The 54860-nt window shown below is 72.1% G+C and carries 58 protein-coding genes, 1 pseudogene and 3 riboswitches (1 of these 62 running past the window's edge); of the genes and pseudogenes, 36 read left to right on the forward strand and 23 right to left on the reverse strand.

What is annotated here, in order from left to right:
- Positions 1–44: 44 nt before the first annotated feature.
- Positions 45–725: a maleylpyruvate isomerase family mycothiol-dependent enzyme gene (locus tag IF29_RS0102755; RefSeq protein ID WP_030248946.1), complete on the forward strand. Its 681-nt coding sequence runs from the start codon at positions 45–47 to the stop codon at positions 723–725.
- Between the two features lie 16 nt (positions 726–741).
- Here the strand turns inward: IF29_RS0102755 and IF29_RS47320 are convergent, their stop codons facing one another.
- The 3 genes and pseudogenes from IF29_RS47320 to IF29_RS0102765 all read right to left on the reverse strand — a co-directional run bounded on the left by IF29_RS47320 (position 742) and on the right by IF29_RS0102765 (position 2269).
- The gene (locus IF29_RS47320; RefSeq protein ID WP_232242005.1) at positions 742–1152 is read right to left on the reverse strand and encodes an NUDIX hydrolase; all 411 of its coding nucleotides are present in this window, start codon (positions 1150–1152) and stop codon (positions 742–744) included.
- Positions 1153–1158: 6 nt separating this feature from the next.
- Positions 1159–1647, reverse strand: a pseudogene (locus tag IF29_RS47325) (GNAT family N-acetyltransferase); the annotation flags it as partial.
- Between the two features lie 73 nt (positions 1648–1720).
- Positions 1721–2269, reverse strand: coding sequence for a hypothetical protein (locus tag IF29_RS0102765; RefSeq protein WP_157623539.1), 549 nt, complete (start codon positions 2267–2269; stop codon positions 1721–1723).
- Positions 2270–2381: 112 nt separating this feature from the next.
- Between IF29_RS0102765 and IF29_RS0102770 the strand changes: the two genes are divergently transcribed.
- A complete protein-coding gene (locus IF29_RS0102770; protein WP_030248952.1) occupies positions 2382–2915 on the forward strand; it encodes a zinc ribbon domain-containing protein in 534 nt (177 codons plus the stop codon).
- Positions 2916–2997: 82 nt separating this feature from the next.
- On the opposite strand, the gene IF29_RS0102775 is transcribed toward IF29_RS0102770, so the two are convergent.
- From IF29_RS0102775 to IF29_RS48890, 6 genes are all read right to left on the reverse strand, one after another.
- Positions 2998–3504: a flavin reductase family protein gene (locus IF29_RS0102775; protein ID WP_232241994.1), complete on the reverse strand. Its 507-nt coding sequence runs from the start codon at positions 3502–3504 to the stop codon at positions 2998–3000.
- 38 nt (positions 3505–3542) lie between these two features.
- Positions 3543–4673: an LLM class flavin-dependent oxidoreductase gene (locus IF29_RS0102780; RefSeq protein WP_030248955.1), complete on the reverse strand. Its 1131-nt coding sequence runs from the start codon at positions 4671–4673 to the stop codon at positions 3543–3545.
- Positions 4674–4678: 5 nt separating this feature from the next.
- The gene (locus tag IF29_RS0102785) at positions 4679–5767 is read right to left on the reverse strand and encodes an LLM class flavin-dependent oxidoreductase (RefSeq protein ID WP_030248957.1); all 1089 of its coding nucleotides are present in this window, start codon (positions 5765–5767) and stop codon (positions 4679–4681) included.
- Positions 5764–7167, reverse strand: coding sequence for an NtaA/DmoA family FMN-dependent monooxygenase (locus IF29_RS0102790; RefSeq protein WP_051724804.1), 1404 nt, complete (start codon positions 7165–7167; stop codon positions 5764–5766). Before IF29_RS0102790 ends, IF29_RS0102785 begins: the two co-directional genes overlap by 4 nt.
- A gap of 39 nt (positions 7168–7206) precedes the next feature.
- Positions 7207–8445: an LLM class flavin-dependent oxidoreductase gene (locus IF29_RS0102795; RefSeq protein WP_051724805.1), complete on the reverse strand. Its 1239-nt coding sequence runs from the start codon at positions 8443–8445 to the stop codon at positions 7207–7209.
- 196 nt (positions 8446–8641) lie between these two features.
- Positions 8642–8731, reverse strand: a complete 90-nt coding sequence (locus IF29_RS48890) for a putative leader peptide (protein WP_380522756.1) — start codon at positions 8729–8731, stop codon at positions 8642–8644.
- Positions 8732–8742: 11 nt separating this feature from the next.
- Positions 8743–8853, reverse strand: a riboswitch (SAM riboswitch).
- 179 nt (positions 8854–9032) lie between these two features.
- A riboswitch (SAM riboswitch) is annotated at positions 9033–9143 on the forward strand.
- A gap of 20 nt (positions 9144–9163) precedes the next feature.
- Here IF29_RS48890 and IF29_RS48895 point away from each other — a divergent pair.
- From IF29_RS48895 to IF29_RS0102825, 7 genes are all read left to right on the forward strand, one after another.
- Positions 9164–9259, forward strand: a complete 96-nt coding sequence (locus IF29_RS48895) for a putative leader peptide (protein WP_380522758.1) — start codon at positions 9164–9166, stop codon at positions 9257–9259.
- A 112-nt stretch (positions 9260–9371) separates the two neighbouring features.
- Positions 9372–10421, forward strand: coding sequence for an amino acid ABC transporter permease (locus IF29_RS0102800; RefSeq protein ID WP_084713414.1), 1050 nt, complete (start codon positions 9372–9374; stop codon positions 10419–10421).
- Between the two features lie 26 nt (positions 10422–10447).
- On the forward strand, positions 10448–11200 hold the full coding sequence (locus tag IF29_RS0102805; protein WP_198037259.1) for an amino acid ABC transporter ATP-binding protein: 753 nt from the start codon (positions 10448–10450) through the stop codon (positions 11198–11200).
- Positions 11201–11348: 148 nt separating this feature from the next.
- Positions 11349–12338, forward strand: a complete 990-nt coding sequence (locus tag IF29_RS0102810; protein ID WP_030248971.1) for a transporter substrate-binding domain-containing protein — start codon at positions 11349–11351, stop codon at positions 12336–12338.
- A 20-nt stretch (positions 12339–12358) separates the two neighbouring features.
- Positions 12359–13393 (forward strand): amino acid ABC transporter permease, encoded by a 1035-nt coding sequence (locus IF29_RS0102815; protein ID WP_030248974.1) that lies wholly within the window; start codon positions 12359–12361, stop codon positions 13391–13393.
- Positions 13390–14178, forward strand: coding sequence for an amino acid ABC transporter ATP-binding protein (locus IF29_RS0102820; protein WP_030248977.1), 789 nt, complete (start codon positions 13390–13392; stop codon positions 14176–14178). The genes IF29_RS0102815 and IF29_RS0102820 overlap by 4 nt, the downstream gene beginning before the upstream one ends.
- Before the next feature lie 68 nt (positions 14179–14246).
- Positions 14247–15278, forward strand: coding sequence for a transporter substrate-binding domain-containing protein (locus IF29_RS0102825; protein WP_030248980.1), 1032 nt, complete (start codon positions 14247–14249; stop codon positions 15276–15278).
- 59 nt (positions 15279–15337) lie between these two features.
- On the opposite strand, the gene IF29_RS0102830 is transcribed toward IF29_RS0102825, so the two are convergent.
- Positions 15338–15763, reverse strand: coding sequence for a DUF3592 domain-containing protein (locus tag IF29_RS0102830; RefSeq protein ID WP_030248983.1), 426 nt, complete (start codon positions 15761–15763; stop codon positions 15338–15340).
- Between the two features lie 87 nt (positions 15764–15850).
- Here IF29_RS0102830 and IF29_RS0102835 point away from each other — a divergent pair, with 87 nt between their 5' ends.
- Positions 15851–16384 (forward strand): GNAT family N-acetyltransferase, encoded by a 534-nt coding sequence (locus tag IF29_RS0102835; protein WP_030248987.1) that lies wholly within the window; start codon positions 15851–15853, stop codon positions 16382–16384.
- A gap of 110 nt (positions 16385–16494) precedes the next feature.
- Complete coding sequence (locus IF29_RS0102840) at positions 16495–16923, forward strand: nuclear transport factor 2 family protein (RefSeq protein ID WP_030248990.1); 429 nt, start codon at positions 16495–16497, stop codon at positions 16921–16923.
- Between the two features lie 620 nt (positions 16924–17543).
- Here the strand turns inward: IF29_RS0102840 and IF29_RS0102845 are convergent.
- Together IF29_RS0102845 and IF29_RS0102850 are read right to left on the reverse strand one after the other, a co-directional pair.
- Complete coding sequence (locus IF29_RS0102845; RefSeq protein WP_030248993.1) at positions 17544–18323, reverse strand: class I SAM-dependent methyltransferase; 780 nt, start codon at positions 18321–18323, stop codon at positions 17544–17546.
- 231 nt (positions 18324–18554) lie between these two features.
- Complete coding sequence (locus IF29_RS0102850) at positions 18555–19010, reverse strand: RrF2 family transcriptional regulator (RefSeq protein ID WP_030248996.1); 456 nt, start codon at positions 19008–19010, stop codon at positions 18555–18557.
- 150 nt (positions 19011–19160) lie between these two features.
- Here IF29_RS0102850 and IF29_RS0102855 point away from each other — a divergent pair, with 150 nt between their 5' ends.
- Both IF29_RS0102855 and IF29_RS0102860 read left to right on the forward strand, forming a co-directional pair.
- Positions 19161–20081, forward strand: coding sequence for a nitroreductase/quinone reductase family protein (locus IF29_RS0102855; protein ID WP_030248999.1), 921 nt, complete (start codon positions 19161–19163; stop codon positions 20079–20081).
- A 135-nt stretch (positions 20082–20216) separates the two neighbouring features.
- A complete protein-coding gene (locus IF29_RS0102860; protein ID WP_037594199.1) occupies positions 20217–20627 on the forward strand; it encodes a MarR family winged helix-turn-helix transcriptional regulator in 411 nt (136 codons plus the stop codon).
- Positions 20628–20637: 10 nt separating this feature from the next.
- Here IF29_RS0102860 and IF29_RS0102865 read toward each other — a convergent pair whose 3' ends face one another.
- Entirely contained in the window at positions 20638–21312 is a 675-nt protein-coding gene (locus IF29_RS0102865) for an MOSC domain-containing protein (protein WP_030249004.1), read from the reverse strand.
- A gap of 70 nt (positions 21313–21382) precedes the next feature.
- Between IF29_RS0102865 and IF29_RS0102870 the strand changes: the two genes are divergently transcribed.
- Positions 21383–22135, forward strand: a complete 753-nt coding sequence (locus IF29_RS0102870) for a class I SAM-dependent methyltransferase (RefSeq protein ID WP_030249006.1) — start codon at positions 21383–21385, stop codon at positions 22133–22135.
- Positions 22136–22147: 12 nt separating this feature from the next.
- On the opposite strand, the gene IF29_RS0102875 is transcribed toward IF29_RS0102870, so the two are convergent.
- Positions 22148–22828, reverse strand: a complete 681-nt coding sequence (locus IF29_RS0102875; RefSeq protein ID WP_030249009.1) for a hypothetical protein — start codon at positions 22826–22828, stop codon at positions 22148–22150.
- The gene (locus tag IF29_RS41505) at positions 22825–23364 is read right to left on the reverse strand and encodes a sigma-70 family RNA polymerase sigma factor (RefSeq protein WP_063757413.1); all 540 of its coding nucleotides are present in this window, start codon (positions 23362–23364) and stop codon (positions 22825–22827) included. The genes IF29_RS0102875 and IF29_RS41505 overlap by 4 nt, the downstream gene beginning before the upstream one ends.
- Positions 23365–23504: 140 nt before the next feature.
- On the opposite strand from IF29_RS41505, the gene IF29_RS0102885 reads away from it, so the two are divergent.
- Positions 23505–23882 (forward strand): RidA family protein, encoded by a 378-nt coding sequence (locus tag IF29_RS0102885; protein WP_030249015.1) that lies wholly within the window; start codon positions 23505–23507, stop codon positions 23880–23882.
- Between the two features lie 18 nt (positions 23883–23900).
- Here the strand turns inward: IF29_RS0102885 and IF29_RS0102890 are convergent, their stop codons facing one another.
- Complete coding sequence (locus IF29_RS0102890) at positions 23901–24683, reverse strand: TetR/AcrR family transcriptional regulator (RefSeq protein ID WP_063757417.1); 783 nt, start codon at positions 24681–24683, stop codon at positions 23901–23903.
- Between the two features lie 242 nt (positions 24684–24925).
- On the opposite strand from IF29_RS0102890, the gene IF29_RS0102895 reads away from it, so the two are divergent.
- The gene (locus tag IF29_RS0102895) at positions 24926–27139 is read left to right on the forward strand and encodes an MMPL family transporter (protein ID WP_037594203.1); all 2214 of its coding nucleotides are present in this window, start codon (positions 24926–24928) and stop codon (positions 27137–27139) included.
- On the opposite strand, the gene IF29_RS0102900 is transcribed toward IF29_RS0102895, so the two are convergent.
- Both IF29_RS0102900 and IF29_RS0102905 read right to left on the reverse strand, forming a co-directional pair.
- Entirely contained in the window at positions 27115–28455 is a 1341-nt protein-coding gene (locus IF29_RS0102900; protein WP_157623541.1) for a glycoside hydrolase family 3 N-terminal domain-containing protein, read from the reverse strand. The genes IF29_RS0102895 and IF29_RS0102900 overlap by 25 nt on opposite strands.
- A gap of 145 nt (positions 28456–28600) precedes the next feature.
- Positions 28601–29464 (reverse strand): ATP-grasp domain-containing protein, encoded by an 864-nt coding sequence (locus IF29_RS0102905; protein WP_198037248.1) that lies wholly within the window; start codon positions 29462–29464, stop codon positions 28601–28603.
- A 146-nt stretch (positions 29465–29610) separates the two neighbouring features.
- Between IF29_RS0102905 and IF29_RS0102910 the strand changes: the two genes are divergently transcribed.
- The 3 genes from IF29_RS0102910 to IF29_RS0102920 all read left to right on the forward strand — a co-directional run bounded on the left by IF29_RS0102910 (position 29611) and on the right by IF29_RS0102920 (position 33932).
- On the forward strand, positions 29611–30447 hold the full coding sequence (locus tag IF29_RS0102910) for an SAM-dependent methyltransferase (RefSeq protein WP_332262524.1): 837 nt from the start codon (positions 29611–29613) through the stop codon (positions 30445–30447).
- Between the two features lie 111 nt (positions 30448–30558).
- Complete coding sequence (locus IF29_RS0102915) at positions 30559–32889, forward strand: FUSC family protein (protein WP_030249031.1); 2331 nt, start codon at positions 30559–30561, stop codon at positions 32887–32889.
- Between the two features lie 164 nt (positions 32890–33053).
- On the forward strand, positions 33054–33932 hold the full coding sequence (locus IF29_RS0102920; RefSeq protein ID WP_030249034.1) for an oxidoreductase: 879 nt from the start codon (positions 33054–33056) through the stop codon (positions 33930–33932).
- 314 nt (positions 33933–34246) lie between these two features.
- Here the strand turns inward: IF29_RS0102920 and IF29_RS0102925 are convergent, their stop codons facing one another.
- From IF29_RS0102925 to IF29_RS0102935, 3 genes are read right to left on the reverse strand one after another with little or no spacing between them, the layout of a single operon-like run.
- Complete coding sequence (locus IF29_RS0102925) at positions 34247–34909, reverse strand: response regulator transcription factor (RefSeq protein WP_030249035.1); 663 nt, start codon at positions 34907–34909, stop codon at positions 34247–34249.
- A gap of 14 nt (positions 34910–34923) precedes the next feature.
- Positions 34924–36204 (reverse strand): sensor histidine kinase, encoded by a 1281-nt coding sequence (locus IF29_RS0102930; RefSeq protein ID WP_051724808.1) that lies wholly within the window; start codon positions 36202–36204, stop codon positions 34924–34926.
- Between the two features lie 40 nt (positions 36205–36244).
- Positions 36245–36703, reverse strand: a complete 459-nt coding sequence (locus IF29_RS0102935; RefSeq protein ID WP_037594107.1) for a hypothetical protein — start codon at positions 36701–36703, stop codon at positions 36245–36247.
- Between the two features lie 206 nt (positions 36704–36909).
- Between IF29_RS0102935 and IF29_RS0102940 the strand changes: the two genes are divergently transcribed.
- The 3 genes from IF29_RS0102940 to IF29_RS0102950 all read left to right on the forward strand — a co-directional run bounded on the left by IF29_RS0102940 (position 36910) and on the right by IF29_RS0102950 (position 40575).
- Positions 36910–37731 (forward strand): class I SAM-dependent methyltransferase, encoded by an 822-nt coding sequence (locus tag IF29_RS0102940; protein WP_030249044.1) that lies wholly within the window; start codon positions 36910–36912, stop codon positions 37729–37731.
- A gap of 133 nt (positions 37732–37864) precedes the next feature.
- Entirely contained in the window at positions 37865–39244 is a 1380-nt protein-coding gene (locus IF29_RS0102945) for a uracil-xanthine permease family protein (protein WP_030249047.1), read from the forward strand.
- On the forward strand, positions 39241–40575 hold the full coding sequence (locus tag IF29_RS0102950; protein WP_051724809.1) for a DUF2254 domain-containing protein: 1335 nt from the start codon (positions 39241–39243) through the stop codon (positions 40573–40575). Before IF29_RS0102945 ends, IF29_RS0102950 begins: the two co-directional genes overlap by 4 nt.
- 18 nt (positions 40576–40593) lie before the next feature.
- On the opposite strand, the gene IF29_RS0102955 is transcribed toward IF29_RS0102950, so the two are convergent.
- Entirely contained in the window at positions 40594–41724 is a 1131-nt protein-coding gene (locus IF29_RS0102955) for a serine hydrolase domain-containing protein (protein WP_030249052.1), read from the reverse strand.
- A gap of 82 nt (positions 41725–41806) precedes the next feature.
- Between IF29_RS0102955 and aspT the strand changes: the two genes are divergently transcribed.
- Positions 41807–43495 carry an aspartate-alanine antiporter gene (aspT, locus tag IF29_RS0102960; protein WP_030249055.1) on the forward strand — a complete coding sequence of 563 codons (1689 nt, stop codon included), beginning with the start codon at positions 41807–41809 and terminating at the stop codon, positions 43493–43495.
- Positions 43496–43598: 103 nt separating this feature from the next.
- Here aspT and IF29_RS0102965 read toward each other — a convergent pair whose 3' ends face one another.
- Entirely contained in the window at positions 43599–44060 is a 462-nt protein-coding gene (locus tag IF29_RS0102965) for a PPOX class F420-dependent oxidoreductase (protein WP_030249059.1), read from the reverse strand.
- A gap of 60 nt (positions 44061–44120) precedes the next feature.
- Here IF29_RS0102965 and ybaK point away from each other — a divergent pair, with 60 nt between their 5' ends.
- The 13 genes from ybaK to IF29_RS0103035 all read left to right on the forward strand — a co-directional run.
- Entirely contained in the window at positions 44121–44627 is a 507-nt protein-coding gene (gene ybaK / locus IF29_RS0102970) for a Cys-tRNA(Pro) deacylase (RefSeq protein ID WP_030249060.1), read from the forward strand.
- Positions 44628–44677: 50 nt separating this feature from the next.
- Complete coding sequence (locus IF29_RS48420) at positions 44678–45949, forward strand: sensor histidine kinase (RefSeq protein ID WP_063757414.1); 1272 nt, start codon at positions 44678–44680, stop codon at positions 45947–45949.
- Positions 45946–46617, forward strand: coding sequence for a response regulator (locus tag IF29_RS0102980; protein ID WP_030249065.1), 672 nt, complete (start codon positions 45946–45948; stop codon positions 46615–46617). Before IF29_RS48420 ends, IF29_RS0102980 begins: the two co-directional genes overlap by 4 nt.
- A gap of 115 nt (positions 46618–46732) precedes the next feature.
- Positions 46733–46863: riboswitch (FMN riboswitch) on the forward strand.
- 251 nt (positions 46864–47114) lie between these two features.
- Positions 47115–47768 carry a riboflavin synthase gene (locus tag IF29_RS0102990; RefSeq protein ID WP_030249068.1) on the forward strand — a complete coding sequence of 218 codons (654 nt, stop codon included), beginning with the start codon at positions 47115–47117 and terminating at the stop codon, positions 47766–47768.
- The gene (locus tag IF29_RS0102995) at positions 47765–48418 is read left to right on the forward strand and encodes a nicotinamide mononucleotide transporter family protein (RefSeq protein ID WP_030249070.1); all 654 of its coding nucleotides are present in this window, start codon (positions 47765–47767) and stop codon (positions 48416–48418) included. The genes IF29_RS0102990 and IF29_RS0102995 overlap by 4 nt, the downstream gene beginning before the upstream one ends.
- Positions 48415–49692 carry a bifunctional 3,4-dihydroxy-2-butanone-4-phosphate synthase/GTP cyclohydrolase II gene (locus tag IF29_RS0103000; RefSeq protein ID WP_030249072.1) on the forward strand — a complete coding sequence of 426 codons (1278 nt, stop codon included), beginning with the start codon at positions 48415–48417 and terminating at the stop codon, positions 49690–49692. Before IF29_RS0102995 ends, IF29_RS0103000 begins: the two co-directional genes overlap by 4 nt.
- A 39-nt stretch (positions 49693–49731) precedes the next feature.
- On the forward strand, positions 49732–50217 hold the full coding sequence (gene ribH, locus IF29_RS0103005) for a 6,7-dimethyl-8-ribityllumazine synthase (RefSeq protein ID WP_030249074.1): 486 nt from the start codon (positions 49732–49734) through the stop codon (positions 50215–50217).
- A gap of 121 nt (positions 50218–50338) precedes the next feature.
- A complete protein-coding gene (locus IF29_RS0103010; RefSeq protein ID WP_030249077.1) occupies positions 50339–50608 on the forward strand; it encodes a phosphoribosyl-ATP diphosphatase in 270 nt (89 codons plus the stop codon).
- Positions 50609–50734: 126 nt separating this feature from the next.
- Positions 50735–51583, forward strand: a complete 849-nt coding sequence (gene hisG / locus IF29_RS0103015) for an ATP phosphoribosyltransferase (RefSeq protein ID WP_030249080.1) — start codon at positions 50735–50737, stop codon at positions 51581–51583.
- 37 nt (positions 51584–51620) lie between these two features.
- Positions 51621–52094, forward strand: coding sequence for a PH domain-containing protein (locus tag IF29_RS0103020; RefSeq protein WP_051724810.1), 474 nt, complete (start codon positions 51621–51623; stop codon positions 52092–52094).
- 134 nt (positions 52095–52228) lie between these two features.
- Complete coding sequence (locus IF29_RS0103025; RefSeq protein ID WP_030249085.1) at positions 52229–53575, forward strand: hemolysin family protein; 1347 nt, start codon at positions 52229–52231, stop codon at positions 53573–53575.
- Positions 53572–54591 (forward strand): hemolysin family protein, encoded by a 1020-nt coding sequence (locus IF29_RS0103030; protein ID WP_030249087.1) that lies wholly within the window; start codon positions 53572–53574, stop codon positions 54589–54591. Before IF29_RS0103025 ends, IF29_RS0103030 begins: the two co-directional genes overlap by 4 nt.
- A 97-nt stretch (positions 54592–54688) precedes the next feature.
- Positions 54689–54860, forward strand: the start of a protein-coding gene (locus tag IF29_RS0103035; protein WP_030249089.1) for an ABC transporter ATP-binding protein. It continues 755 nt past the right edge of the window; 172 of the gene's 927 nt are visible here — the first part of the coding sequence; it begins with the start codon at positions 54689–54691; the stop codon falls past the right edge of the window.

Below are 54860 nucleotides of genomic sequence, written 5' to 3' on the forward strand. Positions count from 1 at the left end.
GCGGGCGGCCGGTGAGATCACCACCGACGGGTAGCTTGATCGCCATGGATCTGGCTGAGGTGATGGACGCATTCCGGGCGGAGGCGGAGGAACTCGCACACCGGGCTGCCCAGGTCAGTGAGGACGAGTGGACGCGGCCCACGCGCTGCGAACCCTGGTCGGCACGCGAACTGCTGGGGCATGTGTGCGTGGTGCTGGGCTGGGTTCCGGGCATGTTGGTCGGGCCTTCACCCGAACGGGCCGAGGTGTCGGCGAGGGAGTACTACCGCCCGGACCATCGCTTCGCTGTTGCGACCAACACGGCTCGTCTGCGCCTGGCGGAGGAGTGTTCCGCCGGGCACGCCTCGGGTGCTGCGCTGGCTGCGAGCTTCGGGGAGATCTCGCGCAGGGTGGACGGGCAGTGTCGGCAGGAGCCGGAGGAGCGGGTGGTGTTGACCCGGCACGGGGACGCCATGCTCCTGTCCGACTTCATGCTCACTCGGGTGGTCGAGGTCGCCGTCCACGGGCTCGACCTCGCCGACGCCCTGGGCCGCGAACCGTGGCTGACGCAGGAGGCCGGAGACCTGCTGCTCCAGTTGCTGGCAGGTTCGGGAGCGAAGCTGGTGGACGAACTCGGCTGGAGCCGCCCAACGTTCCTGCGCAAGGCGACAGGGCGAGCACCGCTCGACGCCTGGGAGTCGGACCAGATCGAGCGGCTGGGGCTGCACTGGCTCGCGTTGGGCTGAACCGGACTCAACCGCGTCAGAGCAGTGGCCGGCCGGAGGAGTGGAGCATGTCGAAAACCATCTGGCCGACTGCCGAAACCCGCGAGCGATCGGCGTAGCCGAACCAGTCCGTCTCGGCGATCTCGTTCGCGGCGAGCAGGGGACCGGAGTACTCGGCGGTGTAACAGATCATCCGGAACTCGGTTTTTCCGTCGGATTCCCGCTGCGTCTCGAAGGTGCCGACGTGCACCATCGTGGCCGTGTCGATCCGGGACTGGAGTTCCTCGGCGATCTCGCGGGTCAGGGTCTCGGCGTCGGATTCGCCTGGTTCCCGCATTCCGCCGGGGAAGTAGAAGAGGTCGACGCCGCGGTTGCGCGCCACCAGCACCCGCCCGTCACGGAGCAGGACCCAGGCCACCTTCTCCGGAACGACCTCGACCTCGACCATGTCGCGGGTGAGCAGGCAGGTCGTGCTGCCGTCGTCCTCCTTGATGTTCCGGACGTGGTGGAACCCGAGTTTGCGCAGCAGGGTCAGGGAGGCCTGGTTCGGTTCGGCGACGGTGGCGTGGACTTCGGTCAGGGCCATGGAGTCGAAGGCGTAGGTGACGATGGCGTTCGCCAGTTCGGTGCCCAGGCCTTGGCCCCATGCTTCCGCGGCCAGCGCGTAGATGATCTCGTAGCCGTCGACGACGGTTGCCGGCTTGATCTCGGCATGGCCGACCAGGCGGCCGTCGCGCCGCACGGCCCAGACGTCGAACCGGTTCATGGGGTACACCTTGGTGAAGATCCGGCCGAACAGCGCACGGTCCTCCGCCTCGGAGGCGGGACCGTCGCCCATCCACCTGGACACCCGCTCGTCCTGGAACAGTGCCACGAAGTCCTCTTCGTCGGCGGGGGTGTACGGCTCCAGAAGCAGGCGCTCGGTGCGCAGGGTGGGGGTCATGGCGAGCGACGGTACCCGTGACGTGCGCCCCGGTCCAGCATGGCCCGAAGGAATCCAGCCGGCCTGGGCCGCGCTACCGCGAGGGGATTGCGGCGGACGGCTCGTTCGGGTTGCTCGGGTAGGTGCCTACGCTGACGAACCGCCACGAATGGGCCGACGCCGGGTTCGCGCCGTGGATCTCCAACTGGTCGTGTGCTCCGTCGATGTAACTGATCGTCACCGATGCGTCGGCGCTGTCCGAGTCGTTGGGCTTGACCGTCACGGTCGCGGGGCCGGCGGCGGCGTCGCGGCTGTGGGTGAAGTCCGCGGCGGTGAATCCGGTGGGGCCTTGGTTGTCCTGGGACGGGACCACGGCGCGGAGCCCGCTCTCGCTGTGCTGGGCGAGGGCGCGCAGGTAGCAGCGGATCAAGCCGGCCTGGTCGGCGTCGGCGCCTTCGACACGGGCGGACCAGGAACAGGACGGCTCCGATGCGTCCGGGCCGTCGAGAGCGTCCTGAACCCGTGCCCACCCGTCCGTCGCCAACCAGACGCCGAGCAGCACCGCAGCCACCGCAGGCAGCACCCCGACGGCCCAGAGCCGCCTGTGCCGCGAAGTCCCCGCACCGACACTCTCGCCTGCCATCCCTGCCCCCGCTTCCACCCGCCGCGCGGGACGCGCGGTCGATCATCGCCCGGAGTCTAGGAGGTGAGGGGGATGATGGTGGTTCCACTCCGCGCACAAGAAGGCGGTCGCCATGCCCACCGTTCCTACCGTTCCCCTGCTGTTGGTCGACCTGGAGGCCGCGTACGCCGCCGGGGTAGAGGCCGGCCGTGGTGGGGCGCTGTGGCGGTTGGCGGAGCCGGGGCGGCAGTTGGACTCCAATCTGGTGCGGCTGGGCCCCGGGGCCGCGGTGGGGGAGCATGCCGAGAACGATCTGGACGTGCTGCTGGTGGTGCTGGAGGGCGGCGGCCGGTTGGACGGGCCGGAGGGGGGACTGGAGCTGGAGCCGCGTGCGGTGGTGTGGTTGCCGCGGGGCAGTCGCCGTGCGCTCGCTGCGGGTCCGACCGGGCTGGCCTACCTGACGGTGCACCAGCGGCGTCCGCCGCTCGGGATCGGCAATCTCGGCAGCCTCCGCGCAGCCGTCGCCGCCGTCGCCGAGGGCGGTGAGGGTCCCTGCCTGCTCGACCGGGTCTGCCCGGAGTGCGGCCGGCTGGCGACGGAGGCGTCCGCGCGCTACTGCAGCCGTTGCGGTGAGGCGCTGCCCGCGCGGGACGGCCGCTCGAACTAGTGAGGCGAAGCAGGCCACGGCGGAAGATACGGTGCTCACCGTTCTTCCGCCGTGGTGGTCGCGCGCGGGCCCTCCCCCGGGCTCAGGCGGCTTCGAGGCGGCGGAAGCCGCTCGCGTGGAAGACCAGCGGAGGGACCGCCGGGTCGGCGTCCAGTTCGTGGACCCGGAGCAGCACGATGTCGTGGTCCCCGGCCCGGATCAGCTGCTCCACGCTGCAGTCCAGCCAGGCGGCGGCCTGCTCGACCAGGACCGCGCCGTCCTCGGTGGCCCGCCAGTCGAGCGAGGCGAAGCGGTCGCCGTCCCGGGCGGCCAGCTGCCGGCAGGCCAGTTCCTGCTGCGCGCTGAGCACGCTGACGCCCAGTCGGGCGCTGCCGCTGAGCACTGGCCAGGTGGTCGAGCTGTGCGCGACGCACACCGAGACCAGCGGCGGGTCGAGCGAGACCGAGGTGAACGAGCTGGCGGCGAGGCCGACCGGCGCCCCGTCCACCAGTGCCGCGATCGCGGTGACCCCGGTCGGGAACGCGCCGAAGACGCGGCGCAGTTCGGCGGGGTGCAGGGCCACGTCGTTCTGGGCCTGAGCCTGGGTCACTGTTCTCCTCCGAAGCAAGGGGTCTGTTGCTGTAACCGTCATGACCGGCGCGCCCATTCCTCGGCGAGCAGCCGGTAGGAGGCGACCCGGTCGGCGTGGTCGTGGGTGATGGTGGTGACCACGAGCTCGTCGGCGCCGGTGGCGTCGCGGAGGATCTCCAGCTGGTCGGCGACCTGCTGCGGGGTTCCGGTGAACTGGGTCTCCACCCGGTCCTGGACCAGGGCGCGGTCCTGGTCGCTCCAGACGTGCGCGCGGGCCTCGTCCGGGGTGGGGAACTGGATCGCGCCCTCGCCGCTGCGGATGCTGCGCACCCACAGCCCGTAGCCGGTGGCCAGCTCCCGCGCGGTGGCCTCGTCCTCGGCGACCACCACGTCGGCGGAGACGCTGACGTAGGGGCGGTCCAGTACCGCGGAGGGACGGAACGCGGCGCGGTAGCCCTCGGCGGCCTCGACCACGGTGGCCGGGCTGACGTGGTAGTTGGCGGCGAAGCGCAGTCCGTTGGCGCCGGCGACCTCCGCGCTGGTGCCGCCGCTGCTGCCGAGGATCCACACCTCCAGGTCCGCGCCCTCGCCGGGCACCACATGGGCCTCCACACCGTCCGCGGTGCGGTAGCTGCCGGCGATCAGCGCGAGGATGTCGTCGACCTGCTCGGCGTAGTCCTGCGCCTCCGCGTTCGGCTGCTGCAGCAGCTTCTTGTGAAGGACGAACCGCGGCGACTTGAGCAGGTGGCGGAAGTCGAACTTGGCCGGGATGCGCAGTCCGTTGGGGGTGTAGCCGTCGACCACGGCGGTGCCGCCGACCAGGGCCGGTTCGCGGGACGGCGCCGGCTTGCCGCCGGAGCGGCCCAGGCCGAGGTCGAAGCGGCCCGGGTGCAGGGCGTCCAGCAGGCCGAACTCCTCGACGGTGGCCAGCGCGGTGCGGTGGCCCAGCTGGACCGCGCCGGCACCGAGCCGGATCCGGGTGGTCGCGGCGGCGGTCAGGGCCAGCACCACGGCGGGCGAGGTCCCGGCGACGCCGGGGTTGAGATGGTGTTCGGCGAACCAGTAGCGGCTGTAGCCGAAGCGTTCGGTCTGCCGGGCCAGGTCGATGCTGTTGTGCAGGGCCTGCCTGGCGGTGGATCCGGAGCTGATCGGGACCAGGTCCAGGACGGCGAGCGGGGTGGTGGACATGGCGGTCAGGCTCCTTCGGGGGCCGGTGCTGCTGCCGGAGTGTTGACGGGGGCCCAGGCCCAGGGCGGGTCGGGGATGGACCGGCGCAGCTCCGGTGCGATGTCGGACTGGAACAGCTCCAGCGAGTCCCGGTGCTGAGCATCCGTCAGCCCGCCTGCCTCGGCGTGCAGATGGAGCACGCTGTGGCCGAACTGCTGGTGGTAGCGGTGCACCTTGTCGACGATCTGCTGCGGGCTGCCGATCAGGGCCGAGCTGCGCTCGACGAAGTCCTCCAGGGTGGGGAACACCGGCTCGACGCCGAGCCGCTTCTGGAAGCCCAGGTACCCCTCGAAGACCGGGCGGTAGTCGGCGAGCGCCTGCTGCGAGGTCGGCGCGGCGTAGAAGCCGGCCGTGCCGGCGCCGACGGCCGCGCGGGCCGGGTCGTGGCCGTAGTGCTCCCAGCGCTCGCGGTAGTAGCGGATCAGTTCGGCGTAGGGCTCGATCGGGTTGGTGACGTTGGCGGAGAACAGCGGGTCGCCGTAGCGGGCGGCCAGGTCCACCGACTCCCGGCTGGTGGCACTGCCGTGCCAGACCCGGACCGGCTGCTGGAACGGCCGCGGCCAGACCTCCGCGTCCAGCAGCTCCGGGCGGAACTTGGGAGAGGCGGTGACCTTGTCGTTGCGCCAGATCTGCCGGAACAGCTCGTAGGACTCGGCGTTGCGGTCCCACTGGTCCTCGGGGGTGACCTGGAACAGCTCGCGCTGGGCGGCGCCGTTGCCCTTGCCGATGATCAGTTCCAGCCGGCCGCCGGAGAGGTGGTCCAGGGTGGCGTAGTCCTCGTAGGCGCGGACCGGGTCGAGCAGGCTGAGCGTGGTCACCGCGGTGAACAGGCGGATCCGCTTGGTCAGCGCGGCGACGTGGCTGAGCACGACCGGTGGGGAGGAGGAGATGAAGGGGCGCTCGTGCCGTTCGCCGACGCCGAAGCCGTCGAAGCCGAGCTCCTCGGCGAGCAGCGCGCTGTCGACCACCTGGCGGAAGCGCTCCTGGGTCGACGGCTGCCGGCCGGTGACCGGGTCGGGGGAGTGGACGATCAGGGTGATGGTGATGAACTTCACGACGCAGCCCTCTCGGTGGCCCGGTTCCGGTTCTCGTCCCGGTTCTCGTCCCGGTTCCGCGGTGCGGCCAGGCCGAGGTGGTCGCGCAGCGTGGTGCCCTCGTACTCGCTGCGGAACACCCCGCGCTCCTGCAGCAGCGGGACGACGGTGTCGGCGAACTCGTCGATGCCGCCCGGGGTCAGGTGCGGGGCCAGGATGAAGCCGTCGCTGGCGTCGGTCTGCACGAACTCGTTGATCGTCTCGGCGACCTTCGACGGTGTGCCGATGAAGGACTGACGTCCCGTCACCTCGATGATCACCTCCCGGCTGGAGAGGTTCTTCGTGGCGGCCAGCTCCCGCCACTGCCGGGCCACGTCCAGCGGGTCGCGGTGCATCCGGACGCTGGCCCGCCCCTTGGCGATGGTGTTCTCGCCGACCAGCGGGTCGACCTCGGGCAGCGGACCGTCCGGGTCGTGGTCGCTCAGGTCGCGGTTCCAGAGCTGCTCCAGGAACTTGATCGCGGTCTGCCCGCTGACCTGTTGGCGCCGGATCAGCGCGGCCTTCTCCTGGGCGTCCGCGTCGGTGTCGCCGAGGACGAAGGTGGCCGCGGGCAGGATCAGCAACTCGTCCCGGCCGCGCCCGTACCGGTCCAGCCGGTCCTTGACGTCGGTGTAGAAGGCGCGTCCGGCCTCCAGGGTGCTGTGCCGGCTGAAGATGGCGTCGGCGGAGGAGGCGGCGAACTCCCGGCCCTCCTCGGAGTCGCCGGCCTGGAAGATCACCGGCCGTCCCTGCGGGCTGCGCGGGACGTTGAACTGCCCGGCGATGTCGAACTGGCTCACCCGGTGCTGGAAGCGTCCGACGTCCGGGTCGGCCAGGAAGGTGCCGGACTCCTTGTCGGCGACGATCTCGTCGCCCCGCCAGGAGTCGAAGAGCACCTGGGCGGCGGTGAGGAACTGCTTGGCCCGCTCGTATCGGTCCTCCTGGGCCAGGAAGCCGCCGCGGCGGAAGTTCTGCCCGGTGAACTCGTCCCAGGAGGTGACCACGTTCCAGGCGGCGCGGCCCGCGGAGAGGTGGTCCAGCGAGGCGAACTGCCGGGCCACCTCGTAGGGCTCGTTGAAGGTGGAGTTGATGGTGCCGGCCAGTCCGAGCCGGTCGGTGACCGCGGCCAGCGCGGCCAGGACGGCGAAGGTGTCCGGGCGGCCGACCACGTCCAGGTCGTAGATCTGTCCGCCCTGCTCGCGCAGCCGCAGCCCCTCGGCCAGGAAGAGGAAGTCGAACTTGGCGCGCTCCGCCGTGCGCGCCAGGTGGACGAAGGAGCTGAAGTCGATCTGGCTTCCGGCGGCCGGATCGCTCCACACCGTGGTGTTGTTCACGCCGGGGAAGTGCGCGGCGAGGTGGATCTGCTTGAGTGGCTTGCTCATGCGACAGGCGTCCTTAGGTCTCGGTGGTGGAACAAGCGCTCAGACAGAGGTGGCGGCGGAGGCGGTGGCAGAGGTTGCGGCGGTGTAGCGGCTCCCCGGGCGGGGCAGCCCGAGCAGCCCGCGCAGGGTGTCCGCCTCGTAGGCGGTGCGGAAGGCTCCGCGGCGCTGCAGTTCGGGGACCAGCCGGCGGGTGATCTGCTCCAGGTCGTGGGGGAGGGTGGCCGGGCGCAGCCGGAAGCCGGCCAGCCCGGCCTGCTGCCACTCCAGCAGCAGGTCGGCGAGGTCGCCGGCGGTGCCGGCGAAGACCTCGGCGTCGCTCGTCAGCGGGGTGCCGGCCAGCTCGTCCAGCCGGTCCCGGCGGGCCGCGGCCGCGCCGGGGGCGTCGTCCAGGAAGACCAGCAGGTCGCCGAATATGTGCACGGTCTGGTCGGCGCGCCCGGCCGCGGCCTGCTCCGCGCGGATCTCGGCGACGATGCCGCGGGCGTCGTCCGCGTCGTGCGGGGTGGTGAAGCCGAGGTCGGTGGAGCGGGCGACCAGCCGGTAGGGGATGGTCTGGTGCGCCAGCGCGGTGACCAGCGGCTGACCCTGCGGGGGACGCGGGGTGATCGACGGCCCCTTCACGCTGAAGGCGCTGCCCTCGAAGTCGATGTAGTGCAGCTTCTCGCGGTCGATGAAGCGGCCGGTGGCGACGTCGCGGATCTCGGCGTCGTCCTCCCAGCTGTCCCAGAGCCGTCGCAGCACCTCGACGTAGTCGGCCGCCTCGTCGAACAGCTCGCCGACCAGGGCCTGGACCTCGGGGCGCTCGAAGTCCTCGAAGGTGAACGGCGGCAGCGTTCGGCGGCCGAAGAGCTCGGCCTCGTGCGGGCGTCCCGACACCTGGACCCGCACCCCGCCGCGTCCGCTGCTGACGAAGTCGAGGGTGGCGATCGCCTTGGAGATGTGGAACGGCTCGGTGTGGGTGACCGTGGCGGTCGGCACCAGGCCGATGTGCCGGCTGAGCGGGGCGATCCGGGCGGCGGTCAGCACCGCGTCCAGCCGCCCGCGGACCTGGTCGGTGCGCCGGTCCGGGGCGAAGGTCTCGGCCGACTGGAGGCCCAGGGAGTCCTCGATGGTGACGAAGTCCAGCAGTCCGCGCTCGGCCTCGGCGACGAGGTCCGCCCAGTACGCCGCGGTGAAGAGCCCCTCGGGCCGGGCGTCGGGCAGCCGCCAGGCGGCGGGGTGCCAACCCGTGCCGTCGAGGGCGACGGCCAGATGGAGGGCGGGGTGTGGGAGAGGCATGGGGGAGATCGCTTCCTGCTCGATTGGGGCCCGATGGTGCGGCGGGCATGCCGAGGGGGACCCGCGCCGGGGCGGCCCGGGGCGGAGTCGGCGGGAGGGTGGGTGCTTCAGCGAGAGGACCGCTGCAGCGGGAGAGGTGCTTCGGAGCGGTGGCCGGAGGTACGGCGGCGCAGCGCCCGTCGAGCGGGGGTGCTGCTCAGGCGGCCGGACAGAGGGCGCTGGCGATGCGCTGAAGATCGATATGGCGACGCGAGTACGTGCCCACTGGTTGACGCACTGCTCTCACCTCCGGTTCAGCTTGCGCGCTTACAGGACTGCGCCGTCCTGTCGGGTCGTCACCTGGAGCACCCCGCCGCGTCGGAGGGTTGCTGGTCAGCCAGCCAGGGCTTGTTGCTGACGCTCGTAACCTGCTCACACGCTAACTCCGGATGGGCGTCGAACACAATCCCCAGTGATCGACTGGGGATGGCCGAGGAGGTCCGCGGAGGTCCGGGGGAGGCCCGGGGCCGCTCCAGCGAGCCTCCAGCGAATCTCCACCGAACCGATAGGCATTGTCTAAATGCGCCGGACGGGTTACCGTGATCCCTGGTTATGAGCGTCAGCGTCAAGCCCTGGCTGGCTGACCGGCAACCCTCCGACGCGGCGGGGTGCTCCAGGTGACGACCCGACGGGACGCCACAGTCCTGTAAGCGCGAGATCGAAAGCGGAGGTGAGAGCAGTGCGTCGAGCAGTAGCCGGAACGTACTCGCGTCGCCACGTCGATCTGCTGCGGGTGAGCAGTGCCCTGTGTCCGGAGACGTGCGCGGTCCGCTGACCGCACCCTTCTCTCCCTGCCTTCATTCCCGGCACCTGTCACCCCATTCACGCCCCCCGCCGTGCCTCCACGGCGCGCTGCGGCGTTCTCACGGGACGGAACCCACACCCCCATGAGCAGTCCGGACACCTCTGCGCGCACCGCCGTCGCGCCCGAGCCTCCCCCTCCGGTCACCGACGACCGCCCGCTGCACCAGCGCCCCGAGGACGGGCAGCTGCTCGCCGCGAAGCTGGTCCCGCTGCGCCGCCCCGGCCAGTGGATCTCGGCTCTCGCCCTGCTCGTCCTGCTGGCCATGTTCGTCCACACCCTGCTGACCAACAAGCGGTTCCAGTGGGACGTGGTCGGCAGCTACTTCCTCAACGGCTCGATCGTGAACGGCCTGGTCCTGACGCTGTGGCTGACCGCGGCGGTGATGGCGACCGGCTATCTGCTCGGCATCGGCGTGGCGGTCATGAGGCTGTCCGGCAATCCGGTGCTGCGGTCGGTCAGCTTCGGCTTCGTCTGGCTGGTCCGCTCGGTCCCACCGCTGGTCCAGCTGCTCTTCTGGTACGAACTCGCTTCGCTCTACCCGCAGTTGTCGCTCGGCATCCCGTTCGGGCACGAGTTCGCGATGGTGCGGACGGCCCACCTGTTCAGCGGGATCCTCGCTGCCTTCGTCGGCCTGACCCTGGACGTGGCGGCCTTCGCTTCCGAGATCGTCAGGGGTGGCATCCTCTCCGTGGAGCACGGCCAGACCGAGGCCGCCGAGGCGCTCGGCCTCGGCCGGGCCAGGATCTTCCGCAGGATCGTGCTGCCGCAGGCGATGCCGGCGATCATCCCGGCCACCGGCAACCTGCTCATCGGGATGCTGAAGGCGACCTCGATCGTCAGCGTGATCGCGGTGCAGGACCTGCTCTACTCGTCCCAACTCATCTACAACCAGAACTACCTGATCATCCCTCTGCTGCTGGTCGCGACGCTCTGGTACATCATCCTCACCACGCTGCTCTCGATCGGCCAGTTCTTCGTCGAGCGCCACTACGCCCGCGGGAGCCGGCGCGGCGGCAGCGGCGGGACCGGCTTCTGGCAGCTCTTCCGCGGCAACATCCCGCTGTTCGGCGCCAGCGGCGCCAACGGTGCGGCCGGCGGCCGCAGCGGACGCGAACTGGCGGGCCTGTCATGAGCGCCGTTGAGCAGACCCAGGAGCCCCTGGTCCGGATCCGCGGACTGCGCAAGAGCTTCGGCGCCAACCTGGTCCTGGACGGCATCGACCTGGATGTGCGCGAGGGCGAGGTGACCGTGCTGCTGGGCCCCTCGGGCTCGGGCAAGTCCACCCTGCTGCGCAGCATCAACCACCTGGAGAAGCCGGACGCCGGCTTCGTCGAGGTGGGCGGCGAGATCATCGGCTACCGCCACCACGGCAGCAGGCTGCACGAGTTGGGCCACCGTACGATCACCAGGCAGCGCGCCGCGGTCGGCATGGTGTTCCAGCAGTTCAACCTCTTCCCGCATCTGACGGTGCTGGAGAACATCATCGAGGCCCCGGTCGCCGTCCGGGGCCTGACCAGGAAGTCCGCCGCGGTCCAGGCCAGGGAACTGCTGGAGCGGGTGGGACTGGACGGGCGCGAGAGCGCCTATCCCCGGCAGCTGTCCGGCGGACAGCAGCAGCGGGTGGCCATCGCCCGCGCGCTGGCCATGGAACCCCGGCTGCTGCTGTTCGACGAGCCCACCAGTGCGCTGGACCCCGAACTCGTCGGCGAGGTACTGGCGGTGATGCGCGACCTCGCCCTCAGCGGGATGACGATGATCGTGGTCACCCATGAGATCGGCTTCGCCCGCGAGGTCGCCGACTCCGTGGTGTTCCTCGACGGCGGACGCGTCATCGAGTCCGGCGCCCCGGCCGACGTCCTCGACAACCCCGGCCACGACCGGGCCCGCGCCTTCCTCGCCGCGGTCCTGTAACAGCACACCGCTCGCAGCGTCGCGCAGCGGCACCCACCTCCCGTTCCCACCCCCCGTTCCCACCCCCCGTTTCCGCCTCTCACGGCACCCCCTTGCCTCGTCCCGGACCTCACGGCCCTTCACGGCCTGCCCTTCGAAAGGAACCGCTGTGCCGAATCGCCATCTCCCCCGCACCGCCTACGCCGCCCTCGCGGCCTCTGCCGCGCTGGCCCTGCTCACCGCCTGCGGATCGAGCTCCGGCACCACGGTGACGCCGGCTGCCGGCGGCGGCGCGTCCAGCGGCTCCGCGGGCTCCGCCCAGGCGGCGTCGACGGCGATACCCAGCCAGGACGTCGTCTCCTCGATCCAGGCCGACCCGGCCCTGAAGGCCGAACTCCCGGCGGCGGTCCGCAGCAGCGGCACGCTCACCCTGGGCACCGTCAAGGCGGTCGGCAGCTCCAACCTCCCGCACGGCGGCCAGGGCTCGGACGGCAAGCAGGTCGGGCTGGACGTCGACCTGCGCGATGCGGTCGCCAAGGTGCTGGGAGTCAGCTGGAACGTCGAGTTCGGCACCTTCCCCACCGTCATCCCCGGTGTGCAGAACGGGAAATACGACGTGGGCCAGGCCAACTTCGGTGCCACCAAGGCCCGGGAGCAGGTGGTCGACTTCACGACCTACCTGAACGACGGTCAGTCCTTCCTCGGTGCCGCCGGGTTGAAGATCGACAGCGCCACCAGCATCACCGACCTGTGCGGCTACAACGTCGCCACCAGCCCGGGTACCACCTTCCAGCAGCTGCTCACCGACGGCGCGTCCAAGTGCGCAGCGGCCGGCAAGAGCCCCTACAAGGTGCAGTACTTCGCCGACACCGCGCCGATCTTCCTGGGCCTGGCCAACGGGAAGGTCGACATCTACTTCGGCCCCACGCTGGGGCTGAAGTACGACGCCGCGCACATCCCCGGCACCAAGTACCTCGGCCAGGTCGGCACCACGCCGGTCGGCTTCGTCACCGCGAAGGGGTCGCCGATCGCCAAGGCGCTCAGTGACGCGGTCAACAAGCTCATCGCCACCGGCGACTACGCGAAGATCTTCGCCAAATGGGGGGTCCCGGGTACCGGCGTCACCCGTTCGGTCGTCAACCCGCCCACCACCTTCTGAGCCGGCAGGAGACCCCTCCGATGTCCGAACAGTCCATCCCCGCACCACCGTTCGAGGTCGCCGACAGACCGCCGAGCCGAACCCCGTCCGCCTCGGCGACGTCTGACGCTCCGTCTGACACCCGGTCCGATGCGCCGCTGTCCCGCCAGCGGGTCATCCCGCTGCGGCACCCGGGCCGCTGGATCGCGACCGCCGTGGTCCTGGTCCTGGTCGCCCAGTTCGCGCACGGCCTGGTGACCAACCCGTTCTACCAGTGGGGCCGCTTCCAGTACTGGTTCGCCCGCCCGGTGATCCTGCAGGGCCTGCTGGTCACCCTGGAGGTCGCCGCGCTGAGCGCGGTGCTCGGCCTGGTCGGCGGCATCGTGCTGGCCCTGATGAGGCAGTCGAGGAACCCGATCCTCCGGGCCGTCAGCTGGACCTACATCTGGCTGTTCCGCTCGGTCCCGCTGATCGTCGTGCTGCTGGTGCTCTACAACTTCAGCGCCCTCTACAAGACGCTCAGCCTGGGCGTGCCCTTCGGTCCCGGCTTCGTCCACTTCAACGAGTCGGCGCTGGCCACCGACCTGGTGGTGGCGACCCTCGGGCTCAGCCTCAACGAGGCCGCCTACGCCGCCGAGGTGGTCCGGTCCGGCATCCTCTCGGTCGACCAGGGACAGCACGAAGCCGCTGCGGCGCTGGGACTGCCCAGGGGCTACCAGTTCCGACGCATCGTGCTGCCGCAGGCGCTGCGAGCCATCGTCCCCGCCTACGTCAACCAGCTCATCGGCCTGATCAAGGGCACCTCGCTGGTGTTCTACGTCTCGCTGCTCGACCTGTTCGGCGAGGTCCAGAACATGGGCAGCACCTACCCCGGCGACGTGGTCCCGCTGCTGCTGGTGGCCACCGTCTGGTACGTGGTCCTGACCAGCGTCGTCTCCGTCGTGCAGTTCTACGTGGAGCGCCACTACTCCCGCGGGGCGCTGCGCACCGTCCCGCCGACACCGCTGCAGCGGCTCCGGGTGAGCCTGCGGCAGCTGCGCGAACGCGCCGACTTCGGAAGCACGGTGAACTCATGACCGGCACCACCACGCTGACCGCCACGGCCGCCGCCGTCGAGGTGCACGGAGCGCACAAGTGGTACGGCGCCAACCGGGTCCTGGACGGCGTCGACCTCACCGTCCAGCCCGGACAGGTCGCGGTGATCCTCGGCCCGTCCGGCTCGGGGAAGTCCACACTGCTGCGGGCGATCAACCACCTCGAACAGCTGGACGTCGGGCACGTCAGCGTCAACGGGGAGCTGATCGGGGTCCGCCGCCACGGGGAGCGGCTCAAGGAGCTGGGCGAACGGGCGATCCTGGCCCAGCGCGCCGGAATCGGCTTCGTGTTCCAGGGCTTCAACCTGTTCCCGCACCTGACCGCACTGGAGAACATCGCCGCCGCGCCGGTGGCGACCGGGCGCGCGACCCGGGAGGAGGCCCGGGCGACCGCGCGCGACCTGCTGGAACGGGTGGGCCTGGCCGACAAGGCGGACGCCTACCCGCGCCAGCTGTCCGGCGGACAGCAGCAGCGCGTCGCCATCGCCCGGGCGCTGGCGCAGAAGCCCGGACTGATCCTGTTCGACGAGCCGACCTCAGCGCTCGACCCCGAACTGGTCGGCGAGGTGCTGGCCGTCATCAAGGACCTGGCCGGTAGTGGCACCACCCTGATCGTGGTCACCCACGAGATCGGCTTCGCCCGCGAGGTCGCCGACCTGGTCGTCTTCCTCGACGGCGGCCGCATCCTCGAACAGGGCAGCCCGGCGGAGGTGCTGGACAACCCGCAGCACCCGCGCACCAGGGAGTTCCTCAGCAGGGTCCTCTGACCCCCCGTCCGCTGACCCCGTCCCAACCACATTCCCATTCGCAAGCACAGCCAAGTCCCAGGAGAACCATGTCCAGCGCCGTGTCCAGACGTGTCCGCCTCATCCCCGCCACCGCCGCTCTGAGCGCCCTCGCGATCGGCCTGACCGCCTGCGGAAGCACCACCACCGCCAAGACCGAGACCGCAGCCGCCGCCGCACCGGCGGGGAGCACCGTCGTCGCCGTCGGCGCACTCTCCAACGGGGCCGCGACCGAGGTCGACCTCACCGTCGCCCAGGTCGACTCGATCCGGGCCGAGCTGCCCGCGTCGGTACGCGACAGCGGCGAGCTCACCATCGGCCTCGGCCTGCTGCCCGCCGGCTCTGCGCCGCTGGGCTACACCGGCTCCGACCAGAAGACCCTCACCGGCTCCGAGCCGGACATCGGCCGCCTGGTCGCCGCGGTCCTCGGCCTCAAGCCGGTGCTGGCCAACGCGACCTGGGACAACCTCTTCGTCGGCATCGACAGCGGGAAGACCGACGTGGGCTTCTCCAACATCACCGACACTGAGCAGCGCAAGACCAAGTACGACTTCGCCAGCTACCGGCAGGACAACCTCGGCTTCGAGGTCCTCAAGAGCAACAGCTGGAACTTCGACGGCACGGCGGAGAGCCTCGCCGGGAAGACCGTCGCCGTGGGCGCCGGCACCAACCAGGAGAAGATCCTGGAGAAGTGGCAGTCCACCCTCAAGGCCGAGGGCAAGACCCTCACCATCAAGTACTACCCCGACGCCAACACCACGTACCTGGCCCTGGACTCGGGCAAGATCGACACCTACTTCGAGCCCAACCCCGAGCTCGCCTACCACATCACCCAGACCGCGAAGACGCCCAACCCGACCCGGAGCGCCGGCAAGTTCTCCGGCGCCGGCGCCAGCCTCCAGGGGCTGATCGCCGCCACCACCAAGAAGGGCGACGGCCTGGCCAAGCCGCTCGCCGACGCCATCAACTACCTCATCAAGAACGGCGACTACGCCAAGTGGCTGGCCGCCTGGAACCTCTCCAACGAGGCCGTCCCCACCTCCCTGGTCAACCCGCCCGGCCTCCCGCTCACCAACTCCTGAGCAACCGTCAGGGCCGTCCGCCCCGTCCTTCTGTGATCGCGGAGGGACGGGGCGGACGGTCACCGCAGTCGGACGATTGCCAGTACGGCGGCAGACAGACAGGCGACCGCGAACCCGGTTCCGCACAGTCCGAGGAGTACCGCGCCCGGCAGGTTCGGTGGCAGGTCCGCGAGGACCGCGTCCTGCGGACGTTCCGGCAGGTAGCGGACCGGGACCTGATCGCCGACGGCCCGAGACAGGCCGGACTCGTCGTTGGTCAGCATCCTTCGGCCGTCCACCGTACGGAAGGCCACCACCGCATGCTGCACCCCGTCGCGGCCCTGATCCCCGGGAACGGTGTAGACGTGCAGCACCTGCCCGTCCGCCGGCAGCCCGTCACTCAGGGTCCGGCGCGTCCGCACCCTACGACGGACCGCCCGCGCGCCGATCACCAGGACCAGCAGGCCGGCCACCCCGCAGAGCAGGGCGAACGCTCCGAGCGCCACAGCGGACCACCTCCGGGTGCGAGAACCGCTCGGGACATCCGCGTATCCCGGTTGTCCGCAGGTCGACCCGACAAGGATCATGGCGTGATGACTGATCACTTCGCCCCGACATCGCGGACCGTGTTGCGACTCACGGAGTATACGAAGGCCGACCAGACGGAGATCCTCGGCGACGGCGCCGATCCCTTCGGAGTGGCGGAGGCCGGACTGACGTGGCTGCCCAAGAAGGACCACTTCGGTATCAGGCAGAACGGCCGCCTCGTCGCCCATACCGGTCTGCTGCAACTCCCCATCGTGATCGGCGCTGTCGAAACGGAGGTCGTGGGCATCGGCGGAGTGGCCGTCGCGCCCGATCTACGGGGGCAAGGACTCGCACGGTCGGTCGTCTCCGCGGCCCTGGACCACGCACGGACGATGGGTCCCCGGTTCGGGCTCCTGTTCTGCCGACCGCCGCTCGTCCCGCTCTACCAGCGACTCGGCTGGCACCTGCTTGACCAGGACGTCCAGGTCGAGCAGCCGGAGGGACCCGTGACCATGCCGCTGCGGACCATGTGGACGCCGCTCCACGACGGCGCCTACTGGCCTGCCGGAGCGGTGCGGCTGCACTCGCTCCCGATGTGAGAGCGAGGGGCGGATTCGGTTCCTCTCGCGGCCAGGCACCGACAGTGGATCAAGTGACCATGGCGGGAACCCGCTAGCCCGCCCGGACGGGCGAGCCTAGGCTCGCGGCCATGACTTCGCAGCAGAGCCGTGAGCTCGTCCAGGGCGCATGGCGGGCGTTCGCATCCCGCGACCCGGAGCAGGTCTCGGCAGTCTTCACCGAGGACGCGGAATGGTTGGCCCCGGCGGGCAACGCGACAGCCGTCGCACTCGGCGGGAGCAACCACATGGTCGGGAGGGAAGCCATTGTGCACTTCCTGACCGTCGACTTCCCCCGGCTCTTCACCAAGGACGTCACCGTCACCTTCCGTGGCTTCCACGCCGACGGCGACGTCGTCGTGGTGGAGGAGACCATGGAGGCCACGCTGTCCAACGGGAACAGCTACAGCAACGACTACTGCTTCATCTTCGAGCTGCGCGACGGACTGATCCACCGGGTACGCGAGTACATGGACACGGCCCGCGGCGCCCGCATGGTCTTCGCTGGCCAGGACGGGTGAGCGCTGGGTTGCTCGGAGCGCCCCACGTTTGCAACGGCAGCGTGTGGTGACGCGAGTCGGCCGCCGTCTCCCGGGCTCGCGCCCGGAAAGAAGCGGCTTCGCCGCGCGACAAGGGCAGGGGGTGCCCGGGCCCGGCGCGAAGCGTGCGGCGAGGGCGCGAGGCTGGGGCGCGTGCGCCGTTCTGGGCCGTTTTGGGGTCTCGACCTGCGTTGGGGTCACTGAATTCGGGCATACCGGTCAGGGATTGTCGGACGAGTGACCCCAAAGCCCGGGTGATCGGGCGAACCGGGGTCACTTTCGGGACAAGGGGTCACTTGATCTTGCCCATTTGCCCGATTCATCCGCACTTGCCCGTACCAAGAATGACCCGACGTACCAAAAGTGACCCCAGTTCAGCCGCAGGCACCACGCAGGAACGTTTCCGCAGCCCCGCCCGGAAGGGCACCGACCCGCCGCCCGGCAGCGCACGCCCCACCACCCGCCCCGCTCCTCGTCGTTGGCCGTGAGCGACAGCGAGCCACCCCAGCCCGGCACGGAGCGGCGCGCCCCATGGAGGTGACGGTGGGTCAGCGGGAGCAATCGCGCACCGGTCACTCCGCCGCTGGATGGGGGCTCGGTCGCTACAGGGTCCCGGTTCCGTCGCTGGTCCCGGTCCCGGTCTCGGTCTTGCGCTGGAACAGGGCTGTCCAGAGGAACGGCTCGCCGAACAGCGAGGACTCGGGGGGCTCGTCGCGCATGCGGCGCAGTTCCACTTTCGTCAGTCCGGAGAAGATCCAGCGCAGGGACTCCGGAGTGTAGGCGAGGCCGCCGTGGAGGCGGCCCTCGCGGTAGAGGTCGGTATCGGGGAGTTCGGAGCCCATCGCGCCGGACGCGAAGCAGGTGAGGGCCAGGTGGCCGCCCGGGGCCAGGACTCGGTCAAGGAGGTCGAGGTAGCTGATCCTGCGATGCGGCGGCAGGTGGTGGAAGCAGCCCGAGTCGCAGATCAGGTCGTAGGGCCCGGTGAGCTCAGTGGCGGTGAGGGCGAAGGCGTCGCCGCAGCGGAATCGGACGGCCGTCGCCGCTTCGCTGTCGCGGGACCGGTCCTCGGCCCAGGCGATGGCGGCGGGGGAGAGGTCGACGGCGTCCACCTGGAACCCCTGCGATGCCAGGAACAGCGCGTTCCGGCCGGGGCCGCAGCCCAAGTCGAGGGCCCGACCCGGCGTGACCAGGCCCCGGTCCAGGTAGGAGGCCAGGTTCTCGTCGGGCTTGGCGACGAAGAACGGGATCGCCCTGGAGCGGTCCGCGTAGAAGCCGTCCCACCAGGGGCCCCCGTTGGCCGCCGTCCAGCGGTCCGCCTCGGGGGCGAACAGGTCGTCCAGCAGCCTGAGTACGTCCTCGACCGTGCGCATGTTCCGGTCCATCCGACCGACGACCCCCTTCGACGATGACCGGATGCTACTGACGGTTTCGGCGAAGGGCCAGCTCAGGGCGGGTGGCCGCAGGTCGCGTGGGGCCGTCCGGCGGTGGTGGCAGAGGGGGTGGGCCTCTGGGCCCGGGCCCCGCCCGCGCGATCGGCCCTACCCCCGTACGGCTTCGTCAAGGGCCCGTTCCCGGTCGGGTCCAGCCATGTTTTTTCGCGGATTCAGCGGATGTCAGCGGGGGAGCCAGGCGTCCGGGGTGGCGGCCATTTTTCGGACGTGGGGTGGGAGTCGGCCGCTGAGGACCTGGGCGAGGGTCGTCTCGTCGAGGACGCGGCGCAGGCTGGCTCGGGCGGCGACCCAGACCTCGGGGAGGTGTTCGGCGGCGCCGGCGTAGGCGGTCTCGTGCGGGCGCAGGCCGCGGACCTCGGCGAGCGGGCCGTCGACGGCGCGGATGACCGACCCCAGGCTGATCTCGGTGGCGGGCTTCGCCAGGGTGTAGCCGCCCTCGGCGCCGCGGTGGCTGCAGACCAACCCGGCGTGGCGGAGTTCGACCAGGATCGTCTCGACGAACTTCCGCGGCAGCCCCTGATGGTCGATCAGGACATTGGCCTTCACCAGCTCAGGGCCATGGGCGGCCAGCTCGAGCATGGCCCGTACCGCGTAGTCCGCCTTGGCCGAAATCTGCACGGTTGATGCTAACAGCGGTGGTGCCGCCGGGGGCGGCTCCTGCCGTTCGCCGTTGCGTGTGCCGGTCCGCCGATGCTGTAATACATTTGCTTGCAAAGCAAAGCTAGCGAGGGCTCCGCCGGATGCGCGGGCCCCGACGGAGGAGTCGGCATGGGCTGGAACGACCAGATCATCAACGAGTTCCGGGAGAACAACGGCCGGGTGGGCGGCATGTTCGAGGGGGTCCCGCTGGTGCTGATCACCACGGCCGGGGTGCGGAGCGGAAAGCCGCACACGACCCCGGTCGTGTGTCTGCGGGAGGGCGGGCGGGTGGTGGTCTTCGGCTCGAACATGGGGAAGGACCGGCACCCGGACTGGTACCGCAACATCCTCGGCACCGCGCAGGTCACCCTAGAGACCGGGACCGAGGAGGGCCGGGTGAGGTCCTACTCCACCCGCGCGGTCGTCCTCCAGGGCGAGGAGCGGGACCGGCTGTGGGAGCGGCAGTGCGCTCTCGACCCGGCCTTTCGCGCCTACCAGGAGAAGACCGAGCGGCAGATCCCGGTGATCGCCCTGCATCCCCTGGACCTGTCGGCGGACCCGGCCCGGACCCGGCTGGTCGGGGAGCAGCTGCTGGCGCACCACCGGGACCTGCGCGCCGAACTCGCCCGGCTGCGCGCATCGCTCCTCGACCCGGCGTCGGCGCCAGCGTCCGCGTCGGTGTCTACGTCCGCGTCGGCGTCGGCGCCGGCGTCCGAAGGGCTCGGACCGGCCGCGCAGCTGCGCCGGCACTGCCTGGCCTTCTGCTACGGACTGCAGCTGCACCACACCCGCGAGGACGGTGCCTTCACGGAGTTCGAGCGGGTGTACCCGCACCTGGTTCCGGTGATCACGCGGCTGCGTGCGGAACACGCCGTCGTGGAGCAGGGCCTGAGGGAGTTCGAAGAGCTGCTGGACGCCGCGCCCAGCGGTGCCGACGGCGAGGTCGGGTCGGTCCGTGCCGAGCTGGAGCGGGTGGTGGCCGATCTGGAGCAGCACTTCGCCTACGAGGAGGAGCAGCTGCTGCCCGCCCTGCGCGGCGACGTCGGATAATCTGGCGGCTCAGGGAAGGCCGCGCACTGGGCGCTGAGCCGGCTGGGAAGGGGTGCTGGAGTGGCGACGGAGCCCGGCTTGGACCCCGTTCCGGATCCGGGCAGCGGTCTCAGCACCGACGACGCGATCCGGGCCATGCTGCTGCTGATGCCCAGGGTGGCGGCCCGGATCAAGCGGATCCCGCTGCCGGAGCGGCTCCAGTCGATGAAGTTGGCCCCCCGACACCTGTCGCTGCTCTCGTACCTGCTCTTCGACGGGCCGATGCCGGTCAGTCAGCTGGCGGCCAGGCTCGAAGTGGCGCCCACCACGGTGAGCCTGATGGTCAGTGACCTGACCCAGCAGGGCGTACTGGAGCGGCGCGACGATCCGGAGGACCGGCGGCGGACCATCGTGGCCCTCAGCGAGGACCCGGAGACCCGCTCCGCGATCGAGCGCTGGCTGGCGAACGGCGCCCGTGCCTGGCGTGCGGCCTTCGATCCGCTGACCCCGGCCGAGCGGGCGGTCTTCGTCCGCACCATGGAGGCCTACGAGGGCGAGAGCAGCTGACGCCCACCCGCTACCCGGACTCCTGCCCGGACCGCTTGGCCAGGCGTCGGCGGACCAGCTCCTTGTCCTCCTCCGGCAGCGCGTCGGCGACCAGCAGCCTCGGCAGCAGTTCGGGTTCGAGCGTCGCCGCGCGGAAGACCAGCCCGACGGTGACGTCGTGGTCCGGCCGGTGGCCGATCTCCACGCGGTCGCCGGCGCTGATCTCGCCCGGCTCGATCACCCGCAGGTAGGCGCCGGGCACCGCGGCCTGGGTGAACCGCTTGATCCAGCCCTCGCGCCGCAGCCACCCCTGGAAGGTCGAGCACGGGATGCGGGGGCAGGACACCTCCAGGACCACCTGCGGGCCGATGTGCCAGCGCTCGCCGATCAGGGCGCCGGTGACGTCCAGGCCGAGCGTGGTGAGGTTCTCGCCGAAGGCGCCGCCGGGCAGCGGTCGGCCCAACTCCGCCTCCCAGCCGTCGAGATCCTCCCGGGCGTAGGCGTAGACGGCCTGGTCGTAGCCTCCGTGATGGTCCACGTCGTAGACGCGGTCACCGGCGAGGCCGACCGCTCCGGTGCCCTTCGGCCCCGGGGCGGTGACCGCCACTGGGCCGTCGACCGGCCGCTTGTCGATCCCGGTGTCACCGGGACCGCTCTTCCACGGATTCGGCTGGGGCCGGCCGACATTGACCGAGAGCAGTTCCATGCTGGCGAGATTACGGTTCGCCGCGGGTTCCAGTCGATCCATTTTCACTCTCGCGATCTACACTGTCGCGATGTTCTCCGACGCCGATGCCGCAGCCCTCTACGACCTGCTCAACCCCTGGGACCCGGAGCGCTTCCCCAGCGACGCCTTCTACGACGGACTGGTCCGCGACGCCGACGCGGTGCTGGACGTGGGCTGCGGTACCGGCGCCATGCTGCACCGGGCCCGCGAGTCCGGCCACACCGGCCGGCTCGTCGGGATCGACCCCGACCGCGCGGCGCTGGACCGGGCCCGACGGCGCAGCGATGTCGAGTGGGTGCTCGGGGTGGCCGCCGATGCCGCCTGGGACGGTGAGTTCGACCTGGCGACCATGGTCAGCCATGCGTTCCAGTGCCTGGTCGGCGACGACGAGCTGCGCGCCTCGCTCGCGGCGGTCCGTACCGCCCTCCGCGACGGCGGCCGGTTCGCCTTCGAGACGCGCCACCCGCAGGCCCGCGCCTGGGAGTCCTGGGAAACCGACCCCGCCGCGCCGGTCGACGACGCCGACGACATCGTGGACCCGAGCGGGCGCGTCCTGCGCTCCTCGCACCACGTCGAGTCGGTCGTCGGCGACGTGGTGACCTTCACCGAGACCACCACCGACAAGGAGCACGGCACCGTACTGCGCGTGGACCGCACCAGCCTGCGCTTCCTGGACGTCCCGACACTCGCGGACTTCCTGGCCGAGGCCGGCTTCGCGATCGAGGCGCAGTACGGCGACTGGCACCGGGGCCCCCTCACCGGTACCAGCCGCGAGATCGTCACCGTCGCACGCCGGGTCTGAGCCCGGGGAGCGCTAGCTGCCGGGGTTCGGAGCGGGCGCCTGGGTGCTGCAGACCAGCGGTACCCCGGTCGGCACCAGGCGCTCGACCGAGCCGGGACGCCCGTGGGTGACCGCCAGTTGAGCCGGCGTCAGGTAGCCGATGAACAGCTGCTCGCCCTTGGGCATCGCCGAGGGGACGAAGACGAACTCGACCCTGCCGCCGCTCAGCGACTCGCCCTTCATGACCTTGTCGACCCCGGCCCCCACGCCGCTGGGGTCCAGCGTCCCGTGGTCGGCCGGCCCCCGGCAGAACTCCCCGGTCTTCACCAGCACCGGGAATCCGGCCCTGGCCAGGGCTGCCTGGAGGCCCGCGCTGTCCTCGAAGTACTTGGCCTTGTCCCAGGTCACGTGGATGGTGCCGTCGGCGTTGCTGTCCACGGTGTAGGCGGCGGTGTGGATGTGCACGGCGGCTGTCTGGGAGCCGCTGCCGCCGGCCGTGGGCGGCGCCGTCGACGGGTTGCCGTAGGTCGTCACGCCCAGCGCCAGGCCCGCGGCCGCCGCGGCGGCCACGGTGACCTTGGCCAGGCGCCGACGGCGCCCGCGCGCGCGGCCCGCGGCCACGATCTGCTCGACCGGGGTCGGCATGCCGACCCCGGCCAGCGATGCCTTCAGTGTCTCCAGGACCTCGGTGGTCCCGGGGGTGTCCTCGTTCATGGTCCGACCTCCAGATTGTCTGCCAGGTTGTGCGCCAAGTCGTCCGCCAGGCTCCCCGCGCCGACGAAGTGGTCGCGCAGTGTCGCCACGGCGCGTGCCAGATGTGCGGTGACGGTCCCCGGCGCGATGCCGAGGGCCTGGGCGGTGGCTCGGGTGTCCAGGTCCAGGAAGACCCGGAACGCGATCACCTCCCGCTGCCGCTGCGGGAGTGCGCGCAGCGCGGCCAGCAGGGCCGGGTCCAGGCCGGATGGGTCGACCGCGGCCACTGCGGTGTCCGCGGCCTCGTCGGCGCCGTCCCAGACGACCTCCCGGCGCCGCCTGCGCCACCAGGACACCCTGGTGTTGAAGGCGGTGCGGACGACCCACGCGCGCGGCGCGGGATGCGCGCGCACCACCTGCCAGGAGGTCCAGGCCCGGGTGAACGCCTCTGCGACCAGGTCCTCGGCCAACTGCCGGTCACCCACGCCGGCCAGCACCGCCCTCAGGCAGGCGTCCCGGCTGGCCTCGTAGAACTCGCTGAACTCCAGCTGCTTCACACCCGCTATACGCTCGGGGGCCGCGATTCGCTTACCTGGCGGACGAGGCCGCTCTGGCATGATCTCTCCCGCTGTCGGTGGGTCATCGATGGGTGCCAGGGAGGGGAGGACCAGTGCAGCACTTCGAGCGTCCCGAGGGGATGCCTCCGGTGAACGGTTACAGCCATGCGGTGGCCGCGGCCGGGACGGTGGTCGCCGTCTCGGGGCAGGTGCCGCTGGACGCGGAGGGACGGCTGGTGGGGGAGGGTGACGCCGCGGCCCAGGTCCGGCAGGTGTTCCGCAATCTGGTGGCCGCGCTCGGAGCGGCCGGCGCCGGGCTGGAGCACGTCGTGAAACTCACGGTGTTCCTCACCGATCTGGGCGACCTCCCGGCCTTCCGCCAGGCGCGTGACGAGTTCCTCGACCCGAAGCGCCTGCCGGCCTCCTCCCTGGTCCAGGTCGCCGGTCTGGTGCACCCGGGATTCCTGGCGGAGATCGACGCCCTCGCGGTCATCCCTACGACTGCAGAAGCTGTCTGACGGACCGTCGGAGCGCGGTCAGGCCCCGGCGCCGGAACCGGAACCGGGGCCGGTGCTCGCGGCGAGGCCGGCGGCGAGGGTCGCCGTGGCGTCGTCGACCATCCGGCGCCGGTCCGCCTCGGGCAGGTCGCGGATCGGGCCGTCCAGCAGGAGTGTGGTCAGGCCGTGGACCATCGCCCAGGCGGTGATCTCGGCGCCGGGGCGGCGGGCCGGGGCGATCAGGCCGGCGGCGAGCATGGAGTCCAGGACGTCCACCAGTACCCGGTAGGCGCGCTCGGTGCCGAGGTCGAACGGCTCGGGCTCGGTCGGCGTCCCATCGGCGGTCCCGGAGTGGCAGAAGGCGGTACGGAACAGGCCGGGGGCGGAGAGGGCGAAGTCGACGTAGCCGTGGCCGATGGCGCTCAGCCGTGCCCGTGCCCGTGCCTGTGCCCGCGTCCGCTGCTGCCCGCCACCGCCGTCGGCCGCCCCGGGTGAGCGGTGTTGGTCGGCGTCGGCGTCGGCAGCATCGGCGTCGTCAGCGTCAGCGTCGGCCTTGGCGACCGCTGCCGCCAGGGCGTCGGCGAGGTCGGCCAGGGCCTCGTGCTTGACCGCCTTGAGCAGGTCGGCGTGGTTGGCGAAGTGCCGGTAGGCGGCCGTGGGGGAGACCCCGACGCGACGGGCGGCCTCGCGCAGCACGACGGCTTCGGGTCCGCCCTCCCTGGCGAGTTCCGCCGCGGCGGCGGACAGCGCATTGCGCAGGTCGCCGTGGTGGTAGGCGCCGCGTGGGGGCGTTCGTTCCGAGGTCGTCCGTTCGTGCTGCACCTGACCATGCTGCCGCATGTTGACGCCGTCAGCATCCGTGGCGCTAGGATGTTCACGCCGTAAACATCTATCGTGAGCGCACACCCGGGGTGGGGTAACCAGTGAACGGACCGTCAGTCCAGCCGGACCACGCAGAGCTCGCAGAACCCGTGGAACCCGCAGAGTCGGCTTCCACACCGCCCACACCGCCCACACCGCCCGGCCCGGCCGGCCCGCCCGGCCCCCCGGGCCCGCGCGGTCCGCTGGCCCGGCTCGCCGGCCTCGCCCACCGGCGCGCCCGGCCGCTGCTGGTCCTCGCCGTCGTCGCGCTGGTCGCCGCCGGGGCGCTCGGTGTCGGGGCCTTCGGCAAGCTGCAGAACGGCGGCTTCGACGACCCCGCCTCCCCCTCCAGCCGTGCCGCGCAGCTGCTGGACTCCCGCTTCGGCGGCACCACCGACCTGGTGCTGCTGGTCCGTCCCAGCGCCGGCGGCAGCGTCGACACCCCCGCAGACACTGCGGCCGGCCGGGCGCTCACCGTACGGCTCCGGGCCGAGCCGGGGCTGACCCATCTGGCGTCCTACTGGGACCCCGGCACGGCCGCCGCCACCGCGGCGCTGCGCAGCGACGACGGCACCGCAGCGCTGATCGTCGCGCACGTCGACGGCAGCGAACAGCAGGCGTCCAAGACCGCCAAGGCACTGATCTCCCGCTACGCCGGGGTCCACGACGGCCTCAGCGTCCAGGCCGGCGGTCACCGCGGCGTCAACAACGACGTCTCCAGCCAGGTCACCAAGGACCTCGCGCTCGCCGAGGGCATCGCCGTGCCGGTGACGCTGCTTCTCCTGGTGCTGGCCTTCGGCAGCCTGGTCGCCGCGCTGCTGCCGCTGGTCATCGGCGTGATCGCGATCCTCGGCACCTTCGCCGAGCTGGACCTGCTCGGCAGCGTCACCAGCGTGTCCGTCTTCGCCATCAACCTCACCACCGCCCTCGGCCTGGGCCTCGGCATCGACTACGCGCTGCTGCTGGTCAGCCGCTTCCGGGAGGAACTGGCCGCGGGCCGGGAGACCCCGGAGGCGCTGGTCGCCACGGTGCGCACGGCCGGGCGCACCATCCTCTTCTCGGCCGCGACGGTGGCCACCGCCCTCGCCGCGCTGCTGGTCTTCCCGCCGTTCTTCCTGCGCTCCTTCGCCTACGCCGGCATCGGCGTGGTCGCCATCGCCGCGCTGGCCGCCCTGATCGTGGTTCCGGCGCTGCTCGCGGTCCTCGGTCCGCGCGTCAATGCCGGACGGCTGCCCTGGCCCCGCACCACCCCGGGCGTGGCCTCACCGCGCTGGGGGCGGCTGGCCGCCGCGGTGATGCGCAGGCCGGTCCGGTGGGCGCTGCCGGTGCTCGCGGTGCTGCTGCTCGGTGCCGCGCCGCTGCTCGGGGTCGCCTTCGGCACTCCGGACCAGCGGGTCCTGCCGACCAGTGCGCCCAGCCGCCAGGTCGCGGACGTACTGGCGGCGCACTTCCCCGGCAATGACACCACCGCGCTGCAGGTGGTCACCGACGGTCCGGTCGACGGCGCCCACCTGGACGCCTACGCCCGGACGCTGTCCCGGCTCCCCGGCGTCGGCAGCGTCAGCTCCAGCGCCGGGACCTTCCACGACGGAGCGCCCGTCCCCGGCGTCCCGGTCCCGGCCGGCTACGGCACCGCCTCCGCGCAGCGGCTCACCCTCGCCACCACCGACGACCCGCACTCGACCGCGGCCCAGAACCTGGTCGACGCGGTGCGGGCGGCGCCGGCGCCGGTGGCCGGGGTCCGCAGCTACGTCGGCGGTGACGCGGCCGTCCTGGTCGATGCCAAGCACACCATCGGCAGCCGCCTGCCCTACGCCGTCGGGATGGTCGCGGCCACCACCTTCGTGCTGCTCTTCCTGTTCACCGGGAGCGTGCTGCAGCCGCTGCGCGCCCTGCTGCTCAACGCGATCAGCCTCAGCGCCGCGCTCGGCGCGATGGTCTGGATCTTCCAGGACGGCCACCTCGCCGGACTGCTGGGCTTCACCGCCCAGCCCATGGACACCTCCATGACGGTGCTGATGTTCTGCGTCGCCTTCGGCCTCTCCATGGACTACGAGGTCTTCGTCACCAGCCGGATCAAGGAGATGCACGACGCCGGCGCCGCCCCCGGCGAGGCCGTCACTGAGGGCCTGTCCCGCACCGGACGGATCGTCTCCACCGCGGCCGGGCTGCTCGCCGTCAGCTTCTTCGCCTTCGGGACCAGCAGCATCAGCTTCCTGCAGATGTTCGGCATCGGCACCGGGCTGGCGGTGCTGCTGGACGCGGTGCTGGTGCGCGGTGTCCTGGTCCCCGCGGTGCTGCGGCTGCTCGGCGACCGGGCCTGGTACGCACCGGCGCCGCTGCGGCGGCTGCACGACCGGATCGGGCTGGCGGAGGCGGAGAGCCCCGGCGCTCAGCCCCGGCAGAGGTCTACCTGACGGGCCGACAGAACCGAGGTCGCGGCGGAGAGCAGGCGGGTGCGCGGCAGGCGCCCGTCCGCCACCGCCGCGACCTCGGCCGAGGCGATGGCGGAGGTCTGCGCCTGGACCGTGGGGCCGAGGTCAAACATCACCATGTCCGCTCCGGCCCGCAGCGCCTGCACGGCCGCCTGCGGCATGCTGTAGCCGGCCCCGGAGACGGCACCGGCGCTCAGCGAGTCGGTGAGGACCAGCCCGTGGAAGCCGAGCCGTCCGCGCAGTTCGGTGCCGATCATGGTGGCGGAGAGCCCGGCCGGCAGGGTGGTGAGACCGGGGACGGAGTCGTTGGACATCATCACCGCCGGGGCGCCCGCGGCGATCGCGGTGCTGAACGGGGTCAGGCCGCCGTTCAGCTCGGCGGACCAGGGCACGGTGTGTGCCGGGGCGAAGTCGGAGTTGACCGTGGAGCCGCCGAGCCCGGGGAAGTGCTTCAGGACCGGGACGACGCCGGCCGAGCGCAGGCCGTTCATGAAGGCGACGGTGTCCCGGGCTGCGACAGCGGGGTCGCCGCTGAAGGAGCGCAGCCCGTCCGGGTTCCCCCGGCCGGGGACCTCGCCGCTGCCGTCGACGTCGGCGACCGGGGCCAGGTCCATGTTGACCTGGGCCGCCGCCATCCTGGCGCCGACCCGCGCCGCCGCCTGCCGGATCTGGTCGGGGGTCCAGTGCGCTCCCATCCAGCCGGGCCAGGGCAGCGAGCCGACCAGGTTGTCCATCCGCTGGATGGCGCCGCCCTCCTCGTCGGTCATCACCAGCAGTCCGATCCCGCCGGGCACCTGCTTCTTCAGTGCGGTGAGGTCGGCGCCCAGCCCGGACGGGGCCGAGGAGCCGAACAGCAGGACGCCGCCGGCGCCGGCGGCCACCTCCGGGGCGACGCTGCCGACGGCGTCCTCGGACGCCGGCACCGCGATCGTCAGCATGGCCAGCCGCCGGTCGGACCAGCCGGCCAGCCGCGACGCGTTGGTGCAGGAGGCCGGTCCGCCGGACGCCGACGAAGCCGGGGCGGCCGGGGACGCGCCGGGGACCGCGGAGGACCTGGACGGCGAGGGGCTTCCGGTCCTGCTCGGGCTTCCGGCCGCCGATGCGGATCCGGAGGCCCGGGAGTCCGCGCTGATGCGGTGGTCCGTGCCTCCCCCCGCGCCGCAACCGGTCAGAACCAGGGCCGCACCGGCCGTGAGCGCCCCGCCACGGACCGCGACCCGGACCGCGACCCGGACGGTGGCCGGGCGGAGACGGTGGGCGAGGGCGGACAAACGGGTGGATGTGGCGCTATGCGGCATGCTTTCACCGTAGTGCGGGATGCCGCCGGGTGCGTCCGACACGACGGCGGAGTCCGGTGAGGATCTCCGGCGGCCCCCTCCCGAGCGGGTCGTCCCTCCCGAGCGGGTGGTTTTCTCCCGAGCGGCTTAGCCCCTCGCGAGCGGCTCAGCCCCGCCCGAGCAGGTCGGCCAGGACCCCGGCGTAGCGGCCCGCCGCCTCCGGGTCCGCGGCCAGGAACAGTTCCGGCTCGATCAGCTCCAGCTCCATCACCGCCGGGCCGTCCGGCAGCTGGACCAGGTCGACCCGGGCGTAGCTGGTCGCCGCCGGGGCCGCGGCGAGGGCGGCAGCGGCGACGGCCAGTTCGGCGGCGTCCGGGGTGTGAGGCTGCACCGATCCGCCGTGGTGCAGGTGGATGCGGTACTCGCCGGCCGCGGGGACCTTGCGGACGGCGTGGCTGAAGGTGCCGTTGAAGTGGATCAGTGAGGTCTCCCCGCGGGCGAGCACCGACTCGGCGAACGGCTGCACCAGGGCGTCGCCGTGCCCGGTCAGCTCGGCCAGGTGGGCTGCCGCGGCCCGGTCGTCGGCGAAGGAGCGCAGGGCGCCGCGCGCACCCGCCGACACGGCCGGCTTCAGCACCACCTCGCCGGCGCCGAACGCGCCGAGCACCCGGGCCCGCTCGGCGTCGGAGGCGCCCCGCGGCACCAGCCGGGTCGGCAGCACCGGTACGCCGGCCGCCGCCAGTTCCACCAGGTAGCCCTTGTGGCTGTTCCAGAGCAGCACCTCGACCGGATTGCGCAGGGTGGTCAGCTTCGCCGTCCGCTCGGCCCAGGCGGTGAACTCCTCCCGCCGGGCCCAGTAGTCCCAGGTCGTGCGCACCACGGCGAGACCGTACCGACCCCAGTCGAGGGGTTCGTCCCAGGGGTGGATCTCCACAGTGAGGCCCAGCCGGGCCAGCTCGGCGACCAGCAGGCCGTTCTCCGGCACCTCGCGGGGCATGGTCCGACCGGTGAGCAGTGCGATATCAGCCATGGTGGTCATCCTAGGAGCGGTGTTCGTCGACGGATCAACGGATAAGCCGACGGATAAGAGCTTCCTTCAAATGACGGGATGTCACTTTGCCCAGTGGTGTCAGGTCGTACGCTGATCGGAGTGACCACGAAAGGTGGGGGAGCCCAGTGGCCGAGGACAGCAGCTGGATGACGGCGGGGGCCGGGGAGTGCGCGCCCTCGGCCGAACTCCACCCGGAGATAGCCCACCCTGCGCGCATCTACAACGCACTGATCGGCGGCAAGGACAACTTCGCCGCGGACCGGCTGGTGGCCGAACAGCTGAGCGCGGCCGTCCCGGAGACGGTCGCCGGGGCCAAGGCCAACCGGGCCTTCCTGGGCCGGGCGGTGCGCGCCGCGGCCGCTCTGGGGGTCCGCCAGTTCCTGGACATCGGCACCGGCATCCCGACCGCCGGCAACACCCACGAGGTGGCCCAGGCCGTCGACCCGTCCGCCCGGGTCGCCTACGTCGACAACGACCCCATCGTGCTGGCGCACGCCCGCGCGCTGATGAGCGGGAGCGGCCACGGCGCGACCAGCGTCACCCGGGCCGACCTGCGCGACCCCGAGGCCCTGCTGGCCGCCCCCGGCGTACGCGACCTGCTCGACTTCACCGAGCCGGTCGCCCTGATGCTGGTCGCGATCCTGCACTTCATCAGCGACGACGAGGACCCGTACGGCATCGTCAAGCAGTTGGTGGGGGCGCTGCCCGTCGGGAGCCTGCTGGTGCTCAGCCACGGCAGCGGGGACCTGGTCACCCCGGAGCAGGCCGAGCGCGCCGAGCGCAGCTACGACCCGGCCGCCGCCGGTATCCACCTGCGGACCAGGGACGACGTCGCCCGCTTCTTCGACGGCCTGACGCTGCTGGACCCCGGCCTGGTCATCGCCCCGCACTGGCGTCCGGACACCCCGCCGGACGCGGCGGCCGACCGGCTGGGCATCTACACCGGCCTGGCCCGGCTCTGACGGACCGGGCCGCCGACGGAGCGCTGCGTCGGCAGCCGCGGTTTGACCGCTTTGCCCGACGAAGAGCACCATGATCCAGGAGACGGTCACGACACCAATCCAGGGGATCGTATGCGAGCGGCCCGCCGGGCGTGGGACGAGCTGTGGGACCGGTACAGCGCCTCCGATCCCGGCCTGATCCGGCTGCTCAACGCGCTCACCACGGTCGGGGCCATCCTGCTCACGCTGGCGGTGCTGTCGGCCTTCGGCACCCCGGTCCCGCTGCTGGTGGCCGGGGCGCTGACCGGGATGGTGGCCTCGTTCGCGGTCAGCGACCCCACCCCGCGGGAGCAGGCGGTCACCCTGGGGCTGGGCTACCTGGTCGCACTGGTGGTGGTCGGCCTCGGCGCCGAGCTCTACCGCTACCGGGCCGCCTCCGACCTGGTGTTCCTGGTCCTGATCTTCTCGGCCGTCTACATCCGCCGGTTCGGCTCCCGGGGCACCGGCATGGGGCTGATCGGCTTCCAGCTGTTCTTCGTCTCCCAGTTCACCCATGTCACCCCGGCCGTGCTGCCGCGGATGTACGGGGTGATGACGGTCGCCTTCTGCGCCTCCGCGTGCGTCAGGTTCGGGCTGGTCAGAGCCACGCCGCAGCGCACCCTGCAGCGGTTGCGGCGGGCCTTCCGCGCACGCCTGGCCGATCTGGTGGACGCACTCACCGAGGTGGCCGGGGCCGCGCCGGGATCCCGCACCGAGGCCCAGGCGGCGCAGCGGCTGCACACCCGGACCGCGCGGCTGCACCAGTGCGCGCTGATGATCCAGGCCAGGCTGGAGAACGGCGCCGCCGACCCGCGCACCGCCTCGCTGATCCAGCGCCGGATCGCCGAGGCCGAGATCGCCGGGGAACGGCTGAGCGTGCTGCTGCTCAAGGCGCTGCTGCAGCAGCCCCGGGCCCAGGACATCACCCTGGGGCTGCACCTGCCGATGACGCTGCCCGCACCGCTGCTGCCGGGGGCCCCGGAGCGCTCGGAGCGCCCGCAGGGCTCGGAGCGTCCGGAGCCGGACGACGAGGCCCGTCCGATGGTGCGTGACCTGGCGGCGCTGCGCCGCATGGTGGTCCGGTCCACCTCGGCCGCGCAGGACGAGTCGGCCGGCGCCTCCGTCGAACGGCTGCTGAAGTACCGCGACGGCGTCGGCCTGCCCGACGCCGTCCCGGCCGACCAGGACGTCCACCGGGCCATGGGCGAGCTGGCCCGGGCCGTGCTCGGGCTGCGGCTGGCGCTGGGCACGTCCGACGAGCCCGAGGACGAGCCGGAGACCACCCGCTCCACCGAGGAACTGGAGGCCGAGGACGTCTCGCTGCAAGCCGACGAGGACCGCTCCGAGGAGCGGGTGGGCCTGGACCGTCCCAGCACCAGGACCGCCTTCCAGGTCACCGTGGGCTCCGCGCTGGCCATCCTGGGCGGCGAGCTGCTCTCCACACAGCGCTGGTACTGGGCCGTGCTCACCTGCTGGGTGGTGTTCCTGAACACCTCCTCCACCGGCGAGATCCTGGTGAAGGGCTACCGCAGGCTGGCCGGGACCATCGGCGGGGTGGTGGCCGGCATCGGCCTGGCCGCGCTGGTCGGCGGCAACACCTGGATCGCGTTCGCGCTGGTCATCCTGTTCATCTTCGGGATGTTCTTCACCGCGCCGCTGTCGTACATGCTGATGTCGTTCTTCGTCACGGCGATGCTCGGGCTGCTCTACACCCTGCTGCACACCTACAGCGCCTCGGTGCTGCTGCTACGGATCGAGGAGACGCTGCTCGGCGCGGCCTGCGGGCTGATCGCCGCGGTCGTCGTCCTGCCCACCGACACCCGCAGCCGCACCGACGACCTGCTGCTGGACGTGTTCGAGCGGCTGCGGTCCTCGCTGGCGCTGAGCGTCGCCGCGCTGGGCGGCCATCCGCCGGGGGACGACCTGCTGGACGCGGCCCGGGAGTTGGACACCGCCCTGGACAAGCTGCGGGCCTCACTGCAGCCGCTGACCCATCCGGCCAGCCCGCTGCGCAACCGCCGCCGCCAGGCCCGGTACGTCCTCGGCCTGTTGGAGACCTGCGCCTACCACGCCCGCAGCCTCGCGGCCACGGCCGGCTTCGTCCCCACCGTGCTGACCGGCGACCCCCGGCTGATCGAGGCCGGCGGGCAGTTGGACGCCAACCTCGGCGTCCTCAGCGACTTCGTCCGCAGCGAGGGCGGCACCCGCGGCCGCCTGAGCAGCGCCGCACCCAGGTTCGCGCCCCCGGCGGATCCGGCCGCCCCGGGGCCCCAGGGCGCGCGGGACGCGGTGGTGACCGCCCGGGTGCTGCGCCATCTGCAGCGACTGGACGAGAACATCCTCGCGCTGGGACGCCCGCTGGGGCTGGGCAGCGCGAGCGCCGAGCGCACCGAGGGGGCCGAGCGGGCGGAGGCCGAGCGCTAGCCGCTGACCGCCGGGCGTCGCAGGGCTCGCGGCCGAACATCCACGAGTGTCGCGCGCCCCCTCCCGCCGGGGCCGACACCTGCCGATAGTGGGAACAGCGGCGGTCACCGCCCCGCCGCACCCCGCACCGCTCCCGGCCGAACCGCTCGTGAAGGAGCCCGCCCATGGCCACCGAGACCTGGACCCCAGCCCACCTCCCCGACCTCTACGGCCGAACGGCCGTGGTGACCGGGGCCTCCGGCGGACTCGGCGCGGACACCGCCCGGGGTCTGGCCGCCGCCGGGGCCCGGGTCGTCCTGGCGGTGCGCGATCCGGAGAAGGGCCGCGCGGTCGCCGACCGGATCGACGGCGAGACCGAGGTGCGCGCCCTGGACCTCGGCGATCTGGCCTCGGTCCGCGCCTTCGCCGGGGCCTGGAGCGGACCGCTGGACCTGCTGGTCAACAACGCCGGGATCATGGCCGTCCCGCAGGGCCGCACCGCCGACGGCTTCGAACTGCAGATCGGCACCAACCACCTGGGCCACTTCGCGCTCACCAATCTGCTGCTGCCGCACATCGTCGGACGGGTCGTCACGGTCTCCTCGGGGCTGGCCCGGAACGGACGGATCGACCTGGACGACCTCAACTGGGAGCGGCGGCCCTACCGGCCCTGGCGCGCCTACAGCCAGTCCAAGCTGGCCAACCTGCTGTTCACCCTGGAGCTCCAGCGCCGGCTGGCGGCCGCCGGCAGCGAGGTGCTGGCCCTGAGCACGCACCCCGGCGTGGCCGCCACCGGGCTGACCCGGTCCATGGGCCGGCTGCAGTCGGGCTTCATCGGTCTGGGCATCCGTCTGGTCGGCCAGCGGGAACCCGCGTACGGCGCGCTGCCCACGCTCTACGCCGCCACCCAGGACCTGCCCGGCGGCAGCTACGTCGGCCCCGGCGGGCGCAGCGGGGAGCGTCCGCGCGAGGAGGAACCCGTCGAAGCGGCCCGCGACCCGGAGCTGGCCCGGCGGCTCTGGGAGCTGTCCGAGAAGCTGACCGGCACGGCGTTCCCCGGCTGAAACCTGCCGGCCATGAGTAGATCCCGATCGGTAGGCGTACGACATGTTTTGGCAGCTTTCCCGTAACGGGCGCAGTGCAGAGTAGTTCTCGGCGGCAGGCGGAGGAGTGAGGAGCGGCTCCCGAACCCCTCGCAGTCGTCGCTGGACCGCAGCTGCCGTGTCCTGTCCCTCACCCTCGCTCAGGGGGCTGGGGACGGCGCTCGACTGCGGTGGCCCTGTGCGGCTCCCGGGTGGGGGAGCCCCAGCGCAGACCGGTAGGGTCGGCCCCGGGTGGGGGTCCGGCCCTACCGGCGTCCCTGCACGAACTGAGACGATCAGCGGCCCGGACGGGTCGGGGTGAGCAGACCGCGGTTGTAGCCCTCGGCCACCGCGGCGGCGCGGTCGCCGACGCCGAGCTTGGCGTAGATGTTCAGCAGATGGGTCTTGACGGTGGCCTCGGTGATGAACAGCCCGGCCGCCGCCTGCCGGTTGGTCCGGCCGGCCGCCACCAGTTGCAGCACCTCCAGCTCCCGCTGGCTCAGCGGCCCGGTCTCCGGGGTGCGCACCCGGTTCATCAGGGTGGCGGCCACGGCGGGGGACAGCACCGCCTGACCGGCCGCCGCCGCCCTGACCGCACGCAGCAGTTCCTCCCGCGGGGCGTCCTTGAGCAGGTATCCGGTGGCCCCTGCCTCGATGGCGGGCAGGACGTAGCTGTCGGTGTCATAGGTCGTCAGGACCAGGACCCGGACCGGGATGCCGCGCCGGGCCAGCTCGGTGATCGCGGTCAGGCCGTCCGTGCCCGGCATCCGAAGGTCCATCAGGACCACGTCGGGGCCCAGCTCCTGGGCCAGCCGCACCGCCTCGGCGCCGTCGCCGGCCTCGCCGAGCACCTCGAAGCCGGAGTCGGCGGCGAACATGCCGATCAGGCCGTCGCGGACCACCGGGTGGTCGTCCACGATCAGCAGCCGGATCGGGGCGCCGGTCTCGGTGCGGTTCATCCTCGGATCTCCGTTCATGCCGGCACCTCGGTGGGTGCGACGGGGACGCAGGCGGAGACGCCGGTCCCCGCTCCCGGTTCCGACTCGATCTGCAGGGTTCCGTTCAGGGCCTCGATCCGCTGGCGCATGGCCACCAGTCCGAAGCCCCCGTTCCGGGTCTCGGCCGGCTCCAGGTCGAGCCGGGCCGGGTCGAAGCCGGTGCCGTCGTCGCGCACGTCCAGGGCGACCTGCTCGCCCAGGTAGGAGAGGGTCACCCCGACCCGGCCCGCGCGGGCGTGCTTGGCGATGTTGGCCAGCGCCTCCTGCGCGGTGCGCAGCAGCGTCAGCTCGGTCTCCGGCGCCAGCGGCAGGGCCGTCCCGGTGGTGGTCACTTCGACCCTGACGCCGTTCAGCTCGGACCAGCGGTCGGCCACGTCGGCCAGCGCCCCGCTGAGCCGCGCGGTCTCCAGCGGCTCCGGCCGCAGCGCGTCCACCGAGCGCCGGGCCTCGGACAGGCTCTCCCTGGCCAGCCCCTTGGCGGCGGCGATGTGCCGCTCGCGGGCCGCCGGGTCGCTCTCGGCGTGCTCGGCGGCCTGCAACTGGGTGACGATGCCGGTGAGGCCCTGGGCCAGCGTGTCGTGGATCTCGCGGGCCATCCGCCGCCGTTCGTCGCGGACCCCGGTCTCCCGTGCCCGCGCCAGCAGTTGGGCGTGCAGGCCCTCGTTGTCGGCCAGGGTCGCCTCCAACTTCCGGTTGGCCGCCGCCAGTTCCTCCAGGGCCTGGCGGCGCTGCTCGGACTGCTCGCTGCTGCTCTGGTCGCTCCAGGCCAGCCCGCACATGGCCAGCACGTTGACGGCGATGATCAGGCCGGTGGCGGTCAGGCCCAGCGCGCTGGACCTCGGGATGCCGGCCGCCTGCGCGGTACCGGCCAGCACCGCCACCGCGGCCACCCCGGCCAGCCGCCCGGGCCAGGGCAGCAGCACGAACGCGTACGGGTAGCCGACCAGGGCGAAGATCCCGAAGGAGGCGTCCCGCAGCACCAGGGCGCCCATGACCAGCACCAGCCCGGTGAAGAACAGCGCCATCATCCGGGGCCGTCCGGTCCACCGCGGATGCAGGGTGAACATCCACAGGATCCAGGCCGCAGCCAGGGCGCACAGCGCCAGGTCGATCCGCAGCACCCCGGCCGGCGGCCGTCCGTCGAAGATCCGGAACCCGGCCAGCACGGCCAGCAGCACATAGGGCACCACGGTCAGCACCGGGGACCAGCGCGGCTCACGTGGATAGGCCCGGATGCCTGTCTTCCGACTGGTCATCCGGGCCCTCCGGTTCTGGGTCATCTGCTGCCGCAACAATCTAACCGCGCTGGGCGGTGGCGGCGCCGCCGTCCGCGAACAGCGAGCGCAGCCGCGCACCGTTGGCGACGACGGCCACCCCGATCAGGGCCAGTCCGCACACGGCCTGGTCGGCCTTCATCCACAGCGGGAACGGCCCCGGCGCCGCGATGATCGCCACGATGGCGACCACCATCACCGCGGAGATGATCCGCAGCCGCCGGTAGGCCCCGCGCGAGCCGCGTGCGGCCCGGGCGGCGAGCACGGTGGTGACCAGCGCGCTGGCGACCACGATGGTGCCCCGGATCCAGACCGCCGAGTTCACCACCCCGCTGTGGTTGCGCAGCAGCACGATCGCGACCAGGGTGACCACGCTGACGGTCAGGTAGCCGCGCACCAGCAGCGTCAGCCGGCGCAGCGCGGTACGGGTCTCGGGGTGCTCCAGCAGTTCGGAGTCGGGGGCGGGTGCGGTGGCGTTCATCTCGGTCCCTCGTTTCGGCGTCCATCGCGTGTCGATCGGATGCCTTCAGACTGGCCCGGGCACCCCCGCCCCCACATCGACCGATCACCCGTCCCCACGGCTGATCCGCGCACCCCACCGCCCGGATGACCCACTCAACCGATCGGTTGATTCGACGGCCGGCCGGACCGTGCTGCCGTGCGCCGCAGGGGTGGCAGACTGACGCGGTGTCGACTGGAGCTGATGCGGTGCCTGCGGGGCGCCGGATGTCGTTCAATGCCGCTGCGAGCACCTACCGGCGGGGGCGGCCGCCGTATCCGGAGGCGGTGTTCGAGCTGCTGGGCGGGCGTTGCGGGCTGCGGCCCGGTGCCCGGGTCCTGGAGATCGGCGCCGGTGCCGGGCTGGCGACCGGGCGGCTGCTGGCCGCCGGGGCGGAGGTGGTCGCGGTCGAACCCGGCCGGAGCCTGGCCGCGATCCTGACCGCCGACCACGGGTCCGACCGGCTGGAGGTGGTGGTCTCCGACTTCGAGACCGCCGAACTGCCGGGCGGCTTCGACCTGGCGGTGGTGGCGTCGGCGCTGCACTGGCTGGACCCGGTCGGCTCGACCGGGAGGATCGGCGAACTGGTCCGGCCCGGTGGATGGCTGGCCGCCTGGTGGACCGACTTCGGCGACACCAACCGGCCGACGGTGTTCCGGGACCGGCTCGACGACGTCTACCACGACCTGCTGCCGGCCGAACCCGGCTACCGCGCCAGCCGCTCCTACGCCCTCGACACCGACCGCTGGCGGCGGCAGCTGACCGCCGGCGGCTGGTTCGAGGACGTCGCCGTCCAGGTCGTCGAGTGGAGCCAGATCCTGACCGCGCAGTCCGCCCGCGACCTCTGGTCGACGTTCCCCAACATCGCCGAACTGGCCCCGCCGGCCCGCGAGGAGTTCCTGACCCGGCTCGCCGCGATCGTCGACAGCGAGGGCGGCCGGGTCGACGACCCGCGGGTGACGGTCGTCTACACCGCCGCCCGCACCGAGCTGGAGGCCGCTGCCGGGTAGGGCGCCGGACCGCGCTTGGGCCGATCGGCTTCCGCCTGCGCTGACACGCCGTCACGGTCGCCGCGGCGCCGCCCCGGCGCGCCTAGCGTGAGCGCGGTCTGGGTGTGTTCGGCACGGGTGCAGGGAGCGCGGGATGGACGTGGGTCTCGGGTGGAAGCTGCACAACGGCGGACGGCCGCCGCTGCCGGGGGCCGTGGTGAAGCCGGACGAGCGGTTGAGCTGGGGGCGGACGGTCGGGCTCGGGGCGCAGCATGTGGTCGCCATGTTCGGGGCCAGCTTCGTCGCGCCGGTGCTGATGGGCCTCGACCCCAATCTGGCGATCATGATGTCGGGCGTCGCCACCGTGCTGTTCCTGCTGGCCACGCGGGGGCGGGTGCCCAGCTACCTGGGCAGCAGCCTGTCCTTCGTCGGGGTGGCGGCGGTGATCCGGGGGCAGGGCGGCTCCACGGCGACGGTCACCGGGGCGCTGCTGTCGGTGGGCGCGCTGCTGCTGGTCTGCGGCCTGGTGGTGCGGACGCTGGGGGCGCGGGTGATCCACGCGGTGCTGCCGCCGGTGGTGACCGGGTCGGTGGTGATGCTGATCGGCTTCAACCTGGCACCGGTGACCGCGGGCACCTACTGGCCGCAGGACCAGTGGACCGCGCTGGCGACCATGCTGTTCACCGGGTTCGCGCTGGTGGCGCTGCGCGGCTTCTGGTCGCGGATCGCCATCTTCCTGGGGCTGGTCTTCGGCTACCTGCTCTCCTGGAGCCTGGACCGGATCTTCGGGAGGATCCACTCGGTGGACTCCGCCGGGAAGCTGACGGACCATTGGCGGCTGGACCTGTCCGCCGTCGGCAAGGCCTCCTGGGCCGGGCTGCCGCACTTCCACGGCCCCAGCTTCAGCGCCTCCGCGATCGTGGTGGCCCTGCCGGTCGTGATCGCGCTGATCGCCGAGAACGCCGGACATGTGAAGGCGGTCGGCGAGATGACCGGCGACCCGCTGGACGACGAGCTGGGGACGGCCATCGCCGCCGACGGCGCGGCCACCGTGCTCTCCACCGCCCTGGGCGGCCCGGCCACCACCACCTACGCCGAGAACATCGGCGTCATGGCCGCCACCCGGATCTACTCCACCGCCGCCTACTGGGCCGCGGCCTGCTTCGCGCTGCTGTTCGGACTGTGCCCCAAGTTCGGGGCGGTGGTGGCCGCGATCCCGGGCGGGGTGCTCGGCGGGATCACCGTGGTGCTCTACGGCATGATCGGGCTGCTGGGCGCGCAGATCTGGGTCCGGAACCGGATCGACCTGTCCAACCCGGTCAACCTGGTGCCGGTGGCGGCCGGGGTGATCGTCGGCATCGGCGGGGTCACCCTGCACATCAGCAAGAACTTCGAGCTCGGCGGGATCGCCCTGGGCACCATCGTGGTGCTCACCGGGTTCCATGTGCTGCGCGCCCTGGCCCCGGCCCATCTGCGGGCCGAGTCGAACGCCCTGCTGGACGAGGGCACCACCGGCTACGACGAGCCGCGGTGAACCGGCCCGGTACGGCCCGGCGCACCGGCGCCGGCTGGCGCGCGACCCGCAGGCGGCTGCGCCAGCGCCGGATCTGGAGCGTGCCGATGGGCCTGCTGGGCGCCGCGCTGGTGCTGTCCTGGGCACTGCCCGCGCTGGACCGCGCGGTGCACCAGGCCGAGCGCGAGTACGGCGAGAAGCTCTTCCCGGTGCTGGACACCGGCAGCATGACCACGCTGCTGGGCAGCATCGCCGGCGGCATGATCACCCTCACCGGCCTGGTGTTCACCGCGATCACCCTGGCCATGCAGTTCGGTGCCACCCAGCTCTCGGTACGGGTGGTGCCGATGCTCCAGCAGGACCGGGTGATGCGCTGGTCCATGGGCACCTTCATGGCCACCTTCCTGTACTCGCTGCTGATCGCCATCCGGCTGGCGGTCCGTCAGCAGGACTACCGGCCGGTGCTCTCCACCCTGTTCGCGGTCGGGCTCACGATCCTCTCGGCCGGGCTGTTCTTCGTCCTGGTCACCAGGATCGTGCTGATCCTCAACTCCAACGCGCTGCTGCGATGGGTCGGCCGGCAGGGACACCGTGCGGTGCGGCGGACGGCGCCCGCGACCGCGGGCCCGCTGCCGCCGCAGGACCCCGAGGCGCAGGCGGCCGCCCTGGAGATCGCCCTGGAGGCGGCTCCGCGCACCGGCCAGATCCTGCTGGCCTGGAACGGGCCCCGGCTGCGCAGACTGGCCGCCCGCTGGGGCGTCGGCCTGGAACTGTGCGCCTACCCGGGCGACTTCGTGGCCCTGCGCAGCGCCGTGTTCCTGGTGCACGGGCCGAGGGAGCGGGTCAGACCGCGGCAACTGCTGGACTGCCTGCTGTTCGCCGAGTGCTACAGCCCGGACGCCGATCCGGGCGGGGCGCTGCGCACCCTGGTCGACATCGCGCTCAAGGCGCTCTCCCCGGCGATCAACGATCCGGCCCGCGCCGTGCAGGCGCTGGACCACATCGAGGACCTGCTGGTGATGCTGATCCCGCTGGTCCCCACCGACGTCGCCCTGAGCGGCGACACCCTGCTCTGCCATCCGGTGCGCACCTGGACCGACTACGTCTGCGTCGGCACCGACGAGATCCGGCACTTCGCCGCCGACTCCATCCAGGTGCAGCGCCGGCTGCGGGCCCTGTTCGAGCGGCTCGCCTGGCTGTGCACCCCGGAGCAGGCCGCCGCCCTGCAGGAACGGCTCGCCACCATGGACGCCCACGCCCGCACCCACTGGACCCAGGCGCTGGACCGCCGCCTGGCGCGCCGCCCCGACGCGCAGGGGCTGGGCTCGGTCCTGGGCACCGACCTCGGCTGAACCGTCCGGAGGGCCCGGTCAGTGCGCGTCGCGGCCCGCGTCGCAGGCGGTCAGCAGTGCGTCGGCGACCGTGCTGAAGTGGCGGGCGCCCTCCCGGCGCCGGGGGAGCACATCCGTGAGGTAGGCGAAGACCAGACCCCGGCTCGGATCGGCCCAGCCGATGCAGCAGCTGCTGCCGTTGTGGCCGAAGGCCGCCTCGCTGCTCAGCCGTCCCATCACCGGCCGTCCCACCGGATGCGCGCTGAAGCCGCCGAGCTGGAAGCCCTGGGCCCAGCGCACCGGCCGCTTGATCCGCAGGTCCATCTCGCCCTCGGCGGTCGAGCGGCGCCGGGCCTCCAGCACGGTCTCCTCGGCCAGGACCCGCACGCCCGCGGGTCCGCCGACGCCGGTGCCGACGCCCCCGTCCAGCAGCACCTGGTAGAACCGGGCCAGGTCGCGGGCGGTCGCCGAGACCCCGGCCGCCGGGATCACCGCCCGGCGGGTCGCCCTGCGGTTGACGATGCCCTGGGTGGCCCGCCCGCCGGGACCGCTGCCGCGCAGCGGGACATGACGGTGCCACAGCTCGTCCGGCAGCCCCAGGTGCAGGTCGTCGAGGCCGAGCGGGTCCAGGAACTCCCGGCGCAGCAGCTGGGCCGGCGGGGTCCCGCTCACCCGGCGGACCACCTCGCCCAGGATGAAGCCGTAGGCGATGGCCTGGTAGGCCGGTGCGCTGCCGGGCGGCCGCTGCAGCCGGGCCCGCTCCAGCGCGCGCAGCGAGCGGTCCCAGTCCGCCATCGCCAGCGCGTCGCCCAGCATGCCGCGGGCCGAGGACAGCCCCGAGCGGTGCTGCAGCACCTGACGTACGGTCACCTGCTCCTTGCCCCGGGCGGCGAAGCCCGGCCAGGAGCGGGCCACCGGATCGTCCAGGGACAGCCGGCCGCGCTGGGCCAGCAGATGGACCAGCAGGGCGATGAAGGGCTTGCTCGCCGAGAAGGTCCAGAACAGGTCGTCGGGGGCGCAGCCGAAGGTGCGGTCGAGCAGTACCGCGCCGTCCTTCAGCACCACCAGCTGCGCGGTCCCGCCGCGCTCCCGCACCAGCCGCAGCGCGCCGCCGAGCAGCTCCGGCGCCACGCCCAACTCCTGCGGCGGGGACTCCGTCCAGTCGAACACGCTCTCATGCTAGCGGGGGACGGGTGCGGGCCGACCGGCGCGGCTCCTGCCTTTTGTCCGGTTTTGCGGCAATACTCCAGCGGTGGAGTGGATCAAGCACCTTTTCAAGCACACCCCCGAGATCCAGCTGTTCGTCTGCCTGGCGCTGGGATTCGCCATCGGCCGGATCAAGCTCTGGAAGATCTCCCTGGGCGGTGTGGCCGGAACCCTGATCGTCGCCATCTTCATCGGCACCATCGGGGTCGCGCTCAACGACGAGGTGAAGAACATCGCCTTCGCGCTGTTCATCTTCACCCTCGGCTACATGAGCGGCCCGTCCTTCTTCGCCAGCCTGAACCGCTCCAGCCTGCGCTACGGGGTCTTCACCCTGATCGAGGCGGTCACCGTCCTCGCCGTCACCGCGGTGGCCACGGTCTCGCTCAATCTGGACCAGGGCACCGCGGCCGGGCTGATGGCGGGCGGGGCCACCGAGTCGGCGGTGGTCGGTACCGCCACCGACGCCATCGGCAAGCTCAAGCTGCCGGCCGACCAGATCAAGACGCTGCAGGCCAACGTGGGCACCGCCTACTCGATCTCCTACATCGTCGGCCTGATCACCATCGTGCTGATGACCAGCCAGATCTTCCCCTCGCTGATGCGGATCAACGTCCGCGAGGAGGCGGAGAAGCTGTGGATCAAGCTCGGCGGCGGCTCCGACGCCGAGGGCACCGCCCCCGCGCTGCCGGGCCTGGTGGGCCGGGCGCACCAGGTGGTCTACGCGGACGGCAGCACCGTCGGCGCCATCGAGGCGGCCCTCGGTGAGGACGTCACCGTGGAACGGGTCCGCCGCGGCGGCGAGGCGATCGAGCTGACCCCCGACACCGAGCTGGTGCTCGGCGACATCGTGCTGCTGGTGGGCCCGCGCGAGCGCCTGGTCGGCGGCGACAGGAGGATCGGACCCGAGGTCGCCCCGCCGACCGGCGTGGACGTGGACCTGGAGACCGCCGACGTCGTCCTCACCGCCAAGGAGGGCTCCGGCCGGACCATCGGCGAGCTACGCGCGGCGATCCCCCCGGAGGAGCGCCACGGCGTCTTCCTCACCGGGATCACCAGGATGGACCACCCGCTGCCGGTCCAGCCGGGGACCACCATCAACACCGGCGACACCCTGCACATGTCCGGGACCAAGCGGGACCTGGCCGACTTCGTGCCCAGGGTCGGCTTCAGGATCGACCCGGGGGTCAAGGCCGACCTGGTCTTCATCTCGGTCGGCATCGTGCTGGGCATGCTGATCGGGAAGATCACCATCACCCTGGGCAGCGTGCCGCTGTCACTGGGGACCGGCGGCGGCTGCCTGCTCACCGGCCTGGTCTTCGGCTGGCTCCGCGCCAGGAGGCCCACCTTCGGCCAGTACCACCCGGCGGCGGCGCAGGTGGTCAAGGACCTGGGGCTGGCCACCTTCATCTGCGCGGTCGGCCTCAGCTCCGGCCCGCAGGCGGTGGACCTGATCAAGCAGTACGGGGTCTCGCTGGCGATCGCCGGTCTGCTGGTGACGCTGATCCCGGCCTGCGTGTCGATGTTCGTGGCCTGGAAGCTGATGAAGCTCCCGGCGCCGCTGGCCCTGGGCTCGGTGGCCGGCCAGCAGTGCAGCACCCCGGCGATCACTGCTATCCAGCAGGCGGCGGGGAACACCACACCGCTGATGGCCTACACGATCGTCTACGCCCTCTCCAACGTGGTGCTTCCCTTGCTGGGGCCGGTGGTTGTCGCGATGGCTGATGCATTGAACTGACGGTGCGGGTCCGCAGTGGTTTGTCGCGCAGTTCCCCGCGCCCCTGGGGTCTTCAGGGGCGCGGGGAACTGCGCGAACAGCAACCAGGCACACGCCGCACCCGCTAAGCGACCTCCGCCGGGAACCCCCCGGTAGCGACAGGGCTCCACCGCTCCGGAGTGATCCGAACCAGCGATTTGCCCTGCTTCAGCATGGCCCCCCGGTACTCGTCCCAGTCCGGGTGCTCGCCCGCGATGCAGCGGTAGTAGTCCACCAGCGGCTCCACGTCCTCGGTCGCGTCGATCACCTCGGCGCGGCCGTCGACCTGCACCCAGGGTCCGTCGAAGTCCTCGGACAGCACCACGATCGAGACCCTGGGGTCGCGCCGGGCGTTTTTCGCCTTGGCCCGCTGCGGATAGGTGGAGACCACGATCCGGCCCTCCTGGTCCACCCCGCAGGACACCGGCGAGGCCTGCGGGCTCCCGTCGGTGCGGGTGGTGATCAGCAGACCGCGGTGGCGCGGCCGCAGGAACTCCAGCAGGGCCTCGCGGTCGACCGCGGTGTTGGTGGCGATTCGTCGGGTCATGCTCCGCAGTCTAGGGTCGTCCCCAGGACAGCGGAAAGATCGTCAGGGGAGCGGCGGGTCATGGCGAAGAAGCCGAAGCGCGGGGGCCAGGGCACTCCGGCCACGGTGGCACTGGACGCGGCGGGGGTGGCCTTCACCGTGCACTCCTACGAGCACGATCCGGCCGCCGCCTCCTACGGCGAGGAGGCCGCCGAGGCCATGGGGGTGAGCCAGGACCGGGTCTTCAAGACGCTGCTCGCCGAGGTGGACGGCGTGCTGACGGTCGGCGTCGTCCCGGTCGCCGCCAAACTGGACCTCAAGGCGCTGGCCGCCGCCGTCGGCGGCAAGCACGCGGCGATGGCCGACCCGGCCGCCGCCGAGCGGGCCACCGGCTACGTCCTCGGCGGGATCTCTCCGCTGGGGCAGCGCCGCCGACTGCGCACCGTGGTGGACGGCAGCGCGCTGGCGCACGACAGCGTCTACGTCTCGGCCGGGCGCCGCGGCCTGGAGGTCGAGCTCGCGCCGGCCGACCTGGTGGCGCTCACCTCGGCCGCCGCGGCCCCGATCGCCCGGCACCGGGAGGGCTGACGGAACCCGGCGGGTGCTCCCGTTGCCGTCCGTCCGGCTACCGTGAGTGCATGCACACCACCTACCGACGCTGCCGCGCGTTCGTGCGCAGGCACCCGTACTGGGCCGACGGGGTGCTGGCGGTCGTGCTGTACGTGATCACCATCCTCTGGCCGATCTCCAACCAGCACCCCGAGGAGTGGTCGGACCTCGACCCCTCCCTGGTGCTGATGATCGCCGGGATCCCGGTCTTCGCCCCGCTGGCCTGGCGGCGCCGCTACCCGGTGGGCGTGCTGATCGTCAGCGCCCTGGGCACGCTCGGCTTCATGATGGTGGGCCCGGTCCGCGGCCCGATCCTGCTGGGCTCGGGCATCGCCGTCTACACCGTCTCCTCGGCGGTGGAGCGCAGGCTGGCGCTGACCATCGGTGCGATCACGGTGCTCATCCTCGGCGGCACCAGCATGCGGCTCTCGGTGGAGGCCTGGGACGAGCCGGTCAACGCCATAGCCTTCGTCTGGACCGCGCTGGCCATCGCCGTCGGCGAGGCGGTGCGCAACCGCAGGGCGTTCGTCGCGGCGATAGAGGAGCGGGCCCGCAGGGCCGAGCATACCCGCGAGGAGGAGGCCCGCCGCCGGGTCGCCGAGGAGCGGATGCGGATCGCCCGGGAGCTGCACGACATCGTCGGGCACCACATCGCCCTGATCAACGTCCAGGCCGGGGTCGCCTCGCACCTGCTGACCAGCAGCCCGGACCAGGCCCGCGAGGCGCTGGCGCACGTCAGGGAGGCCGGACGGTCCGCCCTGGCCGAGCTGAGCGCCACCGTGACGGTGCTGCGCCAGGGCGACGAGGCCGAGGACGCCCCGCACGAGCCGACGCCCGGGCTGGACCGGCTGCCGGAGCTGCTGGAGAGCTTCGACCGGGCCGGCCTGCGGGTCAGCCGGCTGGACGAGGGCCAGCCGCGCAGCCTGCCGGCCACCGTGGACCTCACCGCCTACCGGGTGGTCCAGGAGTCCCTGACCAACGTCCGCAAGCACGCCGGCACCTCGGCGGCCCGGCTGCACCTCGCCTACCGCAGGGACCTGCTGCACATCGAGGTCGAGGACGACGGCCCGGGACCGGGCGAGCCCGGCCCCGGGACCGGTCACGGCCTGATCGGCATGCGCGAGCGGGCCGCCTCGGTGGGCGGCAGCTTCCTGGCCGGCCCCGGCCCGGCCGGCGGTTTCCGGGTGAGCGTGGACCTGCCGCTGCCCCGTGCGGCCGTCGGCCGTCGCGCCGCGAACGGGGCCGGACCCGTGGACGCCGCACAGCCGAAGCCGAGCCCTGCCGCACATGGAGCAAAATGACGATCAAGGTACTGCTCGCGGACGACCAGATCCTGGTCAGGGCCGGTCTCAAGGTCCTGGTCGACTCGGCTCCCGACCTGGAGGTGGTGGCCGAGGCCGCGACCGGGCGGCAGGCCGTGGCGCTGGCCCGGGAGGCCCGCGCCGACGTGGTGCTGATGGACATCCGGATGCCCGACATGGACGGCCTGGCCGCCACCAAGGCCATCACCGCCGACGAGGACCTGGCCGGGGTCCGGGTGCTGGTGCTGACCACCTTCGAGGTCAACGAGTACGTCTTCCAGGCGCTGCGGGCCGGGGCCAGCGGCTTCCTGGGCAAGGGCACCGAACCCGAGGACCTGCTGGACGCGATCCGGGTGGTGGCCAGGGGCGAGGCGCTGCTCTCCCCGGTGGCCACCCAGGGCCTGATCGCCCGCTTCCTGGAGCAGCCGGACCGCAGGCCCACCCCCAGTCCGGCGACCCTGTCGGCGCTCACCGACCGGGAACGGGAGATAGTCGCCCTGGTCGCCCGCGGCGGTTCCAACGACGACATCGCCGAGGAGCTGGCGGTCAGCCCGCTCACCGTGAAGACCCATGTCAGCCGCGCCCTGCTGAAGCTGGGCGCCCGCGATCGGGCCCAACTCGTGGTGCTGGCCTACGAGTCCGGCCTGGTCCGGCCCGGGGAGCGCTGAGCCGCCGCGAGACGAAACGCCAGGTCGGGGTGACGGAGGCCACATGTCCGCGGAGCGGGCGGTCTTGCCAAAACGTGGCCGGACCGTGGCAGACTGAGAGCACAAGTTACGACGTTTGCGCACTCCGGGGTCGGTGTAATTCCGAACCGGCGGTTACAGTCCGCGACCCGGCCGCTTCCAGCGGTCGGTTGACCAGGTGAAACTCCTGGACCGACGGTGAAAGTCCGGATGGGAGGCAGTGCGCTGCGGGCGTCGGGCTCGTGCTGCGCACCAGTGCAGGCCTCCGGGTTCCCCGGGCGCTTCCACTGCCTCCCGCGCCGCCCCTGCCCGTTGCTTTTCGCCCGCAATTCTCTCCCTCAGTGCCCCCGGAGCCCGCGCCAGACAGCGCGAGGAGGACCCGGTGGGCATTTTTGATGTCGGAACAGAAGCTGTTGATCAGCTGTTCTCCGTGGACGTCCGCGCGCTGCGCCTGCCGGTCCGTGTCGAGGAGAGCTGAAATGTTCACGGGAATCATCGAAGAGCTGGGTGAGGTCCTCTCGGTCGAGGACCTGGGGGACTCCTCGCGCATTCGCCTGCGCGGTCCGGTGACCACCCAGGACGCCCGCGAGGGCCAGTCCATCGCGGTCAACGGCGTCTGCCTCACCGTGCTCGACACCGACGCCCAACTCGCTTCCGTACCGGGTGAGTTCAGCGCCGACGTGATGGCCGAGACGCTGCACAGGTCCAGCCTGGGGGCGCTGGCGCCCGGCTCCCGGGTGAACCTGGAGCGGGCCATGGCGCTGGGCGCCCGGCTGGGCGGCCACCTGGTCCAGGGCCATGTGGACGGCACCGCGGTGCTGCTCTCCCGCAGCCCCGGCGAGCTCGGCGCGGACGGCGGCCCGCAGTGGGAGGTGCTGCGCTTCAGCCTCCCCGCCGCGCTCTCCCGCTACCTGGTGGACAAGGGTTCGATCACCGTGGACGGGGTCAGCCTGACCGTGGTCGAGGCCGCCGCCGACAGCTTCACCGTCAGCCTGATCCCGGCCACGCTCAGCCACACCACGCTGGGGGCCAAGCAGATCGGCGAGACGGTCAACCTGGAGGTGGACGTCCTCGCCAAGTACGTGGAGCGACTGCTGGGCGACCGGGTCGCGCCGCAGGGTGACCCCGCATGAGCAGCCTGGTCGACGATCTCAACAGCCAGGCGTTCGTGGTGTTCGGCGAGCACATCAAGTGGTCCGACATGATCGGCAACCTGCTGGGCCTGGGCGCGCTGGCACTGGGCTGGCGCCGCTCGGTGCTGAGCTGGCCGGTGCAGCTGCTGTCCGGTCTGGTGCTGGTCGCCGCCTACGCCTCGGCGCACCTCAGCGGCGGCGTCGGCAAGCAGGTGGTGGTCATCGTGGTGTCGCTGTGGGGCTGGCTGCAGTGGCAGCGCGGCCGCCGCGACCACGGCGAACTGGTGATCCGCTTCGCGACCTGGACCGAGCGGGCCTGGCTGGTGGTCGGCACCGCCGTCGGCACCGTCGGCGTGGCGCTGCTGTTCCAGGCCTACAACCTGTCCTGGGCGCCCTGGCAGGACGCCTACCTGTTCACCGGCACCCTGGCGGCGATGGTCGCCCAGGGCCGGGGCTGGGTGGAGTTCTGGTTCGCCTGGCTGGCCGTCGACCTGGTCGGGGTGCCGCTGGCCTTCAACAGCGGACTGGCCTTCTCGGGCCTGATCTACATCGTCTACTTCGTCCTGGTGATCGCCGGGATGCGGTCCTGGTGGCTGCGCACCCGTACGCCGCAGCCGGGAACCCCGGTCCTGGAAGGGGCAACAGCATGAGCGGCACCACCGAACTGACGCTCTACCACGGCGAGCTCTACGAAGACCTCACCCTGGACTCGGTCGAGTTCGCCATCAAGGAGATCGCCGCCGGCCGCCCGGTCGTGGTCGTCGACGACGAGGACCGCGAGAACGAGGGCGACATCGTCTTCGCGGCCGGCGCCGCCACCCCCGAGGTGATGGCCTTCACCGTCCGCTACAGCTCCGGCGTGGTGTGCGTGCCGATGACCGGCGACGAGCTGGACCGGCTGCACCTGCCCCCGATGACCGCCGTCAACGAGGACCGCAAGGGCACCGCCTACGCCGTCTCGGTGGACGCCAGGGACGGGGTCAGCACCGGCATCTCCGCCGCCGACCGGGCCCGTACCGTGCGGCTGCTGGCCACCGCCGGCACCCAGCCCGGCGACCTGACCCGGCCCGGCCACGTCTTCCCGCTGCGCGCCAGGGACGGCGGGGTACTGGAGCGGCCCGGCCACACCGAGGCCGCCGTCGACCTGGCCCGGCTGGCCGGGCTGGCGCCCGCCGGGGCCATCGCCGAGGTGGTCAACGACGACGGCACCATGGCCCGGCTGCCCGACCTGGTGCCCTTCGCCCGCCGGCACGGCCTGGCGATCATCTCCATCGAGGACCTGATCGCCTACCGGCGCCGGACCGAGCGCTCGGTCACCCGCGACTCGGTCACCGCCCTGCCCACCGCCCACGGCCCCTTCACCGCGCTCGGCTACCGCAGCGAGCCGGACGGCATCGAGCACATCGCCCTGGTGGCCGGCGGCCTGGGCGGTGACGGGCGGCTCGCCGACGGCGAGGACGTACTGGTCCGGGTCCACTCCGAGTGCCTGACCGGGGACGTCTTCGGCTCGCAGCGCTGCGACTGCGGCCCGCAGCTGAACGCCGCGCTGGACCGGATAAGCGCCGAGGGCCGCGGTGTGCTGATCTACCTGCGCGGCCACGAGGGACGCGGCATCGGGCTGCTGCCCAAGCTGCGCGCCTACCAGCTCCAGGAGGCCGGACGGGACACCGTCGACGCCAACCTGGACCTGGGCCTGCCGGCGGACGCCCGCGACTACGAGGCCGCCGCGCGGATGCTGGAGGACCTGGGGGTGAAGTCGCTGCGGCTGCTCACCAACAACCCGGAGAAGCACACCGCGCTGGAGCGCTTCGGACTGGTCGTCAGCGGTCGCGAGGCCGTCGCGGTCCAGGCCGGCGAGCACAACCTGCGGTACCTGACCACCAAGCGCGACCGGATGGGGCACGAGCTGCCCTGGCTCGCGTAACCCGCACCACCGGAACACCGACAGAGGAGAACCAGGAAGATGAGCGGCGAGGGCGCACCCGTACTGAGCGTGCAGGACTGCCGGGGGCTGCGGGTCGCGGTGATCGCGTCGCTGTGGCACGAGAAGGTCATGGACGGCCTGATCGACGGCGCGCAGCGGGCCCTGAAGGAGTACGGGGTCGAGGAGCCGGAGCTGTTCCGGGTCCCGGGCAGCTTCGAGCTGCCGGTGGTGGCCAGGGGCCTGGCGGCGCGCGGCTTCAACGCCGTGGTCGCCCTCGGCGTCGTCATCAGGGGCGGTACCCCCCACTTCGACTATGTGTGCGAGGCGGCGACCATGGGGCTCACCCAGGTCTCCGTCGACACCGGCGTCCCCATCGGCTTCGGCCTGCTGACCTGCGACGACGAGCAGCAGGCGGTGGACCGCGCCGGGCTGCCCGGCTCCAAGGAGGACAAGGGCTTCGAGGCCACCAGCGCGGCGCTGTCCACGGCGGTGCTGCTGCGGCAGATCGCGACCATCAAGCACTGAATTGTTCACGTGGGGGTGCGGGGGGTCGCCCCCCGAAAGATTGGAGTACCCGGGGTTGGCCGTCCGTTCCCTGGGACGGCGACGCGGACCGGTCGGCCGACCCCGTAGGGTGGGAGCCATCATGGCGCAGAAGACATTCGAGGAGCTCTTCACCGAGCTCCAGCAGAAGGCCGTATCCGGCGAGCCGGGCTCGCGTACCGCGGAGCTGGTGGGCCTGGGCGTGCACGCGATCGGCAAGAAGGTGGTCGAAGAGGCCGCCGAGGTGTGGATGGCGGCCGAGCACGAGTCCGACGAGCGGACCGCTGAGGAGATCTCCCAGCTGCTCTACCACCTCCAGGTGATGATGGTCGCCCGCGGCCTCACCCTGCAGGACGTCTACGCCCATCTGTAACCCCCGCCCTTGAGCAGTACGGGAGCGGGGCACCGAGCACATCCGGTGCCCCGCTCCTTTCATGTCCGCATCCAGAACCGCATCCCGAACCGCATCCACTGATCCGATCCGAAAGGCACCGTTCCCATGCTGCGTATCGCCGTTCCCAACAAGGGGTCCCTCTCCGAGCCGGCGTCCGCGATGCTGCATGAGGCGGGCTACCGGCAGCGCAAGGACTCCAAGGAGCTCGTCCTCGTCGACCCGGAGAACCAGGTCGAGTTCTTCTTCCTGCGCCCCCGCGACATCGCCATCTACGTCGGCTCGGGCCGCCTCGACATCGGCATCACCGGCCGCGACCTGCTGCTGGACTCCGGCGCCGACGCCGAGGAGGTGCTGGCGCTGGGCTTCGCCGGGTCCACCTTCCGCTTCGCCGGTCCGGCCGGGGTGGCCACCGGCGTCAAGGACCTGGAGGGCCGCCGGATCGCCACCTCCTACACCGGCCTGGTCGCCCAGCACCTCGCCGACAACGGGGTCACCCCCGGCGCCCTCACCAAGCTGGACGGCGCGGTGGAGACCGCGGTGCAGCTCGGCGTCGCCGATGTGATCGCCGACGTGGTGGAGACCGGCACCAGCCTGCGCAACGCCGGGATGGAGGTCTTCGGCGAGCCGATCCTGGTCTCCGACGCGGTGGTGATCCGTCCCACCGACGCCGGTGACGACCCCCGCGCCGACCAGTTCCTGCGGCGTCTGCAGGGTGTGCTGGTGGCCCGTCGGTACGTGATGATGGACTACGACATCCGTGCCGAGCGCGTCGCGGAGGCGGTCGCGCTCACCCCCGGCCTGGAGTCGCCCACGGTCTCGCCGCTGCACAGCGAGGGCTGGGTCGCCGTGCGGTCGATGGTGCTCCGCAAGGAGGCTCAGCGCATCATGGACGACCTGTGGGCCATCGGTGCCCGCGCCATCCTGGTCACCAACATCCACGCCTGCCGGCTCTAGTCCCCGAGCCCCACCCAGCCGCATCCAGGGGGTCCGCATGACCGCCCACCCCAGCCGCACCCTGGCGATCCCGCCCCGACTGCCCACGGTCTGGCGGCCGGTGCTCACCCGCGTGGTGCTGCTGGGGCTGGCGGTGCTGAGCCTGGGCTTCTTCTGCACCGTCGCCGCGCTCGGCCCGGACGACTGGCACCGCCACGACCGGGTCGGGATCGCGGTGTGCGGACTGCTGTTCGCGCTGGTGCTCGTGGTGCTGGCGCGTCCGGCGGCGCGGGCGGACCCGCAGGGGCTCACCGTGGTGAACTTCGTCCGCAGGCGCCGGCTCGACTGGGCCGAGATCCTGGGCGTCAACCTGCGCCGCGGCGACCCGTGGGTGCTGCTCGACCTCTCCGACGGCAGCACCCTGGCGGTGGTGGCGATCCAGCCGGGCTCCGGGCTGCGGCAGGCCGTGCGGGCGGCCCGGGAGCTGCGGGCCTGCGTCGACCTCTACGGCACCGCACGCCGCGTCGAATAGGTGACCGCCGCCCGATCGGGCATCCTTGACGGACATCATGTGACCGCTCGCGAGCCTGGAGACGATAGCTCCCCGATGGAACCTCCCAGTACGTACGCCCCGACGGCCGTTGACCACCGAAGGGGCGCAACGCTGTGACCTCCGCCTGGCTGCTGCTGGGCGTGGCCCTGCTGCTGATCCTCGCCAACGGCCTCTTCGTAGCCGCCGAGTTCGCCCTGGTCACCGTGGACCGCGGGGAGGTCGCCCGGGCCGCCGCCGGCGGCGACCGCAGGGCGCGAGGCGTGCAGCGCTCGCTGCGCACCCTCTCCTTCGAGCTGTCCGGCGCCCAGCTCGGCATCACCGTCACCTCGCTGCTGGTCGGCATGCTCGCCAACCCGTCGCTGGCGAAGCTGCTCAACGGTCCGCTGACCTCGATCGGCCTGCCCGGCGGAGCGGTCCACCCGACCGCCGTGGTAGTCGGCATGCTGCTGGCCACAGTGGTGCAGATGGTGGTCGGCGAGCTGGTCCCCAAGAACTGGGCCATCTCCCGTCCGGTGCAGGTCGCCCGGGCCGTGGCCGGACCGCAGCGGCTGTTCTCCACCGTCTGCCGCCCCGTCATCCTGCTGCTCAACGGCGCCGCCAACCGCCTGGTCCGGGCGCTTGGCATGGAGCCGGCCGAGGAGCTGGCCTCCGCCCGCAGCGCCGAGGAGCTGGTGGCACTGGCCCGCCACTCCGCCAGCGAGGGCGCCCTGGAGGAGGACACCGCCGACCTGTTCGTGCGCACCCTGGGCCTGGGCGAGCTGACCGCCGAGAGCGTGATGACCCCCCGGGTCGACGTCGCCGCGCTGCAGGAGTCGGCCACCGCCGCCGACGTGCTCAACCTCACCAGGGTCACCGGGCAGTCCCGCTTCCCGGTGTACCAGCACAGCATCGACGAGGTCACCGGCATCGTCACGCTCAAGGACGCCCTGGCCGTCCCGGCCGAACGGCGCCCGGACACCACGGTGGCCGTGCTGATGTCGGACCCGCTGCTGGTCCCGGAGACGCTGCCGGCCGAGCGGCTGCTGGAACTGCTGCGCCGGCAGCACCCGATGGCGGTGGTGGTCGACGAGTACGGCGGCACCGCCGGGGTGGCCACCCTGGAGGACGTGGTCGAGGAGATGGTCGGCGAGGTGCTGGACGAGCACGACACCGGCGAGCACCCGGAGCTGCGCCCGCTGCCGCCGGTGGACGGGCACCCGGCCTGGGAGGTCGACGGCCGCTGCCGGGTGGACCAGCTGGAGGCGATCGGCCTGGACGCCCCCGACGGCCCCTACGAGACCATCGCCGGGCTGGTCGCCGACCTGCTCGGGCGGCTCCCGGAGCGGGGCGACAGCGCGGAGCTGCCGGGCTGGCGGCTGACCGTGCTGGGCATGGACCGGCACCGGACCGAGGCGGTGCTGCTGGTGCGCACCGGCGACGGCGGCGAGTGGACCGGCCGCAGGCGGGAGGAGCAGCGATGAGCGCGGTACTGCAGATCGGCTTCTCGGTGCTGCTGCTGCTCGGCAACGCCTTCTTCGTCGGCGCCGAGTTCGCCCTGGTGTCGGTGCGCCGCAGCCAGGTCCAGCCGCTGGCCGAGGCCGGCGACCGCCGGGCCCGTACCGTGGTGCACGCGCTGGAGCACGTCTCGGCGATGATGGCCGCCGCCCAACTCGGCATCACCGTCTGCTCGCTGCTGCTGGGTGCGCTGGCCGAACCGGTGATCGCCCATCTGCTGGAGGGGCCGTTCCACGTGCTCGGCGTGCCGACGGAGCTGACGCATCCGCTGGCCTACGTCATCGCCCTGGCCGTGGTGGTGTTCCTGCACATGGTGGTGGGCGAGATGGTGCCCAAGAACATCGCCCTGGCCGGCCCCGAGCGGGCCGCGCTGTGGCTGGGGCCGCCGCTGGCGGGACTGGCCCGGGTGCTGGGTCCGGTGATCCGCTTCCTGAACGCCTTCGCCAACCTGCTGCTGCGGCTGCTCGGTGTGGAGATCAGGGACGAGGTGGAGTCGACCTTCACCAGTGAGCAACTGGCCCACCTGCTGCAGGACTCGCGCGAGGCCGGGCTGCTCGGCAGCACCGCGCAGGAGCGCCTGGAGGACGCCCTGGAACTGGGCCGGAGGCCGGTCAGCGAGGTGCTGATGGCGCCGGACCGGCTGGTCAGCGTGGACACCTCGGTCACCGCCCGGCAGATGGAGGAGCTGGCGGTGCGCACCGGCTTCTCCCGCTTCCCGGTGGTCGGCGGCAACGGCGCCTTCCTGGGCTACCTGCACGTCAAGGACGTGCTGGAGCTGGAGGACCGGGAGGCCCCGGTCCCGCAGGAGCTGTGGCGCCGGTTGATCACCCTGCCTGAGAGCACTCCGCTGGACGACGCCCTGGCCGCGATGCGCCGGGCCACCTCGCACCTGGCCGGCGTGGTCGGCCGGGACGGGCTGCCGCTGGGCCTGGTGACCATGGAGGACGTGCTGGAGGAACTGGTCGGCGAGGTCCGGGTCTGACGGTCGGGCCCAGCGGCTCGACCGGCGCTCGAATGTCCTATCCTCAGGCCCACAGCTGGTGGATGATCAGTTCATAGGAACGGGGGAGAGGAACGGTATGAGCGATCGAAGACTGGAGGTCGACGGCGTCTCCAAGCGCTACGGGGACACCGTCGCGCTGAGCGGGATGACCTTCGAGGTGCGGGCCGGGGAGATCTTCGGCTTCGTCGGCAGCAACGGCGCCGGCAAGACCACGACCATGCGGATCGCACTGGGAGTGCTCGCGGCGG

It is taken from the genome of Streptacidiphilus jeojiense (assembly GCF_000719095.1).
GTDB lineage: Bacteria > Actinomycetota > Actinomycetes > Streptomycetales > Streptomycetaceae > Streptacidiphilus > Streptacidiphilus jeojiensis.

Bases quoted from the DNA above. Each gene is read 5' to 3' on its own strand.
- IF29_RS0102755 (WP_030248946.1), top strand. From the start codon at position 45: ATGGATCTGGCTGAGGTGATGGACGCATTCCGGGCGGAGGCGGAGGAA.
- IF29_RS47320 (WP_232242005.1), bottom strand. From the start codon at position 1,152: ATGGTCGAGGTCGAGGTCGTTCCGGAGAAGGTGGCCTGGGTCCTGCTC.
- IF29_RS0102765 (WP_157623539.1), bottom strand. From the start codon at position 2,269: ATGGCAGGCGAGAGTGTCGGTGCGGGGACTTCGCGGCACAGGCGGCTC.
- IF29_RS0102770 (WP_030248952.1), top strand. From the start codon at position 2,382: ATGCCCACCGTTCCTACCGTTCCCCTGCTGTTGGTCGACCTGGAGGCC.
- IF29_RS0102780 (WP_030248955.1), bottom strand. From the start codon at position 4,673: ATGTCCACCACCCCGCTCGCCGTCCTGGACCTGGTCCCGATCAGCTCC.
- IF29_RS0102790 (WP_051724804.1), bottom strand. From the start codon at position 7,167: ATGAGCAAGCCACTCAAGCAGATCCACCTCGCCGCGCACTTCCCCGGC.
- IF29_RS0102795 (WP_051724805.1), bottom strand. From the start codon at position 8,445: ATGCCTCTCCCACACCCCGCCCTCCATCTGGCCGTCGCCCTCGACGGC.
- IF29_RS0102800 (WP_084713414.1), top strand. From the start codon at position 9,372: ATGAGCAGTCCGGACACCTCTGCGCGCACCGCCGTCGCGCCCGAGCCT.
- IF29_RS0102815 (WP_030248974.1), top strand. From the start codon at position 12,359: ATGTCCGAACAGTCCATCCCCGCACCACCGTTCGAGGTCGCCGACAGA.
- IF29_RS0102820 (WP_030248977.1), top strand. From the start codon at position 13,390: ATGACCGGCACCACCACGCTGACCGCCACGGCCGCCGCCGTCGAGGTG.
- IF29_RS0102825 (WP_030248980.1), top strand. From the start codon at position 14,247: ATGTCCAGCGCCGTGTCCAGACGTGTCCGCCTCATCCCCGCCACCGCC.
- IF29_RS0102835 (WP_030248987.1), top strand. From the start codon at position 15,851: ATGACTGATCACTTCGCCCCGACATCGCGGACCGTGTTGCGACTCACG.
- IF29_RS0102840 (WP_030248990.1), top strand. From the start codon at position 16,495: ATGACTTCGCAGCAGAGCCGTGAGCTCGTCCAGGGCGCATGGCGGGCG.
- IF29_RS0102845 (WP_030248993.1), bottom strand. From the start codon at position 18,323: ATGGACCGGAACATGCGCACGGTCGAGGACGTACTCAGGCTGCTGGAC.
- IF29_RS0102855 (WP_030248999.1), top strand. From the start codon at position 19,161: ATGGGCTGGAACGACCAGATCATCAACGAGTTCCGGGAGAACAACGGC.
- IF29_RS0102860 (WP_037594199.1), top strand. From the start codon at position 20,217: ATGCTGCTGCTGATGCCCAGGGTGGCGGCCCGGATCAAGCGGATCCCG.
- IF29_RS0102865 (WP_030249004.1), bottom strand. From the start codon at position 21,312: ATGGAACTGCTCTCGGTCAATGTCGGCCGGCCCCAGCCGAATCCGTGG.
- IF29_RS0102870 (WP_030249006.1), top strand. From the start codon at position 21,383: ATGTTCTCCGACGCCGATGCCGCAGCCCTCTACGACCTGCTCAACCCC.
- IF29_RS0102875 (WP_030249009.1), bottom strand. From the start codon at position 22,828: ATGAACGAGGACACCCCCGGGACCACCGAGGTCCTGGAGACACTGAAG.
- IF29_RS0102885 (WP_030249015.1), top strand. From the start codon at position 23,505: ATGCCTCCGGTGAACGGTTACAGCCATGCGGTGGCCGCGGCCGGGACG.
- IF29_RS0102900 (WP_157623541.1), bottom strand. From the start codon at position 28,455: ATGCCGCATAGCGCCACATCCACCCGTTTGTCCGCCCTCGCCCACCGT.
- IF29_RS0102905 (WP_198037248.1), bottom strand. From the start codon at position 29,464: ATGGCTGATATCGCACTGCTCACCGGTCGGACCATGCCCCGCGAGGTG.
- IF29_RS0102915 (WP_030249031.1), top strand. From the start codon at position 30,559: ATGCGAGCGGCCCGCCGGGCGTGGGACGAGCTGTGGGACCGGTACAGC.
- IF29_RS0102920 (WP_030249034.1), top strand. From the start codon at position 33,054: ATGGCCACCGAGACCTGGACCCCAGCCCACCTCCCCGACCTCTACGGC.
- IF29_RS0102925 (WP_030249035.1), bottom strand. From the start codon at position 34,909: ATGAACCGCACCGAGACCGGCGCCCCGATCCGGCTGCTGATCGTGGAC.
- IF29_RS0102930 (WP_051724808.1), bottom strand. From the start codon at position 36,204: ATGACCAGTCGGAAGACAGGCATCCGGGCCTATCCACGTGAGCCGCGC.
- IF29_RS0102935 (WP_037594107.1), bottom strand. From the start codon at position 36,703: ATGAACGCCACCGCACCCGCCCCCGACTCCGAACTGCTGGAGCACCCC.
- IF29_RS0102945 (WP_030249047.1), top strand. From the start codon at position 37,865: ATGGACGTGGGTCTCGGGTGGAAGCTGCACAACGGCGGACGGCCGCCG.
- IF29_RS0102965 (WP_030249059.1), bottom strand. From the start codon at position 44,060: ATGACCCGACGAATCGCCACCAACACCGCGGTCGACCGCGAGGCCCTG.
- ybaK (WP_030249060.1), top strand. From the start codon at position 44,121: ATGGCGAAGAAGCCGAAGCGCGGGGGCCAGGGCACTCCGGCCACGGTG.
- IF29_RS48420 (WP_063757414.1), top strand. From the start codon at position 44,678: ATGCACACCACCTACCGACGCTGCCGCGCGTTCGTGCGCAGGCACCCG.
- IF29_RS0102980 (WP_030249065.1), top strand. From the start codon at position 45,946: ATGACGATCAAGGTACTGCTCGCGGACGACCAGATCCTGGTCAGGGCC.
- IF29_RS0102990 (WP_030249068.1), top strand. From the start codon at position 47,115: ATGTTCACGGGAATCATCGAAGAGCTGGGTGAGGTCCTCTCGGTCGAG.
- IF29_RS0102995 (WP_030249070.1), top strand. From the start codon at position 47,765: ATGAGCAGCCTGGTCGACGATCTCAACAGCCAGGCGTTCGTGGTGTTC.
- IF29_RS0103000 (WP_030249072.1), top strand. From the start codon at position 48,415: ATGAGCGGCACCACCGAACTGACGCTCTACCACGGCGAGCTCTACGAA.
- ribH (WP_030249074.1), top strand. From the start codon at position 49,732: ATGAGCGGCGAGGGCGCACCCGTACTGAGCGTGCAGGACTGCCGGGGG.
- IF29_RS0103010 (WP_030249077.1), top strand. From the start codon at position 50,339: ATGGCGCAGAAGACATTCGAGGAGCTCTTCACCGAGCTCCAGCAGAAG.
- hisG (WP_030249080.1), top strand. From the start codon at position 50,735: ATGCTGCGTATCGCCGTTCCCAACAAGGGGTCCCTCTCCGAGCCGGCG.
- IF29_RS0103020 (WP_051724810.1), top strand. From the start codon at position 51,621: ATGACCGCCCACCCCAGCCGCACCCTGGCGATCCCGCCCCGACTGCCC.
- IF29_RS0103030 (WP_030249087.1), top strand. From the start codon at position 53,572: ATGAGCGCGGTACTGCAGATCGGCTTCTCGGTGCTGCTGCTGCTCGGC.